Origin of the sequence: Kutzneria sp. NPDC051319, from assembly GCF_040682195.1 — a bacterium.
Lineage (GTDB): Bacteria > Actinomycetota > Actinomycetes > Mycobacteriales > Pseudonocardiaceae > Kutzneria.
In genome coordinates, this window is record NZ_JBFBAM010000057.1 from 1 (window position 1) to 56950 (window position 56950).

The 56950-nt window shown below is 70.9% G+C and carries 52 protein-coding genes (1 of these 52 cut by a window edge); 15 read left to right on the forward strand and 37 right to left on the reverse strand.

The window, feature by feature from the left end:
• Positions 1–6: 6 nt before the first annotated feature.
• Positions 7–861 carry a 30S ribosomal protein S2 gene (gene rpsB, locus AB0M73_RS36600; protein ID WP_363900974.1) on the reverse strand — a complete coding sequence of 285 codons (855 nt, stop codon included), beginning with the start codon at positions 859–861 and terminating at the stop codon, positions 7–9.
• 360 nt (positions 862–1221) lie between these two features.
• Between rpsB and AB0M73_RS36605 the strand changes: the two genes are divergently transcribed.
• From AB0M73_RS36605 to AB0M73_RS36625, 5 genes are all read left to right on the forward strand, one after another.
• Positions 1222–1773, forward strand: a complete 552-nt coding sequence (locus AB0M73_RS36605; RefSeq protein ID WP_363900977.1) for a M23 family metallopeptidase — start codon at positions 1222–1224, stop codon at positions 1771–1773.
• 139 nt (positions 1774–1912) lie between these two features.
• Positions 1913–3424, forward strand: a complete 1512-nt coding sequence (locus tag AB0M73_RS36610; protein WP_363900980.1) for an AMP-binding protein — start codon at positions 1913–1915, stop codon at positions 3422–3424.
• 44 nt (positions 3425–3468) lie between these two features.
• The gene (locus tag AB0M73_RS36615) at positions 3469–4233 is read left to right on the forward strand and encodes a phosphosulfolactate synthase (protein ID WP_363900983.1); all 765 of its coding nucleotides are present in this window, start codon (positions 3469–3471) and stop codon (positions 4231–4233) included.
• Positions 4234–4399: 166 nt separating this feature from the next.
• Positions 4400–4798: a VOC family protein gene (locus AB0M73_RS36620; protein ID WP_363900986.1), complete on the forward strand. Its 399-nt coding sequence runs from the start codon at positions 4400–4402 to the stop codon at positions 4796–4798.
• Entirely contained in the window at positions 4798–5400 is a 603-nt protein-coding gene (locus tag AB0M73_RS36625) for a histidine phosphatase family protein (RefSeq protein ID WP_363900988.1), read from the forward strand. Before AB0M73_RS36620 ends, AB0M73_RS36625 begins: the two co-directional genes overlap by 1 nt.
• 70 nt (positions 5401–5470) lie before the next feature.
• Here the strand turns inward: AB0M73_RS36625 and AB0M73_RS36630 are convergent, their stop codons facing one another.
• The 18 genes from AB0M73_RS36630 to ffh form a co-directional block, all read right to left on the reverse strand.
• The gene (locus AB0M73_RS36630) at positions 5471–6430 is read right to left on the reverse strand and encodes a FliA/WhiG family RNA polymerase sigma factor (protein ID WP_043722842.1); all 960 of its coding nucleotides are present in this window, start codon (positions 6428–6430) and stop codon (positions 5471–5473) included.
• Positions 6405–7544, reverse strand: coding sequence for a tyrosine recombinase XerC (locus tag AB0M73_RS36635; RefSeq protein WP_363901113.1), 1140 nt, complete (start codon positions 7542–7544; stop codon positions 6405–6407). Before AB0M73_RS36635 ends, AB0M73_RS36630 begins: the two co-directional genes overlap by 26 nt.
• A 217-nt stretch (positions 7545–7761) precedes the next feature.
• Positions 7762–8886, reverse strand: coding sequence for a DNA-processing protein DprA (dprA, locus tag AB0M73_RS36640; RefSeq protein ID WP_363900991.1), 1125 nt, complete (start codon positions 8884–8886; stop codon positions 7762–7764).
• Positions 8883–10394 carry a YifB family Mg chelatase-like AAA ATPase gene (locus AB0M73_RS36645; RefSeq protein WP_363900994.1) on the reverse strand — a complete coding sequence of 504 codons (1512 nt, stop codon included), beginning with the start codon at positions 10392–10394 and terminating at the stop codon, positions 8883–8885. The genes dprA and AB0M73_RS36645 overlap by 4 nt, the downstream gene beginning before the upstream one ends.
• Entirely contained in the window at positions 10394–10777 is a 384-nt protein-coding gene (locus tag AB0M73_RS36650; protein ID WP_043722835.1) for a YraN family protein, read from the reverse strand. The genes AB0M73_RS36645 and AB0M73_RS36650 overlap by 1 nt, the downstream gene beginning before the upstream one ends.
• Before the next feature lie 288 nt (positions 10778–11065).
• Complete coding sequence (locus tag AB0M73_RS36655; protein ID WP_043722832.1) at positions 11066–11407, reverse strand: DUF2469 domain-containing protein; 342 nt, start codon at positions 11405–11407, stop codon at positions 11066–11068.
• Positions 11404–12177 (reverse strand): ribonuclease HII, encoded by a 774-nt coding sequence (locus AB0M73_RS36660; protein WP_363900998.1) that lies wholly within the window; start codon positions 12175–12177, stop codon positions 11404–11406. Before AB0M73_RS36660 ends, AB0M73_RS36655 begins: the two co-directional genes overlap by 4 nt.
• A gap of 1 nt (position 12178) precedes the next feature.
• Positions 12179–13144 (reverse strand): signal peptidase I, encoded by a 966-nt coding sequence (lepB, locus tag AB0M73_RS36665; RefSeq protein ID WP_363901001.1) that lies wholly within the window; start codon positions 13142–13144, stop codon positions 12179–12181.
• 56 nt (positions 13145–13200) lie between these two features.
• A complete protein-coding gene (gene lepB, locus AB0M73_RS36670) occupies positions 13201–13977 on the reverse strand; it encodes a signal peptidase I (RefSeq protein ID WP_363901116.1) in 777 nt (258 codons plus the stop codon).
• A 70-nt stretch (positions 13978–14047) separates the two neighbouring features.
• Entirely contained in the window at positions 14048–14416 is a 369-nt protein-coding gene (gene rplS, locus AB0M73_RS36675) for a 50S ribosomal protein L19 (protein ID WP_043722826.1), read from the reverse strand.
• 192 nt (positions 14417–14608) lie between these two features.
• Positions 14609–15373, reverse strand: coding sequence for a tRNA (guanosine(37)-N1)-methyltransferase TrmD (trmD, locus tag AB0M73_RS36680; protein ID WP_043722823.1), 765 nt, complete (start codon positions 15371–15373; stop codon positions 14609–14611).
• Positions 15373–15900: a ribosome maturation factor RimM gene (rimM, locus tag AB0M73_RS36685; RefSeq protein ID WP_363901005.1), complete on the reverse strand. Its 528-nt coding sequence runs from the start codon at positions 15898–15900 to the stop codon at positions 15373–15375. Before rimM ends, trmD begins: the two co-directional genes overlap by 1 nt.
• On the reverse strand, positions 15897–16136 hold the full coding sequence (locus AB0M73_RS36690) for an RNA-binding protein (RefSeq protein ID WP_043722819.1): 240 nt from the start codon (positions 16134–16136) through the stop codon (positions 15897–15899). Before AB0M73_RS36690 ends, rimM begins: the two co-directional genes overlap by 4 nt.
• The gene (gene rpsP / locus AB0M73_RS36695) at positions 16133–16585 is read right to left on the reverse strand and encodes a 30S ribosomal protein S16 (RefSeq protein WP_363901008.1); all 453 of its coding nucleotides are present in this window, start codon (positions 16583–16585) and stop codon (positions 16133–16135) included. The genes AB0M73_RS36690 and rpsP overlap by 4 nt, the downstream gene beginning before the upstream one ends.
• A gap of 221 nt (positions 16586–16806) precedes the next feature.
• Positions 16807–17535 (reverse strand): type II CAAX endopeptidase family protein, encoded by a 729-nt coding sequence (locus AB0M73_RS36700; RefSeq protein ID WP_363901012.1) that lies wholly within the window; start codon positions 17533–17535, stop codon positions 16807–16809.
• Between the two features lie 45 nt (positions 17536–17580).
• A complete protein-coding gene (locus AB0M73_RS36705) occupies positions 17581–18258 on the reverse strand; it encodes a type II CAAX endopeptidase family protein (RefSeq protein ID WP_363901015.1) in 678 nt (225 codons plus the stop codon).
• Positions 18259–18274: 16 nt separating this feature from the next.
• Positions 18275–19348 (reverse strand): amidohydrolase family protein, encoded by a 1074-nt coding sequence (locus tag AB0M73_RS36710; RefSeq protein ID WP_363901018.1) that lies wholly within the window; start codon positions 19346–19348, stop codon positions 18275–18277.
• Positions 19345–20895, reverse strand: a complete 1551-nt coding sequence (gene ffh / locus AB0M73_RS36715; RefSeq protein WP_363901120.1) for a signal recognition particle protein — start codon at positions 20893–20895, stop codon at positions 19345–19347. Before ffh ends, AB0M73_RS36710 begins: the two co-directional genes overlap by 4 nt.
• 70 nt (positions 20896–20965) lie before the next feature.
• On the opposite strand from ffh, the gene AB0M73_RS36720 reads away from it, so the two are divergent.
• The 5 genes from AB0M73_RS36720 (at position 20966) to AB0M73_RS36740 (ending at position 26244) form a co-directional block, all read left to right on the forward strand.
• Positions 20966–22027: a zinc-binding dehydrogenase gene (locus tag AB0M73_RS36720; protein WP_363901021.1), complete on the forward strand. Its 1062-nt coding sequence runs from the start codon at positions 20966–20968 to the stop codon at positions 22025–22027.
• A gap of 11 nt (positions 22028–22038) precedes the next feature.
• Positions 22039–22686 carry a Crp/Fnr family transcriptional regulator gene (locus tag AB0M73_RS36725; RefSeq protein WP_363901024.1) on the forward strand — a complete coding sequence of 216 codons (648 nt, stop codon included), beginning with the start codon at positions 22039–22041 and terminating at the stop codon, positions 22684–22686.
• A gap of 87 nt (positions 22687–22773) precedes the next feature.
• Positions 22774–23550 (forward strand): hypothetical protein, encoded by a 777-nt coding sequence (locus AB0M73_RS36730; protein ID WP_363901027.1) that lies wholly within the window; start codon positions 22774–22776, stop codon positions 23548–23550.
• Positions 23547–25469 (forward strand): hypothetical protein, encoded by a 1923-nt coding sequence (locus AB0M73_RS36735; protein ID WP_363901030.1) that lies wholly within the window; start codon positions 23547–23549, stop codon positions 25467–25469. Before AB0M73_RS36730 ends, AB0M73_RS36735 begins: the two co-directional genes overlap by 4 nt.
• Before the next feature lie 4 nt (positions 25470–25473).
• A complete protein-coding gene (locus tag AB0M73_RS36740) occupies positions 25474–26244 on the forward strand; it encodes a hypothetical protein (RefSeq protein ID WP_363901033.1) in 771 nt (256 codons plus the stop codon).
• Positions 26245–26314: 70 nt separating this feature from the next.
• Here the strand turns inward: AB0M73_RS36740 and AB0M73_RS36745 are convergent, their stop codons facing one another.
• From AB0M73_RS36745 to ftsY, 6 genes are all read right to left on the reverse strand, one after another.
• Positions 26315–28669, reverse strand: a complete 2355-nt coding sequence (locus tag AB0M73_RS36745) for a [protein-PII] uridylyltransferase (protein ID WP_363901036.1) — start codon at positions 28667–28669, stop codon at positions 26315–26317.
• 10 nt (positions 28670–28679) lie between these two features.
• Positions 28680–29018 (reverse strand): P-II family nitrogen regulator, encoded by a 339-nt coding sequence (locus AB0M73_RS36750; RefSeq protein WP_363901039.1) that lies wholly within the window; start codon positions 29016–29018, stop codon positions 28680–28682.
• Positions 29015–30343 (reverse strand): ammonium transporter, encoded by a 1329-nt coding sequence (locus AB0M73_RS36755; protein WP_363901042.1) that lies wholly within the window; start codon positions 30341–30343, stop codon positions 29015–29017. The genes AB0M73_RS36750 and AB0M73_RS36755 overlap by 4 nt, the downstream gene beginning before the upstream one ends.
• Before the next feature lie 186 nt (positions 30344–30529).
• On the reverse strand, positions 30530–32008 hold the full coding sequence (locus AB0M73_RS36760) for a sodium:solute symporter (RefSeq protein WP_363901045.1): 1479 nt from the start codon (positions 32006–32008) through the stop codon (positions 30530–30532).
• On the reverse strand, positions 32005–32199 hold the full coding sequence (locus tag AB0M73_RS36765; RefSeq protein WP_043722798.1) for a DUF3311 domain-containing protein: 195 nt from the start codon (positions 32197–32199) through the stop codon (positions 32005–32007). Before AB0M73_RS36765 ends, AB0M73_RS36760 begins: the two co-directional genes overlap by 4 nt.
• A 161-nt stretch (positions 32200–32360) precedes the next feature.
• A complete protein-coding gene (gene ftsY / locus AB0M73_RS36770) occupies positions 32361–33680 on the reverse strand; it encodes a signal recognition particle-docking protein FtsY (RefSeq protein ID WP_363901049.1) in 1320 nt (439 codons plus the stop codon).
• A gap of 62 nt (positions 33681–33742) precedes the next feature.
• On the opposite strand from ftsY, the gene AB0M73_RS36775 reads away from it, so the two are divergent.
• Together AB0M73_RS36775 and AB0M73_RS36780 are read left to right on the forward strand one after the other, a co-directional pair.
• A complete protein-coding gene (locus tag AB0M73_RS36775) occupies positions 33743–34900 on the forward strand; it encodes an anhydro-N-acetylmuramic acid kinase (protein ID WP_363901053.1) in 1158 nt (385 codons plus the stop codon).
• Positions 34887–36371: a sodium:solute symporter gene (locus AB0M73_RS36780; protein ID WP_363901056.1), complete on the forward strand. Its 1485-nt coding sequence runs from the start codon at positions 34887–34889 to the stop codon at positions 36369–36371. Before AB0M73_RS36775 ends, AB0M73_RS36780 begins: the two co-directional genes overlap by 14 nt.
• Here the strand turns inward: AB0M73_RS36780 and AB0M73_RS36785 are convergent.
• From AB0M73_RS36785 to smc, 4 genes are all read right to left on the reverse strand, one after another.
• Entirely contained in the window at positions 36304–37473 is a 1170-nt protein-coding gene (locus AB0M73_RS36785; RefSeq protein WP_363901059.1) for an MFS transporter, read from the reverse strand. The two genes, AB0M73_RS36780 and AB0M73_RS36785, sit on opposite strands and share 68 nt — an antisense overlap.
• Entirely contained in the window at positions 37470–38972 is a 1503-nt protein-coding gene (locus tag AB0M73_RS36790) for a GGDEF domain-containing protein (protein ID WP_363901062.1), read from the reverse strand. The genes AB0M73_RS36785 and AB0M73_RS36790 overlap by 4 nt, the downstream gene beginning before the upstream one ends.
• Positions 38973–38985: 13 nt before the next feature.
• Complete coding sequence (locus AB0M73_RS36795) at positions 38986–42231, reverse strand: BTAD domain-containing putative transcriptional regulator (RefSeq protein ID WP_363901065.1); 3246 nt, start codon at positions 42229–42231, stop codon at positions 38986–38988.
• Positions 42232–42558: 327 nt separating this feature from the next.
• Positions 42559–46509, reverse strand: a complete 3951-nt coding sequence (gene smc, locus AB0M73_RS36800; RefSeq protein ID WP_363901068.1) for a chromosome segregation protein SMC — start codon at positions 46507–46509, stop codon at positions 42559–42561.
• Positions 46510–46705: 196 nt separating this feature from the next.
• Here smc and AB0M73_RS36805 point away from each other — a divergent pair, with 196 nt between their 5' ends.
• The gene (locus tag AB0M73_RS36805; RefSeq protein WP_363901071.1) at positions 46706–48610 is read left to right on the forward strand and encodes an N-acetylmuramoyl-L-alanine amidase; all 1905 of its coding nucleotides are present in this window, start codon (positions 46706–46708) and stop codon (positions 48608–48610) included.
• Positions 48611–48662: 52 nt separating this feature from the next.
• Here AB0M73_RS36805 and AB0M73_RS36810 read toward each other — a convergent pair whose 3' ends face one another.
• The 3 genes from AB0M73_RS36810 to AB0M73_RS36820 all read right to left on the reverse strand — a co-directional run bounded on the left by AB0M73_RS36810 (position 48663) and on the right by AB0M73_RS36820 (position 50383).
• Positions 48663–49481 carry a twin-arginine translocation signal domain-containing protein gene (locus AB0M73_RS36810; RefSeq protein WP_363901074.1) on the reverse strand — a complete coding sequence of 273 codons (819 nt, stop codon included), beginning with the start codon at positions 49479–49481 and terminating at the stop codon, positions 48663–48665.
• A 68-nt stretch (positions 49482–49549) separates the two neighbouring features.
• Positions 49550–50068: a sigma-70 family RNA polymerase sigma factor gene (locus AB0M73_RS36815; RefSeq protein WP_363901077.1), complete on the reverse strand. Its 519-nt coding sequence runs from the start codon at positions 50066–50068 to the stop codon at positions 49550–49552.
• A 33-nt stretch (positions 50069–50101) separates the two neighbouring features.
• The gene (locus AB0M73_RS36820; protein WP_363901080.1) at positions 50102–50383 is read right to left on the reverse strand and encodes an acylphosphatase; all 282 of its coding nucleotides are present in this window, start codon (positions 50381–50383) and stop codon (positions 50102–50104) included.
• Between the two features lie 111 nt (positions 50384–50494).
• Here AB0M73_RS36820 and AB0M73_RS36825 point away from each other — a divergent pair, with 111 nt between their 5' ends.
• A complete protein-coding gene (locus AB0M73_RS36825) occupies positions 50495–51226 on the forward strand; it encodes a CAP domain-containing protein (protein WP_363901083.1) in 732 nt (243 codons plus the stop codon).
• A 154-nt stretch (positions 51227–51380) separates the two neighbouring features.
• Here the strand turns inward: AB0M73_RS36825 and AB0M73_RS36830 are convergent, their stop codons facing one another.
• From AB0M73_RS36830 to AB0M73_RS36840, 3 genes are all read right to left on the reverse strand, one after another.
• Positions 51381–51881 (reverse strand): hypothetical protein, encoded by a 501-nt coding sequence (locus tag AB0M73_RS36830; protein ID WP_363901086.1) that lies wholly within the window; start codon positions 51879–51881, stop codon positions 51381–51383.
• A gap of 72 nt (positions 51882–51953) precedes the next feature.
• The gene (locus AB0M73_RS36835) at positions 51954–52562 is read right to left on the reverse strand and encodes a PhoU domain-containing protein (protein ID WP_363901088.1); all 609 of its coding nucleotides are present in this window, start codon (positions 52560–52562) and stop codon (positions 51954–51956) included.
• A gap of 139 nt (positions 52563–52701) precedes the next feature.
• Positions 52702–52932 carry a hypothetical protein gene (locus AB0M73_RS36840; protein ID WP_363901091.1) on the reverse strand — a complete coding sequence of 77 codons (231 nt, stop codon included), beginning with the start codon at positions 52930–52932 and terminating at the stop codon, positions 52702–52704.
• Positions 52933–53429: 497 nt separating this feature from the next.
• On the opposite strand from AB0M73_RS36840, the gene AB0M73_RS36845 reads away from it, so the two are divergent.
• Positions 53430–54047 (forward strand): NYN domain-containing protein, encoded by a 618-nt coding sequence (locus tag AB0M73_RS36845; protein WP_363901094.1) that lies wholly within the window; start codon positions 53430–53432, stop codon positions 54045–54047.
• Between the two features lie 7 nt (positions 54048–54054).
• Here AB0M73_RS36845 and AB0M73_RS36850 read toward each other — a convergent pair whose 3' ends face one another.
• Positions 54055–54738 (reverse strand): response regulator, encoded by a 684-nt coding sequence (locus tag AB0M73_RS36850; protein WP_043722772.1) that lies wholly within the window; start codon positions 54736–54738, stop codon positions 54055–54057.
• Positions 54735–56950: the 3' portion of a sensor histidine kinase KdpD gene (locus AB0M73_RS36855; protein ID WP_363901098.1), read on the reverse strand. The gene runs 310 nt beyond the window's last position; 2216 of the gene's 2526 nt are visible here — the last part of the coding sequence; its start codon lies beyond the right edge, outside the window; the stop codon is at positions 54735–54737. The genes AB0M73_RS36850 and AB0M73_RS36855 overlap by 4 nt, the downstream gene beginning before the upstream one ends.

Genomic DNA, 56950 nt, shown 5'->3' on the forward strand with positions numbered 1-56950 from the left:
CGCCGGTCAGGACTGGGCGGTGACTTCGGTCGCGGCGGCGGCCGGAGCGGCCTCGGCGGCCGGGGCGGCGGCGGGCGCGGCCTCGGCGTTCGCGCCGACCAGCAGCTCCTGCTCCCACTCGGCCAGCGGCTCCTCGACCGAGCCCGGCTTGTCGGCGGCCTGGGTGCGAGCACCCGAGCGGGCCATCAGGCCGGCGGCGGCCGCCTCGGCGACGACCTTGGTGAGCAGCGTCGCGGAGCGGATCGCGTCGTCGTTGCCCGGAATCGGGTAGTCGACCTCGTCCGGGTCGCAGTTCGTGTCCAGGATGGCCACGACCGGGATGTTCAGCTTGCGCGCCTCGCCGACGGCGATGTGCTCCTTCTTGGTGTCCACGATCCAGACGGCGCTGGGCACCTTGGACATGTCGCGGATACCGCCGAGGGTCTTCTCCAGCTTGTCCTTCTCACGGGTGAGCATCAGGATCTCCTTCTTGGTGAGACCCTGGAAGCCACCCGTCTGCTCCATCGACTCCAGCTCCTTGAGGCGCTGGAGGCGCTTGTGCACGGTGGTGAAGTTGGTGAGCATGCCGCCCAGCCAGCGCTGGTTCACGTACGGCATGCCGACCCGCAGCGCCTCGTGCGCGATCGCTTCCTGCGCCTGCTTCTTGGTGCCGACGAACAGGATGGACCCGCCGTGCGCGACCGTCTCGCGGACGAACTCGTAGGCGCGGTCGATGTACGACAGCGTCTGCTGCAGGTCGATGATGTAGATGCCGTTGCGCTCGGTGAAGATGAAGCGCTTCATCTTCGGGTTCCAGCGCCGGGTCTGGTGCCCGAAGTGGACGCCGCTGTCGAGCAGCTGCCTCATGGTGACGACGGCCATGGCCGGTTGCACCTCTTGGTGTCGTGCGCGCCGGGGGGCGCGCGGTTCGGTTGACGCAAGGGTCGGGTGACCCAGTGCCCTGGTGCCTGGCCGCCGCCCGAACCCGCCGGCCACGTCGCCCCTCGACGAGGGATGACAGCCTCCGGGACCGCCGGACGGCGTACCCCTTTGATCAGGGGTAAGCGCTGGCACGCGAAGTCGACCCGCGATACACAGGTCGCGGGGGAAGTGTACGCCCGAACCCCCTGAACGCCCGAATCGGGCTCCCTGTTGTCCACAGCCTCCGGCCGGCGGACCGGGTTGTCCACAAGTCGATCACCGCTGGTGGCGGCCCCGGCCCACGAGGTCGACGCTGGACGCATGCCCACCGCCCTCGCCGTGCTCGCCCTGACCGCGGCCTTCCTCGCCACGTCGGACCCGTTGCCGCACACCGACTCATCCCACGCCTGGTCGCTGCCCCCGCCCGCCGCGAGCACGCTCCCGCGCTATGAGTGGCCGCTGGCGCCGCCGCATCCCGTGCTGCGCCCGTTCCAGCCGCCGGCCACTCGCTACGGACCCGGCCATCGCGGCGTCGACCTGGGCGCGGCCGACGGCGAACCGGTGCTGGCCGCGGCGGACGGGGTGGTTTCCTTCGCCGGCTGGGTGGCAACCCGAGGCGTGGTGGCGGTGACCCACACGGGCGGCCTTCGCACCACGTACGAGCCGGTCCGGCCCGAGGTGCGGCCCGGCCAGCGGGTCCGCCGCGGCGAGGAGGTGGGGCGGCTGATGCCCGGTCACGAAGGCTGCTCGGCGGCCTGTCTCCACTGGGGCGCGCGGCGAGGCGACGAATACCTGGATCCGTTGCGCCTGTTGTCCACCCAGCGCGTACGGCTGTTGCCATGGCGTGAACCGCCGCCGGCGGAGGTCGCCTAATTCGCTGTCCGATTGCTGTCGATCGGCGCCCAATTCCCCCAAATCGGTCGCACACAGCAGGTTCTTAAGTTGCTCCTAAGCGACTCACATCGATCAAGTCAAGAATCGATCAGGTCATCCCACATCGTGAGGAGGCCGCATGGCGGTGGTGTCCCGACTGCTGACCGCACGAGCGCAGGAGCGGCCGGCGGCCGCCGCGTTCGTCGCGGGCGCGGACGGCAGGTCGCTCACCTGGTCAGAGCTAGCGTCACACGCCGAGATCTGGCGTGCGGCCAGTCACGCGACGGCGTTGCCGGCGCGGGCCCGGGTCGGGCTCGTGGCCACCGACCCGCTCGCCTTCACCGCCGCCTATCTCGGCCTGCTGGCCGCCGGACTGACGGCCGTGCCGCTCGATCCCCGGCTCACCGCGTCGGAACTGTCCAATTCGATCGCCCGACTTCGTGTCGACGTGGTCGCGACGGACACACCGGACGCATTCGCCACCGAAACCGAATTGTGGTCACTTACCGAATTGGGCCCGATTCCCGTCCGGCCGGCGAGTTCGTCCGCCCGGCCGAGCGAGGGCGCGGCCGTGCGTCCCGCGGTATTGCTGGCCAGTTCCGGCACGACCGGCGCGCCCAAGGGCATTCCGCTGTCCGAATGGCAGCTGATGCACGCGGCGCGTCGGGTCGCCCGTCATCACGGGTTCGGTCCCGACCAGCGCGGCTACACGCCGCTGCCGCTGTTCCACGTGAACGCCCAGGTGATGGGTCTGCTGGCCAACGTCGTCAGCGGCGCGTCGCTGGTGGTGGACCGCCGGTTCGACGTGCGGGCGTACTGGGACCGCGTCGAGCAGTGGCGGCCGACCTGGCTCAACGCCGTGCCCGCGATCCTCGCGTCGTTGGCCGCGGCGCCCGCCCCGAGCGAGAGCGTGATCCGGGGCGTTCGGTTCGCCCGCTCCGCGTCGGCGCCGCTGCCGGAACACACGCTGCGGGCCTTCACCGAGCACACCGGCGTCGGCGTGCTGGAGACGTACGGCATGACCGAGGCGGCCGGGCAGATCACCGCCAACCCGGTCGAGGCCACCCAGCGCCGTATCGGCTCCGTCGGCCTGCCGGTCGGCATCGGACTGTCCGTGCTGGACCACGACGGCCGTCCCGCCGTCGCCGGCCAGGAGGGCATGGTCGCGCTGCGCGGCCGGCAGGTGGTCAGCCACTACCTCGACCTGTCGGCCGACGTTCCCGAGCGGGCCCGCTCCGCCCGTGACGCCAACGGCTGGCTGCTCACCGGCGACCTCGGCGTCCGCGACGAGGCCGGCTTCGTGCGCCTGTCCGGCCGGGCCGACGACGTGATCAACCGCGGCGGCGAGAAGATCCATCCGCTGGAGATCGAGAACGTGCTGCTCGGCCACCCCGCGGTGCGCTCGGCCGCCGTAGTCGGCGCCCCGCACGAGCGGCTCGGCCAGGTGGCCGTCGCCTTCGTCACCGCCGATCCCAGCGCCCGCGCCGAAGAACTCGCCCGTGACCTGCATGAACTCTGCGAGCGGACCCTCACGCGGTACAAGCGCCCGACCACCATCGAGGTGACCGCCGTGCTGCCCACCGGTCCCACCGGCAAGGTCCTGCGCCGCGCGCTGCGGGCCGAGCTGGCCACCGCCGGAGGCGCCCGATGACCACGCCTTCACCGAACCATGAACACCAGTCCAGGAGGCAGCGCATGAGCAGCGGCGGGCACGGCACCACCATGATGATCGATCCCGGCCTGCCGACCGGCGCCTTCACCGACGTGATCGACAGCCATGGGCACCTCGTCGACCTGGTCAAGTTCGGCTGGGGCACCGCCCTGGTCACCAAGGACATCGACCGCAAGACCGCCGTGCTGCGCGAGGCCGGCATCGACTTCTACTTCGGCGGCACCCTCTTCGAGCACGCCGTGTGGACCGACCAGCTCGGCGATTACCTCTCCCTGGTCGAACGGACCCAGGCCACCCACATCGAGGTCTCCAACGGCACCATCCCCCTCGACCAGCGCAGCAAGGCCGACTACGTGCGGCGGATGTCCGCCCACCGCCCCGTGCTGTCCGAGGTCGGCTACAAAGACGCCGACCGCTCCGCCCTGCTCACCCCTTCCGACTGGGTCGATGCCCTCCGCGAGGACCTCGACGCCGGCGCCGCCATGGTCATCACCGAGGCCCGGGAGAGCGGCCGCAGCGGCATCGCCGACTCCGACGGCCACATGCGCTCCGACGTCCTGTCCGCCGTCCTCGACGCCCTCGACCCCGCCTTCGTCATGTTCGAGGCCCCCACCAAGGACCTCCAGGTCGAGCTCATCCGCACCGTCGGCCCCCACGTCAACCTCGGCAACATCGCCACCCACGACGTCGTCGGCGTGGAGACCCTCCGCCGCGGCCTGCGCGGCGACACCCTGCTCTCCCTCACCACCGGCGTCGCCACCGCCCGCTCCCTCACCCACTCCACCTAGCCACGCCGCTTCCGCCCCACGACCACCCCACTCCCCGCCATGACCACCGCACCGCCTCCGCCCCCTCCCACCACTTGATCGAAACCGCCCATTTCTTCCTCCCAACCCTCTCTGCCACCGCTCCATCTCCCACCTGAAACCCTGACACGACAAAGGAAAGACGAGGATGCGCAACCAGTTCGACGCCTGCCACATCGCTGTCCCGGCCCGGGATCTGGACGAGGCGCTGGAGTACTACGTGTTCGGGCTGGGCGCGAAGCTGGCCCGGCGGTACGAGGACCGGATCACGCTGGACTTCTTCGGGGACCAGCTGGTCTGCCATCTGTGCGAGGACGTGCCCGCCGAGGCCGTGGCCTATCCGCGGCACTTCGGGGTGAGCTTCGCCCAGGCCGAGGACTTCGATCGGCTGGTGCGGCTGGTGGAGCACCGCAAGCTGCGGGTGCTCTCGGGGCCGGAGATCCGCTTCGAGGGCACGGCCGAGCAACACCGCACGCTGTTCCTGGCCGATCCGTCGAACAACGTGATCGAGTTCAAGAACTACGACGACCCCCGCATGCAGTACTGATGACGGACGTGACGACCCGCCGCTGCGTCCTGCACCTGGTCCGGCACGGCGAGAGCACCTGGAACCTCGCCGGCCGCATCCAGGGCCAGTCGCCCGAGGCCGGCGGCCTCACCGCCGCCGGTCGGGCCCAGGCCCGGCTCACCGCCGAGCTCCTGGCCGAGAGGCCGCGGCCCGCCGCCATCATCGCCAGCGACCTGCCTCGGGCCCGCGAGACGGCCGAGATCATCGCCGCCCGCCTCGATCTCGCGCTGGAGTTCGATCCCGAGATCCGCGAACAGAATCTCGGTGTCCTGGAAGGTCATCGGCTCGACTCGCCCTTCGCCGACGACCCGACCGCGCAGGACACCGTCGACCGCCTGTGGCGCGAGCCCTTCCTGCGCCCCGAAGCCGGCGAGAGCATCGCCGACATGTACGACCGGGTGCACCGCGCCTTCCAGCGTCACGCCGACGCTAGGCCGGGCCTCGACCTCGTGCTGGTCACCCACGGCGGCCCGGTCCGCATGGCCTCCACCGCCGAGCCACCCACGCGCGGCGTGCCGGTCCCGCGCATCGGCGTGGACAACGCCTCGGTCACCTCGATCACGATCAACGCCACGAACTGAGCGGAGTCAGCTGGGCAGTATGCGCGGGGAGCGCATCCATTCCAGCTGTTCGGTCGTGGACCGGGACGGATCAGCTCTCGGACTGCTCGGCGAGCTTGGTGCGCAGGCGGAGGACGGCGCGGGTGTGGAGTTGGCAGACACGGGACTCGGTCACGCCGAGGACGCGGCCGATCTCGGCCAGGGTCAGGTTCTCGAAGTAATAGAGGGTGACGACGATGCGGTCCCGTTCGGCCAACTGGGCGATGGCGTCGGCGAGCTGGCGACGGCTGTCCTGGTCGACGAGGTTGGCGACGGGGTCCTCGGCGTAGTCGTCGGGCAGCGTCTCGGCCAGGGAGGCGGTCCCACGACCGGCGGCGATGAGCTCGTCGAGGGCGACGACGCTGGTCAGCTGGAGCTGGGCGTAGAGCTCCCGCAGCTCGCTGATGGTGATCGACAGCTCGTTGGCCAGCTCGGAGTCGGTGGGAGTGCGCTGAAGGCGTCCACCGAGGCGTTCGAGGGCGCGTTCGACGTCGCGGGCGCGGCTGCGCACGGAGCGGGGAACCCAGTCCTGGGAGCGCAGGTCGTCGAGGATGGCGCCGCGAATGCGCTGCATGGCGTAGGTCTCGAACTTGAGTCCGCGCTCGGGCTCGAACTTCTCGATGGCGTCGACCAGGCCGAAGATGCCGGACTGGATCAGGTCGCCCACGTCGACATGGGCGGGCAGGCCGGTGCCGACGCGGCCGGCGACGTACTTGACCAGCGGCGCGTAGTGCAGCACGAGTCGGTCCCGCAACTCCTGGACCCGGCTCGCGCCGTAGCTGCGCCACAACGCGACGATGCCGGCTTCGACGTCGTCGGCCGTGCGCTGGTCACCGGGAAGGACCCCGTCGGGCTGGCCCGCACCATACGAGCCCCGCGAGCCTCCGGCGGCCGGACCGTGGCTGCCGTTGCGCATCGTTGTCGTCTCCGGGGCGCGTGTCTCCAGGGAGGGCACGGTTGCCGTGCGGGAACCTCCCCCGGCGTCCTCAGGAACGGGGGTGGGTTCGCTCATGGATCGCCTTAAGCCGTTCGACGGTGACGTGGGTGTAGAGCTGCGTGGTGGCTAGCGTAGCGTGACCGAGCAGCTCTTGGACGGTCCGCAGGTCCGCTCCCCCTTCCAGCAGGTGCGTGGCGGCCGAGTGCCTTAGGCCGTGCGGCCCCGTGTCGACTGCTCCGGGTACCGCACCGACGGCTCCGTGCACGATCTTGCGAGCCGTCCGCTGATCGAGTCTTCCGCCCCGTGCGCCGAGCAGCAGCGCGGCCGGCGAACCGGGCCTGACCAGGGCAGATCGCCCTTCGGCGAGCCAGCGGCGCAGCGCCCGTTCGGCCGGTGCGCCGAACGGCACGACACGCTCGCGGCCGCCCTTGCCGAGCACGCGAATCACTCGGCTGGAGTAGTCCACGTCGCCCAGGTCGAGGCCGCACGCCTCGGACACCCGGACCCCGGTGGCGTAGAGTAGCTCCAACAGAGCTTGGTCACGCAGAGCAACCGCCGCGCCTTCCGCCGCCCCGCTTTCGGCGGCATCCAGCATCGCCGCGGCCTGCTCCTTGCGGAGCACTCCCGGCAGCGTCCGCTGCGGTCGCGGCGCCATCAGCAGCTGCCCAGGATCGGCCGCCAGATGCCCGCGCCGACGGGCCCACGCGGTGAAGGTCCGGGCCGCCGCCGACCGCCTGGCCAGCGTCGACCGGCTCGCCCCGGCGGCGCGGAGCCCCCCGAGCCAGCCGCGGAGCCCGGCCAGGTCGATATCGGCTACCGCGACCGCCAACGGCTCCTCGCCGGCGTCGCTGCCCCGGCCATCGGCGTTGCCAGTCCGGTCGCCGGCATCGCGGCCAGGGCCGTCAGCGTTGCCAGTCCGGTCGCCGGCATCGCGCGCCTCGCCATCGGCAATACCGTCGCCGGCGGCACGGTGCCGGTCGTCGACGGCATCGGCGGCGGCGTGGGTGGCTGGGGAGTCGGCGTCGGCGTTCGGCGGGGGTGGGGCCAGGTGTCCCAGCAGGGACACCACGTCGCCGAGGTAGGCGCGCACGGTGTGCTCGGAGAGGTTGCGTTCCAGCCGGAGGTGGCGCTCGTAGTCCGAGAGCACCGCCTCGACGTCAGCGGGCAGCCGCTGGCGGAGCCGGATCAGCTCCCGCACAGCCGGCCGTCGTGAAGAGGGCATCGAACGCGTGTCACATCCCCGCGAACGGCGAGGCGACGTGCGGCCTCAGCGAGCCGACCCGTCCGATCCTGTGATGTCCACCCGCGTGGATGACCCTCGTGTGACGGCACATAGCCCAACACGGTGCGCCGCAACCCGTTCGTGGTCAAGCATCGCCACACCCGTTGGAGTGGCCTCTGCCCGTTCATCCCCGTCCGCGGCACCACCCCGACTCACACTTTTGGACTAGCCCCAACAACTCCAGTTCCGGCAGCAACGCTCTGACCCGCGACAATGGCACGCCGGAACCGACGGCGATCTGCTCGGCGCTCACGCCGCCCCGAGTTGGCAACTCCTCGTGCACGCGCAGCATCACCCGATCGAGACCATCAGTTGCCCGCGCGGGTTCATCCGATCGAGTAGTTGCGTCAACACCGATCCGTCCGGCGTCGGCCAACACGTCCTCGGCGGAGCACACCGCGCTCGCCCCGGCCGTGCGCAACAGGTCGTGGCAGCCGACCGACATCGCCGACGTGACCGGACCGGGCACCGCCATCAGCGGCCGGCCGAGCTCACTTGTTGTCGCAGCGGTGTTTCTCGAACCGCTTCGACGGCCCGCCTCCACCACGACCGTGCCCGCGGCCAGCGCGGCGATGAGCCGATTCCGCACCAGGAAACGATGTCTGGCCGGCCGGGTGCCCGGCGGGTACTCGCTGACCACCGCCCCCGTGGCCGCGATCCGGGCCAGCAGGTCGGTGTGCCCCGCCGGATAGGCCACATCGACGCCGCAGGCCAGCACCGCGACCGTGCGGCCGTCGGCGCGGAGGGCTCCGCGGTGCGCACTGCCGTCGATTCCGTACGCCGCACCGGAAACGATCGTCACGGACTGCCGGGCGAGGTCGTAGGCGATCTCCGCGGCGACTCGCTCGCCATAGCTGGTGGCCGCCCTGGCGCCGACCACAGCGACCGCCTCCTGGACGAGTTCGTCGAGCCGGGCCCGGCCTCGCACCCAGAGACCCAACGGCTCGGTCATGCCCGGCACGTCTCGGGCGGCGGCGTTGGCCAGGGCCAACAATTGCCAGGCCGGCCACTCCTCGTCCTCAGGGATCACCAAGCGGGTCTGCCGGCCCGCGGCCGCCTCCAGGTCACGCGCGGCGAAGTCAAGGTGCCGGCGCGCCGCTGTCTCATCGGTGTCGACCTTGCCGGACCGGACCATCTCGGCCGCCCGGACCGGTCCGACGCCGGCCACCAGAGACACCATGTCGGGCGCCGGCGGCTCCACGACGCGGAGCAGATAGGCCCTGGCCAGCCGGGCATCGTCGGTCGTCACGCCGCCCTCCGGTCCCGGAACTCCAGCGCGGCCCCGACGTCGTCGCCGTCCGGGCGGTCCTTCTCGGCCAGGTCGGCGAGCGTCCAGGCGATGCGGAGGCACCGGTCCGCGCCACGGGCGCTGACGAAGCCCGTCTCGAGTCCTCGATCGAGCAGCCGCATGGCCTTGGCCGGCAGTCGAAAGTGCCGGCGCAGAGCCGGACCGGGCACCTCGGCGTTGGTCTGCCAACCGTGCTCGGCCCACCGCTCGGCCGCTCGCACCCGGGCCTTGGTGACCCGCTCCCGCACCGTCGCAGAGCTCTCCGGCGGCCCGAGGTCGGCGTTGTCCATGGCGTGGATCGGCCGCATCCGGGTGCGGATGTCGATGCGGTCCAGCAGCGGCCCGGACAGGCGCGAGAAGTACCGCCGCCGCTCGTGCGGCGAGCATTTGCAGTCGACATCCCGGATCGGCGCGCAGGGACACGGGTTCGTGGCCAGCACCAACTGGAATCGGGCGGGGTAGCGCGCGACGCCGTCCCGCCGGGCGATCCGGATCTCGCCCTCCTCGACGGCGGTCCGCAGCGCCTCCAACTGGGATCCGCCGAACTCGCAGGCTTCGTCCAAGAAGAGCACACCCCTATGGGCCAGGCTGATCGCGCCGGGTCGGGCCATGCCGACGCCGCCGCCGATGAGGGACGCCATGGACGCCGAGTGGTGGGGGGCGATGAGCGTCGGCGCCGTCATGAGCGGCACCTTGGGAGACAGCGTGCCGGCGATGGAGTGGATGGCCGTCACCTCCAGCGCCTCGTTCGGCGTGAGCGGCGGCAACAGCCCGGTGATGCGTTCGGCCAGCATGGTTTTGCCGGTGCCCGGCGGTCCCACGAGCAGCAGGTTGTGCGCCCCGGCGGCGGAGACCTCGAGCGCCCACCGGGCCTCGGGCTGGCCGACGACGTCGGCGAGATCCAGGCCCGGGGCCATGACGGCCGGAACGGGCGGACGGGGTGTGACCAGGCCCGACTCCTCGTCCTTCAGCCAGGACAACACGTCGGCGAGGCGGTAGGCGCCGAGCGTCTGGATACCGGCGACGAGCGCGGCCTCGGCCAGCGACTCCTCTGGCACGACGGCGCACTTCAGGCCGGCCCGCCGGGCGGCGAGCAGTCGTGGCAGCACACCGCGGACCGGCCGGACCCGACCGTCCAGGGCCAGTTCGCCGATCATCACCGTGCCGACCAGCTTCGTCTGCGGCACGCTGCCGGCGCCGGCGAGCACGGCACACGCCAGGCCGAGGTCGTAGCCGGAACCGCCCTTGGGCAGGTCGGCCGGGGACAGCGCCAGCATGACCTGGTCCGGCCACTCCAGGCCGGAGTTGCGGACCGCGGCCCGCACGCGGTCCTTGGACTCGTTCAGCGCCGTGTCGGGCAGGCCCAACAGCTGCACCTTGGGTTTGCCGTGGCTGACATCGGCCTCGATCTCCACCGGCACCCCGTCCACGCCGAGCAGCGCGACCGACCACGTGCGCGACAGCGGCATCAGAAGGCTCCCCGCAGATGCTCCACGCGGGCCGGCCCGTGGCCCGGCCAGAGGATGGAGATGATGTCGAAACGCGTGTCGCAGTAGGCGATCCGGTACGCCGCCCGCCATCGATGCGTGAGCCGGCGGATTCGGGTCGCCTTCATGTAGTCGACCGCCTCGGCCGGCTTGCCGTAGGCCGTGCCCGAGCGGGTCTTCACCTCGCACACCACGAGCAGGCCCGTGCGGCGGTCCACGGCGACGATGTCCAGCTCGCCCTCGGGACATCGCCAGTTCCTGGACAGCACCACCAGGCCTTGGCCCTCCAGGAAAAGGGCCGCCAGCTCCTCGCCCATCCTGCCCAGCTGGGCCGGGCTGACTGCACTGCACTGATCGCGGGTCATGCGTCGACAGTGCGCCGAACGGCGCAGTCGTCGCTACGCCGTCCGCGCCGGTGTGGACAACTCAGAAGTTGTCCACAGGCTGTGGTCGAAGTCGGCCGCACGCCGAGATCGTGTGGTTGGGTGGGACGGGGCCGAGTGCGCGCGGCAACCGAGAAGGCGGGCCGCCCCGGCTGACAGATGAAGAATTTTCCGGGGTTCGGTGTGACGCTGGGCGGGACTCGCGGGGGTGCGGCAGGTGTGGAGAGGGGCTCCACCCGCAGGGTGGAGCCCCTCTTCGCGACACGACCGTCAGGTGGCGGGGCCGCCGCCGGCGCCGAAGGGGCCGTCCTCGGGCAGACGGAGATCGGGCTTGTCCAGCTCCTCGACGTTGACGTCCTTGAAGGTGATCACCCGGACGTTCTTGACGAAGCGCGCCGGGCGGTACATGTCCCACACCCAGGCGTCGGACATCCGCACCTCGAAGTAGACCTCGCCCTCGGCGTTGCGCACCTGGACGTCGACGGCATTGGCCAGGTAGAACCGGCGCTCGGTCTCCACAACGTAGGAGAACTGACCGACGATGTCGCGGTACTCCTTGTAGAGCTGAAGCTCCATCTCGGTCTCGTACTTCTCGAGATCCTCCGCGCTCATCGGACCCGCGTCCCTCCTCGTCGTGAGCCAGGTACCCCGACCTCCGGGGACGCTCCATTCTGAACCACGCGGCGTGCCACCTCGTGCGGAGGGCACATGTTGTGCGATCGACCGGCCGCGGCGACGTTCACGTACGACCAGCGGTGCTCGGCGGTCGGGCCGTGCTCGTTCAACGCGGCGGTGTGCTCGGCGGTGCAGTAGCCCTTGTGCACGTCAAAGCCGTAACGCGGCAGCTCCTGGTGCAATTCCGTCATGATCCGGTCCCTGGTCACCTTGGCGAGCACCGAGGCGGCGGCCACGCAGGCCACCACCTGATCCCCCTTGATGACGGCGGTGCTGGGCGCGGTGAGGCCCGGCACTTTGAAGCCGTCGACCAGAACATAACCCGGATGGGTGGCGAGCTGGGCCACCGCGCGCCGCATGCCCTCGATGTTGGCCACGTGCACGCCGATGCGGTCGACCTCGGCCGGCGGGATGACGATGACGGCGAAGTCCAGCGCTCGGGCCAGCACCAGGTCGTACATCCGCTCACGGGCGTTCTCGGTGAGCAGCTTGGAGTCGGTGAGCCCCTCCAGCCTGCGGGCGTCGCCGGGCCGCAGCACGCACGACGCGACGACCAGCGGCCCCGCGCAGGCACCCCGGCCGGCCTCGTCCACGCCGGCGACGGGCCCTAAACCACGTCGGTCCAGCGCCGACTGCAAAGCCCAGTTGCCCGTGCTGCCCCGGATGACCGCCCGCTGCGGCCGGAGCTCGTTGCCCGCGAGTACCACCTCAGCTGTCGCTCCTGGCGAAAAGTCCGAACATCTTGCGGCGTATCCGGCGGCCGATCCACAGGGTCGGGAAGGCCGCGGCGAGACCGACGCCAGCCGGCAGACCCTCCTGCCAGGCAGGCGCGTGCAGCGCGGAGGCCTGGGCCTGCGGGTCGACGGTGGTGACGCCGCCCCATCGCTGCGGCGGCAGCACGATCAGTCGTGCCTTGCCGATCACGTTGGCCACCGGGACCGCGCCGGCCAGCAGGTCGCCATGGCCCTGCAGCCGGGAGTCGTCGGAGTTGTTGCGGTTGTCGCCCATCACCCACAGCTTGCCGTCCGGCACCTTCACCGGCCCGAACGTCATCTGCGTCGGCGGATAGTCGGGCCGCCAGTAGATGTAGGGCTCGTTGAGCGGCTTGCCGTCGACCACGACCCGGTTGTTGTCGCAGCACTGCACGGTCTGACCGCCGACCGCGACGACACGCTTGATCAGGTCGTACTCGTTGGGCGGGTACAGCGAGATGGCCGAGGCGGCGTTCTCGAAGCCCCGCACGATCGGATTGTCCGACTGCTGGGCCTGGAACTCGCTCTTGTCCCAGTTGTCCGGCGCCTTGAACACGATCACGTCGCCGGGCGACACGTTCGCGAAGTCGTAGGTCAGCTTGTCGACGAGGACCCGGTCGTCGGTGCAGCCGTCGCAGCCGACGAGGGTCATCTCCATCGACTCGGACGGGATGACGTAGACGCGGGCCAGGAAGGTCTGGATCAGGATCGTCAGCACCAGCGCGGTGACGATCAGGATCGGCAGTTCCTTCCAGAACGAGCGTTTCTTCTCGGGCCCGCGGCGACGGCGGGTGCGCGACGTGGCGGCGCCCGCGAGAAGACCCGGCTCCGACTCGGCCTGCTCGGACTCGGAAGAGATCGGCTTGGGCTCCTCCGGGTCCGGGTTGCTCTGCTGGTTCTGCGAGGGCACGACGTCGGTCACCGGGCCAGGTTACGCTAGCGCTGGTGGGGTCGAGGTACAGCTGGCCGTACGGTCCCCTACACGGGTAGTGACGAATCCGCCCAATCCCGACGACGCCACCACAGCAGGGCCAGACCGCCCGCGGCGAGCTGCGGATCGTGGTCGGAGATGAAGCCCCAGCGGCCCGGCGGCAGCACGATCACGCGGGCCTTGCCGATCACGTCGGTGACGGCGATGGTGCCGTTCACCCCGCCGCCGCCCTGGAATCGGGAGTCGTTGGAGTTGAGCCGGCTGTCGCCCATCACGAACAGCCGCCCCGCGGGCACCGTGACCGGACCGAAGTTCTCGGTCTTCGGCTCACGCCCCGGCACGTAGTAGATGTAGGGCTCGTCCAACGGCTTGCCGTCCACCAGCACGCGGTTCTGCGCGTCGCAGCACCGGATGGTCTGGCCGCCGACGGCGATGACCCGCTTGACGAAGTCGCGCTCGTCGACCTGCGCCAGCCCGATGAGCGAGCCGAGCCACTGGACCGCGGCCACGACCGGGTTGTCGGTGTGCTCGGCGGTGAAGTCGTTGTGCGTCCACGCTTCCGGGCCGCGGAACACCACGACGTCGCCGGGCGAGGGGTCGCGGAACCGGTAGATCACCTTGTCGACCAGCACGCGGTCGTCGGTGCAGCCGGCGCAGCCGTGCAGCGTCTGCTCCATGGAGCCGGACGGGATGACGTAGACCTTGGCCAGGAAGGTCTGGATCAGGACGGTCAGCACGAGGGCGATCCCGATCAGGATCGCCGTCTCCTTGAGAAAGGAGCCGGTGCGCTGACGGCCCTTGCCGCCATCTTTCGATGGCGGCAAGGGCCGTTCGGCGTCGTCGTGCTCGTCCCGGACCTCGTCGGTGGTCACCGGGGCGAAAAAAAGCGTTCGATCAGGAGGTGGCCTTGGCCGGGAGCGCGTCCCGCTTCTCCTTGATCTTGGCGGCCTTGCCGCGCAGGTCGCGCAGGTAGTACAGCTTGGCGCGACGCACGTCACCGCGGGTCACGCGCTCGATCTCGGCGATGTTCGGGGAGTGCACCGGGAAGGTGCGCTCGACGCCGACGCCGAACGAGATCTTGCGCACAGTGAAGGTCTCGCGGATGCCACCGTTCTGCCGGCGGATCACAACGCCCTGGAACACCTGGACGCGCTCACGCGAACCCTCGATGACGCGGACGTGGACCTTCAGGGTGTCGCCCGGACGGAAGTCCGGGATGTCGGAACGCAGCGACTGAGCGTCCAGAGCGTCCAGGGTGTTCATCGGTGGTCCGTCCTCGTCCTTCGGGTGTCTGTCGTACAACCCCCGCGAAACGCACGAACGAACTCCACTGCCGGAATCCGGGTGCTGGTCCTGCCTGGGGGTCTGGCCCAACTGGCGCACGCCGGCCTAGGCGGCCGGGTGCAGCAACCTGTCCAGTGTGCCAGACGCGGTCGGCAGGCCCAAATCGGGGGGTTAGGGGTGGTCCGGGTCGCGCAGACGGTCCAGCAGCGCCCGGTCGTGCTTGTCGAGCTGGTCGTCCGCCAGGCGGTCGAGCAGCTCGGGCCGACGGTGGAAGGTGCGCTCCAGCGCCTGGTCCCGCCGCCAGCGGTCGATCAGCTTGTGGTTGCCCGAGCGCAGCACGCCCGGCACGGGAAGGTCGCGCCACACCTCGGGCCGCGTGTAGCTGGGGCCCTCCAGCAGGCCGTCGGAGAACGAGTCCTGCTCGGCGGAGGCCGGATTGCCCAGCACGCCGGGCAGCAGCCGGGCCACGGCCTCGACCATGACCAGCACCGCGACCTCGCCGCCGACCAGCACGTAGTCGCCGATGGAGACCTCGTCGACCCGCATCCGGCCGGCGGAGTCGTCCACGACCCGCTGGTCGATGCCCTCGTAGCGGCCGCAGGCGAAGGCCAGCCACGGCAGCGTGGCGTACTCGCGGGCCATTTCCTGGGTGAACGGCCGGCCCGCGGGCGTCGGCACGACCAGCCGGGGCAGCGTGCCGTCGGCGTCCGGCCGGCACACGGCGTCCAGCGCCTCGCCCCAGACCTGGGGCTTCATGACCATGCCGGGGCCGCCGCCGTAGGGGCTGTCGTCCACCGCCTTGTGCACGTCATGCGTGTAGTCACGCAGGTCGTGCACGTCGACGCTGATCAGCTTCTTGTCGATGGCTTTGCCGAGCAGCGCCGCCCGCAGCGGCTCGAGATACTCCGGGAAGATGGTGAGCACGTCGATGCGCATCACGCGTCCAGCAGTCCCTCGGGCGGGTCGACGACCACACGGCCGGCCGCGACATCCACGGTCGGCACGATTTCTGTGACGAACGGCACCAGCGCCTCGCTGCCGTCGTCCCTGCGCACGGCCAGCAGCTCGCTGGCCGCGGTGTGCAGGACCTCGGCGACCACGCCGATCCGATCGCCCCGCACGTCCACGACCTCGAGCCCTTCCAGCTCGTGGTCGTAGAACTCCTCGGGATCGTCGGACGGCGTCAGCTCGGCCGCGTCGACCAGCAGCAGCAGGCCGCGCAGCGCCTCGGCCGCGTCCCGGCCGGCGACGTCCTGAAACGTCACCAGCAGCCGTCCGGTGTGAGGCCGGACGGCTGCGATGGTGACTGTTCCGGATGCGCCGTCACGGGCCCGGGTGGCCAGCACGGCCCCCGGCGTGAAGCGCTCCTCGGGCGAGTCGGTGTGCACGTCGACGACGAGCTCGCCGCGAATGCCGTGCGGCTTGACGACTCGTCCGACAACACGAACGTCGGGACTGCTCAACGGTCGGTGTCCACCACGTCCACGCGCACGCCGCGACCGCCGATACCGGCCATCACGGTGCGCAGCGCGGTGGCGGTCCGGCCGCCCCGGCCGATCACCTTGCCGAGGTCGTCCGGGTGGACGTGCACCTCAAGGGTGCGACCGCGACGGGTGGTCAGCAGGTTGACCCGAACATCGTCGGGGTGATCGACGATGCCCCGGACGAGGTGCTCGAGCGCGTCCGCGAGCAAACTCACGCCTCGCCGCCCTCAGACTTCTCCTCAGCGGCGGCCTCGTCCTTGGACTCGGCCTTCTTGGCGGACGCCTTCTTCTTCGGCGTGGTGGCCTCGGTCGTGGGCTCCTCGCCCGCGGCGGCCAGCGCGGCGTTGAACAGCTCGAGCTTGTCGGGCTTGGGCTCGCGGTGCTTCAGCGTGCCCTCGGCGCCCGGCAGGCCCTTGAACTTCTGCCAGTCGCCGGTGATCTCCAGGATGCGCTGCACCGGCTCGGTCGGCTGCGCGCCGACACCCAGCCAGTACTGCGCCCGCTCGGTGTCGACCTCGATGAAGCTGGGCTCCTGCAGCGGGTGGTACTTGCCGATCGTCTCGATCGCCTTGCCGCTACGGCGGGCGCGCGAGTCGGCGACAATGATCCGGTACTGGGGCTGGCGGATCTTGCCGAGCCGCTGCAGCTTGATCTTGACGGCCACGGGTGGTGGTACTCCTCAGGCTCTCGTTGCTCCGGGTCGAGCACGGCCGGCCGCGTGGGGACACGGAGGTCGAACTCAGGTTTCAGGACGCCACGGCACAGCGAGAGGGACCGGCAATGGCGGACAGCCGTCCATTCTGCCAGACGGGGACGGGCGGACACCAATCGGCCCCGGCCTGAACCCGTCGTTCGGGGTGCCCGAGAGCGTGACTCGCCGGGGTCTCACCTCCAGAGGCCCAGGGACATCAGCAAGATGCCCAGGGCCGGGACGAAGTTGTTGATCTGGTGGGCGACGATGCTGGCGGGGAGGCGGCCGGTGACCAGGCGGGCCCAGCCGATGGGGATGGCGATGACCAGCAGCAGCGAGGTGCGCAGCGGTTCGAGGTGGCTGACGGCGAAGATCGCGGTGCTGAGGGTGAACGCGGCCCAGCGGCTCCAGCGCAGCCGCTCGATGGCCCCCCACAGCAGGCCGCGGTAGATCATCTCCTCGCAGGCCGGGCCGACCAGCCAGGTGTAGACGAACATCACGATGCCCAGCGCGACGGGCATGGGCTGGGCGTCGACGACCGAGGCCAGCGCCGAGGACGGGTCGAGCCTGCCGACGGTTCTGGCCCAGATGACGCCGGCGACGGCGGTCAGCACCAGGCCGGCCAGGCCGAGCTTGAGCCCGGCCCGCACGTCCGGCCAGCTCCACCGCAGCCGCAGGTCGATCACGGGCCCGTTGCCGCGCAGCAGGGTGGCCAGCACGGCCACGCCCGCGGCGAGCATGGTCGGCAGGGCCGTGACGACGACGATGACGATCGGCGGGATGGGCTCGTCCACGCCGACCGGGCCGGCGGCCGCGGACAGGAACACCGCGGACAGGATGAGCACCAGCTCGGCGAGCACGAACGCGCCGAAGCCCCATCTGTGGGCCGGCGGCGAGTCGACCTGTGTTGTCGGTGGCGTCACCGGGCCTCCTCGGTACGACGGCTGACGAGCGTAGTCAACGTGGCGTCAGATCCCCGCGAGCGTGAAGATCCCTGGCAGCAAGTTGTTGGTGGCGTGGGCGACCATGCTCGCGCCGACCCGCCCCGTGACCATGCGGGCGGCCCCGATGGCCACGCCCTGCGCGAACAGCGACGCCAGGCGGCTCGGGTCGAGGTGCAGGAAGGCGAAGACCAGCGCGGTGAGCAGCAGCACGGTCAGCCGCGGCACCCCGTAGTGGGCCAGCGCGCCCCACAGCGCCCCGCGCACCAGCAGCTCCTCGGTGATCGGGGCGCCGATCACCAGGAACGCGACGAAGCCGATGAGCCACCCGTCGACGTGCGAGGTCACGGGCGAAGCCGCCGGCGGGATGATCCGCGACACCGCCATCGAGATCACCAGGCCGACGATGACGGAGATCACGCCGCAGCTCAGCCCGACCGAGAAGTCACGGCGGTTGGGCAGGAAGCCGAAGTCGACGACCACGCCCCGCCCGCGGCGGCGGGAGAACCACCACGGCACCAGGCCCAGGAGCAGGTTGGCGACGAACGGCACCAGCAGCCGGGCGCCGGAACGGGGCCCGTCCGGGGCCGGCAGAAAGCCGACGATCAGCAGCGAGACCACGTAGTACAGGCCGAAGCCGAGCAGGAACGCGGGCAGCCCCCAGGCCTGGCCGGCCGGCGGATCCTGTTGTCGCTGCTCGTCCACCGGCACTCCCCAGTCGCTAGCGAACCACCCGTCCACGCAGCATGATCATGGACGGATCACGCAGCACCTGGAGATCATCTCGTGGGTCGTCGGCGAATACCAGCAGGTCAGCGGGTGATCCCTCGGTCAGTCCCGGCCAACCCAGCCAGGACCGGGCCGCCCACGAGGCCGAGGCCAGCGCCTGCTCGCGGCTCATCCCGGCCTTGTGCAGGGCAATCACCTCGTCGACCAGCCGGCCGTGCTTGACGCCGCCGCCCGCGTCGGTGCCCGCGTAGACCGGCACGCCGGCCTCCACCGCGCTGCTCACGGTGTGTCGCACACGGGCGTGCAGTTCACGCATGTGGGCGGCGTAGACCGGGAACTTGTCGGCACCGTCCGCAATGGACGGGAACAGCTCGATGTTGATCAGGGTCGGCACCAGCGCCGTGCCGCGGCGGGCCATCTCGGCGATGGTGTCGTCGGTCAGGCCCGTGCCGTGCTCGATGCAGTCGATGCCGGCGTTGATCAGGCCCGGCAGCGCGTCCTCGCCGAACGTGTGCGCGGTGACCTTGGCCCCGGCCGCGTGCGCGACGTCGATGGCCTCCTTGAGCACCTCGTCCGGCCACAGCGGCGCCAGGTCGCCGAGGTCGCGGTCGATCCAGTCGCCGACCAGCTTGACCCAGCCGTCGCCGTACGCCACCTGCTCGGCCACCGCGGCCGGCAGCAGCGACGGGTCCTCCAGCTCGACGCCGAGGTGCCTGATGTAGCGCCTCGGCCGGGACAGGTGCCGGCCGGCCCGCACGATCCGGGGCAGGTCGAGCCGCTCCTGCAGCGGGCGGGTGTCGATCGGCACGCCGCAGTCGCGGATCAGCAGCGTGCCGTTGTCCCGGTCGAGCTCGGCCTGCGCGGCCGCCTCGTCCAGGGTGGTGGCACCCTCCGGGCCGAGGCCGACGTGGCAGTGCGCGTCGACCATGCCGGGCAGCAGGAAACGACCGTCCACGACGGTCTCCGCGCCCGGCACCGGCTTGGTGCGCACCCGCCCGTTGACGACCCAGAAATCACGTTCCTCGCCGTCCGGGAGGACGACGCCCCGCAGGTGGAACCCGCTCATTGGTCCTTGCCGAACTTGAACTTCTTCGGGTCGAAACCGGGCGGCAGCTGGTCCAGGCCGGCCAGCCCGGGCGGCAGCTCCTGCAGGCCCGGCGGCATGCCGGACAGGTCGGGCATGCCCGCGGGCAGACCGCCCGGCAGGCCGGGGAAGCCGCCGCGCATCTTGGGTGGGGTCGGCCCGCGGCCGCCCTTGCCCTTCTTGCCCTTCTTGCCCTTGCGGTTGCTGGTGCCACCGCCGCCGAAGCCCATCCGGCCGGCCATCTGCTTCATCATCTTGCGGGCCTCGAAGAAGCGGGTGACCAGGTCGTTCACCTCGCTCACGGACACGCCGGAGCCCTTGGAGATGCGCAGGCGGCGGGAGCCGTTGATCATCTTCGGGTCGGCCCGCTCGGCCGGCGTCATGCCGCGGATGATGGCCTGCAGCCGGTCCAGCTTGCGCTCGTCGAAGTTGGCCAGCTGGTCCTTCATCTGGCCGGCGCCGGGCAGCATGCCCAGCAGATTGGCGATCGGGCCCATCTTGCGGACCGCCAGCATCTGCTCCAGGAAGTCCTCCAGCGTCAGCTCGCCGGTGCCCAGCTTGGCCGCGGTGGCCTGCGCCTTCTCCTGGTCGAAGTGCTGCTCGGCCTGCTCGATGAGGGTGAGCAGGTCGCCCATGCCCAGGATCCGGCTGGCCATCCGGTCCGGGTGGAAGACGTCGAAGTCGTCGAGCTTCTCGCCGTTGGAGGCGAACAGGATGGGCTGGCCGGTGACCTCGCGCACGGACAGCGCGGCGCCGCCTCGGGCGTCGCCGTCGAGCTTGGTCAGCACGACGCCGGTGAAGCCGACGCCGTCGCGGAACGCCTCGGCGGTGGTCACCGCGTCCTGGCCGATCATCGCGTCGACCACGAACAGCACCTCGTCGGGCTGCACGGCGTCCTTGATGTCGGCGGCCTGCCGCATCAGCTCCTCGTCGATGCCGAGGCGGCCGGCGGTGTCGACGACGACCACGTCGTGCTGGGCCCGCCTGGCCTCGTCGAGGCCGGCCTTGGCCACCTGCACCGGGTTGCCGACGCCGTTGCCCGGCTCGGGCGCGAACACCGGCACGCCGGCGCGCTCGCCGACGACCTGGAGCTGGGTGACGGCGTTGGGGCGCTGGAGATCGCAGGCGACCAGCATCGGGGTGTGGCCCTGCTTGCGCAGCCACGCCGCCAGCTTGCCGGCCAGGGTCGTCTTGCCGGCGCCCTGGAGGCCGGCGAGCATGATCACCGTGGGCGGCGTCTTGGCCAGGTTGAGCCGTCGCGTCTCGCCGCCGAGGATGCCGATGAGCTCCTCGTTGACGATCTTGACGACCTGCTGGGCCGGGTTCAGCGCGCCGGAGACCTCCGCGCCCTTGGCCCGCTCCTTGATGCCGGCGATGAACGCGCGCACCACCGGCAGCGCGACGTCCGCCTCCAGCAGGGCGATCCGGATCTCCCGGCAGGTGGCGTCGATGTCCGCGTCGGACAGGCGACCCTTGCCACGCAGGTTCGCCAATACCGACGAGAGCCGGTCAGAAAGGGTGTCGAACACAGTCCGCACGACCTCGTTACTAGACGGTGGTGTTGCGTCGAGGGTAGCCGCAGCGGTACCCACGAGTCTCATGAGCGCCACGATGCCGGCCGGACGGCTCAACCTCCGCACCCTCGAGTTCGCCGTCGAGGAGGTTGCCGTGCCCACTCCCGGCCGCGGCGAGGTGCTGGTGAAGGTCGAGGCCGCGGGCGTCTGCCTGTCCGACATCCACCTGATCGACGGCACGCTGCGGCTGCCCGGCAACGAGCTGGAGAAGGTCACCCTCGGGCACGAGGTCGCCGGCTCCATCGCCGAACTGGGCGAAGGGGTGCCGGACGTGTACCGGGAGGGGCAGCGGGTGCTGCTGCTGGCCGGCATGGCCTGCGGGCGGTGCGCCAACTGCGTGCGGCGGCGGCCCGGCTGCCTCAACGGGCTGACCCGTGGCGTCCAGTTCGACGGCGGTTGGGCGCACTACACGCTGGCCCGGGTCGAGACCCTGTACGCGATCCCCGACAACCTGCCCATCGAGCAGGCCGCGATCATCCCCGACGCCGTCTCCACCCCGTACGCCGCCATCACGCACACCGCCGGCCTGCGCCCCGCCCAGTCCGCCGGCATCTGGGGCGTCGGCGGCCTCGGCGCGCACGGCGTGCAGCTGCTGCGCTTCGCGGGCGCCGCCCCCATCGTCGCCGTCGACCCCCTGCCGCACGCTCGTGACCGCGCCCTCAAGCTCGGCGCCGACGTCGCCCTCGACCCCATGGCCCCCGACTTCCGTGAGCGGGTCCTCGCCGCCACCGACGGCCTCGGGCTCGACTACGCCTTCGACTTCGCCGGCGTGCCCGCCGTGCGCACCCAGGCCGACAGCGTCCTGGCCCGCAACGGCGCCCTGGTCCTCGTCGGCTTGTCCGGGCAGGCCCTGAGCATCGCCAACGACACCGCCTTCAGCTCCGCCCGCCACCGCCTGCTCGGCCACTACGGCGGCCTTCCCGTGCACCTGGAGGAGCTCATCAAGCTCGCCGGCCACGGCCGCCTGGACTTCTCCGGCTCGATCAGCGGCACCTTCCGCTTCGAGGACGCCGCCGAGGCCGTGCGCCAGCTGGCCGAGAAGGTCAACGACCCCATCCGCCTGGTGTTGACGCCGAACGGGGTGTAGAGACACAGGACGTGCCGGTCGGGGGATTCAGGACGCTGTTGTCGGACGAGCAGTGGTCGGCGTTGCTGGATGCCGGCATCCCCCGCGGCTACCGCCCGGGCGACGAGTTGGTGCGCCAGGGCGATCCCGGCGGCTTCGTGCTGGTGCTGCGGACCGGACGCGTGCAGGTGCTTCGCACCGAGGCCGACGGCAGCCGACTGCTGCTGGAGGTGCGTGCGGCCGGCGACCTGATCGGCGAGATGGCCGCGCGCGGCTCCGGCGTGCGCAACGCGACCGTGGTCGCGGTCGACCAGTGCCACGCTCAGCGGGTGCCGGTCGCGGCGTTCGACCGGCTGGCGGCGGCGGCGCTGCTGCCGGACTACATCGTCAGCAAGATCAACCAACACCTGCCGGTACGGGTGCAGCTGGCCCACTTCACGCCGCCGCAGAAGGTGGCCCGCCTGTTGGCCGAGCTGATCGCCCTGGCCGGGCCGGAGCTGGCCGATCCGCGGCTGATCCCGTTGTCGCAGCAGGAGATCGCCGACGCGCTGGGCCTGTCCCGCAGCTCCGTCGCCGCGGTGGTCGCCGACCTGCGGCGGGACGCGGTGCTCGGTCCGGGGCCCCGGCTGACCGTGCTCGACCGCGACGGGCTGCTCAACCGCACCTCAACTGTGACCTGAGTCACTTTCCAGGTGTCCACGCGTGGACACCGGCCTCCGGCCGTCCGGCGAAGAGTCGACGGCAACGGATTCGAGGAGGCCGACACCATGCCCGCCCAGCACAGCACTCCCCTGCCGCCCTACCGCGCGATGCTCGCCGTCGATCTGAAGGACTTCAGCGGCGTCGAGGCCGTCGACCAGGGACGGATCGGCGCGGACATCCCGGTCCTGCTGCGCGACACGTTCCAGCGCATGGGACACGGCTACCTGCACAGCGAAGCGAAGTTCTTCGACCACACCGGCGACGGCTGCGCGATGGGCTTTCGCACCCGCGTGCTGCCCACCCTGCTGGACCTGTTCCCCGCCACACTCCAGGCGGAACTGGTCGACCGCGCGCGGCGCAACGGCGCCCGCCCGCAACGGATGCGGGTCAGCATCAGTGTCGGCCCGCTGACCGACAAGGAAGGGCCCTCGATCCGTGACGGCCAGGGGGCGGCACGGATCGAGACCCATCGCCTGCTCGACGCGGATCCGGTGAAGGACCTGCTCGTCCGGTCCAACCCCGAGGTGACCCTGGTTGCCACCATCATTTCCGCCCGGGTCTACGAGGACGTGGTCGTCGGCGGCTACAGCAGCCTCAGCGCCGACAGCTTCGTGGCCGCCCCGGTGCAGGTGAAGTCGTACCAGGGCACGGCTTACCTGCACGTGCCGGCGCCGTCCGGCGAGCTGCTGGCCACCGGCTTCGCGCCGCGGCAACCCGTCGTCCCGGCGGAGGGCCCGCGCGCCGACGTGCCGGCGTCGGTGCAGATCGGCAAGGTCAATCGCAACCGGGGCGCGGTCGTGGGCAACAACAGCGGAGCCATCCAGACCGGCGGCCGGCGATGACCGAGTCGATCAAGATCGGCGACGTCGAGCGCAACCACGGCGCGGTGGTCGGCAACAACAGCGGCACGGTGAACGCCATCGAGAAGATCACCGCGGACACCATCTACCTGCTCCAGTTGGCCGGTCAGCGGGTGGCCGAGCGGGTAACGACCAACCGGTGGTTCTCGCAGCGCCTCCTCACCGAGCTGTCCGCGCGCTTCGTCGAGCCGAAGGGATTCGCCCGGGCCCAGGCGGTATTGACGGATCGGCGGTCGGTGCTGCTGGCCGGTCAGGCCGGCGCCGGCCGGGCCACCGCCGCCGCGGTCCTGCTGCACCGGATCGGCACAGCAAGCCGGATCGGCCAGCTGGACGTCAACCTCAGCGACGATCACGAGCCCGTGCTGGACGTCGACCAGGTTCGGGGTGACGGGCCGCTGTTGCTGGATCTGTCCACCATGGACATGCCGGATTTCCTTCGAGTGGCCGGACAACTGGGCCCGCTGATGGCCCGGGTCGCCGCGGTCGACAGCCTGCTGGCGGTGGTGCTGCCCGATTACGAGCGGCATGTGCCGGGCGCGATCGAGCACGGGCCGCGGGTGGAGCTGACGCTCACTTCGGAGCTGGCGCAACAGCTCTTCGAACGTCACCTCGCCGCACAAGGCATCGCTGCGGGAGCACCCAATCCCGCCTTGTCGGACATGTTCAGGTTTCCTCGTGCCGGTGAACTCGCCGAACTCGCCGAGCTCATCGCCAACGAGATGGCCGCGCCGATGCCATGGTCGGAAGCGTTGCCCCGGGCACTGGCCTGCCTGAGGGCCCAGTTGTACGAGCTGACGGAGTTGTTCGAGAAGCATCCGGAGGCGGCATGGCGGAGCCTGGCGATATCGGCGGCCCTGCTCGAAGGGGGCCCGGCCGACGCCATCTTCGAGTCCGATCGGGAACTGCTGCGCCTGCTGGCATTGCCCGAGCCCGATGACCATCCGCTCGCCCGCCCCGGCTTGACGGCGCGGCTGACCGAGGTCGACGCGAAGATGGCCGACGGCCGGGTCCAGTTCGCCCACCCCCATCACGGCGAGGCCGTGTTGGCCCACACCTGGCGTGAATTTCCCGGCCTGCGGCCGAAGCTGGCGCGGTGGGTGGAGCGCGTGCCCGGGTTGGCGAGGTCGGTCATGACCGACGACGACCGGGAGAACGTGGCCGGGCGGTTCACTTCCGTCGCCCTGGAGCACGGCAGCGTGTCCGAGGTGCTGCACGCGGTCGAGAGGTGGTCGGCCGGAAGCTCTCGGACAAGTGCCCTTGCGGTGCAGGCCCTGGGTGAGGCCGTGCTGCATTCTCGGCACGGTTGGCGATTCCGTCGCCGGGTCTACGACTGGGCGCGTGATCCCGCGGCGTCGCCGCGGTTGGCCGGCGTGCTGATCTCCGTATGCGAGAACGTCCTCGGGCCGACGTATCCGATACCGGCGATGATCCGTCTACACCTCCTCACCGCGCATCGGGATGACACGGTCGGCGCCGCGGCCGTCGAAGCGCTGCTGCGGCTGGCCGTCGGCGTGCGGGAACGGTGGTGGCTGCTGGGCCGCGTCGTCAGCCGGCTGCGGGACGGCGTCCCCGGTCGGGACGCGGTCCTGTTCGGCCGGCTTGTCGATCCCGCCGAACTGCCGGACCACGACCTGGTGCTGGCCGCGTGGCGCGGGGCGTTCGGCCGGGCGGACAGCCTGCCGACGCTGCACGCCTGGCTGTCCACTTCGGACGATGACGTGCTGGCACTGCTGGTCCGGGCCTGCGACGGTCGGACGTCGTCGTTGGGCTGGCTGCGTGCCGCCGCCGCCGGCTGGATCGCCGAGGACCGGCCCGCTCGGCAGTCGGTGGGCCAACGGCTCGACGCGAAGATCGATTCGGTGCTGAACCTGGCGCAGACCGCGCCCGGTGGACAGGGGTGACGGCATGCTGCGAGAACTGTTCGAGGTGCTCTTCGGCCCGCGTGAGCTGCCGCCGCCGATGGTGATCCAGTTGCGCGACGTGGAACTGCGCAGTGCCAGTTCGGGCTTCAACTTCCGCTTCTCGTGCCGCGTGTTCTCCCAGCAGAGCCGGCCCGGCGCCGAGCCGCACCCGAGCGTCTACGACGTCGCCCGGCACTCCGTGCTCCAGCGGGCGGCGGAAGTGGCGGGCCAAGCCGAGCTGACCGATCGCGATGACGTGCAGCACCAACTCACGGCAGTGCTCGGCGGTTACCGGTTCGAGCTGACCGGGCAGCTGCGGGTATGGGCGGACGAAGTCGCGCTGGCGGTGGCCGACGCCGACCTGCAGGCCGTGCGGCGCAAGCTCGACCTGGACCGGCAACTGCTGGATTGGCGGCACCAGAAGGAGCTGGAGCGGCACGAGCGCGACTTCGTCGCCGAGATGCTGCGCGACCCGCAGCAGGCGCTGGCGTGGTGGGTGTCGCGCAATCAGGGCCAGGTGGCACAGGCCGCCGACATGATCGAACCGCTGAGGCGGCTCAGCGACACCGTGCACGGGCGGTCCGTGCCGGTCCCGGCGGCCATGTCGCCGGAGGAGCAGTTCGTCGCCGCGGCCGAAACGTTGTTCGCTCCCCTCGACGAGTGGAGCCGGGCCCTGCTCGGCGACCAGCTGGCGAAAACCCTGGCCACCTTCGGACAGGCCGACCTCGCCGCCCTGGTGCGGCAGCGCCTCGACACGCCGGGACTGGTGACGTGAAGGCGCACTTGCTCCACTCCGAGTGGAGGAATGGTCCCTTCCGAACGTCGTGGGGTTGATGGCGTGGGGGTCAGCCTCGGGCGGCGGCCAGGACGGCGCGTTCGATTTCGCGGCGGCGGGTGGGGTGGAGGCGGTCGCCGTCCTGGGGGACGAGGCAGAAGGAGTCGACGACGGTGCCGCCGAGGGTGGCGACCTTGGCCCAGCGGATGTCGAGCTTGGCGGCTTCGAGGGTGGCGGCGAGGCGGTGGAGCAGGCCGATCCGGTCGGCGGCGCGGAGCTCCATGACGATGGCGGAGGAGGCCTCGTCGTCGAACCAGAGGACACGAGGGGGTGGGGCGTCGGTGGGGGGACCGCCGTAGTCGCGTTCCTTGGCGGCGAGGCGGTCGGCCAGGGGGAGCTCGCCGGCGATGGCGCGGGTGAGCTGCTCACGGATGAGGCCGGGGTCGGGCAGGGAGCCGAAGCGCGGGGAGACGGAGAAGACGTCGACGGCGACGTCGGAGTGGGAGCGCAGGGCGGCGGAGTGGACTTCCAGGGAGTTGAGGGCCAGGACGCCGGCGGCGCGGGAGAGCAGGCCGGGGCGGTCGGGGGCGACGACGGTGACGGTGGCGGACTGGCCGTCGGCGGTGATGAGCACGTCGGGCTTGCCGGACAGGGAGACGTTCTGCGCCAAGGACTGCTGGGAGGCGTCGAGGGGCTCGGGCCGGGGCGAGGGCTCGCCGGCCATGGCGGAGCGGCAGCGCCGGACGAGGTCGGCGATGAGCCCGGACTTCCAGTCGGTCCACACGCCGGGGCCGGTGGCGAGGGAGTCGGCCTCGGCCAGGGCGTGCAGGATCTCCAACAGGGCCGGGTCGCCGCCGAGCGTCTCGACGACGCGGGCGACGGTGGCGTCGTCCTCCACGTCACGGCGGGTTGCGGTGTGCGGCAACAACAAGTGGTGCCGGACGGCGGAGGACAGCAACTGGACGTCGTTGGGCCACAGGCCGAGTCGCTCGCCGATCTGGGTGGCCAGCGCGGCCCCGACCTCGGAGTGGTCGGCGTCGCGGCCCTTGCCGATGTCGTGCAGCAGTGCGGCCAGCAGCAACAGGTCGGGCCGGGAGACGGTGGTGGCCAGGCGGGCGGCCTGGGCGGTGGCCTGCACGAGGTGCCGGTCGACGGTCCAGGTGTGCGCGAGGTCCCGCGGCGGCAGGTCCCGAACGGCGCCCCACTCCGGGAAAAGCCGGCCCCACAAGCCGGTCCGGTCGTACGCCTCGACGACGTCGATCAGGCCGGGACCGGTGCCCAGCAGGCCGAGCAGCTCCTCCCGGGCCTCCCGCGGCCACGGCTTGCGGAGCTCGGGGGAGGAATCGGCGAGCCGGGTCAAGGTGCCGGGCGCGATGGGGGTGTTGGCCCGGGCGGCCGCGCCGGCGACGCGGAGCAGCAGCCCGGGGTCACGGCTGGGGATGGCGTCGCGGGCCAGGGCGACTTCGTTGCCGTGCAGGACGACGCCGTCGTCCAACGGCCGCCGGGCCGGGCCACGCCGCAGCGCGGAACGGCCGAAAGCGCCGATTCCCTTGCGGGGGGCGGCGGCCCGGGCCGATCGGAGGGCGACATCCACGGAGTAGACGACGGTCCGCCCGGCCGACGACAAGGCCCGGGCGAGGCCGAAACGGTCCCCCATGGACAGCGCGGAGGCGACCTCGTCGCCCTCCTGCGCGTGGAGCACGTCACGGGATTTTCCGCTGGCCCGCCGCAGTTCCGTGCGCACATCGAGCAGCAGTTCCCGCGCCTGCTCGACATCCGTGCCGGGACGGTCGATGACCTGGGCCACGGCCAGGGCATCCACGAGCTGAACGTCCCGCAGCCCGCCGCGGCCGTGCTTGAGATCCGGCTCGACCCGGTGGGCCACCTCGCCCGACGTCGCCCAGCGCCGCTTGGCCTGGTCGGTGAGCTCGTCGAGGCGGTCGCGGATGCCGGCCCGCCACTGCTGCCGGGCGGAGCTGATCAGCCGCTCGGCCACTTCCTGGTCGCCGGCCAGGAATCGGGCCTCCAACAGGCCCAGCGCCACCCGCAGGTCGCTGCCGGCGACGCGCAGCGCCTCGCCGACGGTCCGCACCGAGTGGTCGAGGCCGATGCCGGAGTTCCACAGCGGGTACCACAGCTTCTCGGCGACGGAGTCGATGTCCTTGCGTCCATTGTGGACGAGAACGAGGTCGAGGTCCGAGCCGGGCACGAAGTCCCTGCGCCCCAACGCCCCGACCGCCACCAGCGCGGCCCCGCTGCCCACGCCGGCGGCGCCGGCGTGGGCAGTGAGCCAGAATTCGTGCAGGTCGACCAGCGCCTCACGCAAGGCGTCGGCCGGTAGCCGGCGATGACCGGGTGCGGGCTTGAGCAGGAGATCCCGTGCCCGCACCAGGTCATCGGCCGTGACAGCCCCCAGATCCGTCATGCCAGACCTTTCACAGCGCGTCGTTGCCGCGTTCCCCGGTCCGCACCCTGACCACGGTCTCCACCGGCACGACCCAGACCTTGCCGTCGCCGATCTTGCCGGTGCGGGCCGCCTCGACCACGGCGTCCACGACCTTGTCCGCGGTCAGGTCGTCGATGAGCACCTCGATGCGCAGCTTGGGCACGAAGTCGACGGCGTACTCGGCGCCGCGGTAGACCTCGGTGTGCCCCTTCTGCCGGCCGAAGCCCTGCACCTCGCTGACCGTCATGCCCAGCACGCCCAGCCGTTCCAGCGACGCCTTGACGTCGTCCAGCACGAACGGCTTGATGATCGCCGTCACCAGCTTCATGACTTGCTTCCCTCCAGGACCGTGCCGACACCCAGGGCCTTGCCCGCGCTCCGGCCGCCGCCGGAGATGCCGCCGAACTCGTAGGCGGTCTCGGCGTGCTCGCTCTCGTCGATGCCGGTGACCTCGGCCTCGGCCTCGACGCGGAACCCGATCGTCTTCTTGATGACCCAGCCGATGGCGAAGGTGATCACGAAAGAGTAGGCCAGCACCGAGAACGCGCCGATGGCCTGCCGGCCCAACTGGGTGAATCCGCCGCCGTAGAACAGGCCGTCGGCCCCGGCCGAGTTGACGCTGGTGGTGCCGAAGAAGCCGATCAGCAGGGTGCCGATGATGCCGCCGACCAGGTGCACGCCGACCACGTCGAGGGAGTCGTCGAAGCCGAGGCGGAACTTCAGGCCCACGGCCAGGGCGCAGACCACGCCGGCGATGAGGCCGATGGCCGCCGCGCCCAGTGGGTTGACGAAGGCACAGGCCGGTGTGATGGCCACAAGTCCGGCCACCGCGCCGGAAGCGGCGCCCAGTGTTGTGGGTTTGCCGTCACGGACCTGCTCGGTGATCAGCCAGCCGAGGACGGCGGCGGCCGTGGCGACGGTGGTCGTGGTGAAGGCGACGGCGGCGAGGTCGCTGGCCGCCAACGCGGAGCCGGCGTTGAAGCCGTACCAGCCGAACCACAGCAGGCTGGCGCCCAGCAGCACGAACGGCACGTTGTGAGGACGCATCGGCTCCTTCGGCCAGCCCTTGCGGCGGCCGAGAAGCAGCGCCAGCGCCAGGCCCGCGGCGCCGGCATTGATATGGACCGCGGTGCCGCCGGCGAAGTCGAGCGCCTTGACCTTGTTGGCCAGCCAGCCGCCGAGCACCGAGCCGTCGGACGAGTCGAAGGCGAACACCCAGTGCGCGACCGGGAAGTAGACGATGGTGACCCAGACGCCCAGGAAGATCACCCAGGACCAGAACTTGGTCCGGTCGGCGATCGCGCCGGAGATCAGGGCCGGGGTGATGACGGCGAACATCAGCTGGAACATGACGAAGGCCAGCACCGGGATCTGGTGGTCCTTCGGCCCGGTCAGCTGGCCGACGGTGCCGGCGAGGCCCGCGTTGTCGAAGTTGCCGAACAGCCCCGCGAACGAGTCGTTGCCGAACGCCTCGCTGTAGCCGTACAGCATCCACAGCACGGTCACCACGGCGAGCGCGATGAAGTTCAGCATGAGCATGTTCAGCACGCTCTTGGAGCGGACCATGCCGCCGTAGAAGAAGGCGAGTCCCGGTGTCATCAGCATGACCAGCGCAGCGCTGGCCAACACCCAGGCGGTGTCTCCTGTGTTCACATCGTCCTCCCGTGCGGGCGCCAGTTGCACGGAAGCTTCGTCAGCGGCTGTTTCGCGGGCCTTAGTCTCATGTTTCGCGGGCGTGAACTGTCGGCGGTGCGGTGTTAACAGGGCATTTCCGCGGCCCTACCCGTCCGGTTTCGGTGACGTTCCGTCAGCGGTCGGGCAGCTGTGCGTCGCCCGTTCTCACACCGCGGCCGCCTCGGACGGCGCACCCCGTACCGCACGGTGGCGACGGGTGATCATGGTGACCAGGCCCAGCACCAGCACGTTGGCCACCAGCGCCACCACGCCCGTGTTCAGGTCCTTGAGCGGCTGCGGCAGCCACGGGGCCAGGCCGGCCATGGTCGCCCCGCTGATCGTGAACGCCGCGACGATCGCCACCCCGACCACGATGCCGGCGGCCGCGCCGAGGGTGTTGACCACCCGGCGGCGGCACAGGCTCAGGACCATTGCCGGGAACAGCTGCGTGACCAGGGAGTAGCCCATCAGCAGCAGGGAGACGATGGTGTCGCCGCCGTTGAACGTGAAGTACAGGGCGACCACCGCGACCACCGGCACCAGGATCTTGGCCAGCACCGCGACCTGACGGTCGGTGGTGGCCGGCCGGGCCACCCGGTAGACGTTCTTGGCCAGCATCGTCGCCGCGGTCATGAGGATCAGCGACCCCGGCACCAGGGCGGTCAGCACACCCGCGCCGCCGACCACGCCGACGAACCACGGGTCGAAGGTCTTGGCGGTGATGCGCAGCAGCGACAGGTCGCCGTCGCTGCCCTTCAGACCCGGCACCACCAACACGGCCGCGAAGCCGGCGAAGAACACGAACAGCAGGATCAGCTGGTAGAGCGGCAGCACCACCGCGTTGCGCCGGAACACCCGCTCGTCGCGGGCGGTGTAGACGGCGCTGAACGAGTGCGGCCACATGTAGAAGCCGAAGGCCGACAGCAGCACCGTGGACACGAACCAGGTCGGGCTCATGCCCTTCGAGGGCAGCGTGAGGAAGCCCGGCTTGGCGGCGTCGATGGCGTGGAACATGGAGCCGAAGCCGCCGAAGTAGTGCACCGGCAGGTAGATGCCGAGGAACACGACGACCACCAGGATCAGCACGTCCTTGAGCGCGGCGGTCCATGCCGAGCCGCGCACGCCGGAGATCGTCACGTACGCCGCGAGCACCACGGTGCCGGCGATGATCGACACCGCGTACGGGATCCGCCCGCCGGAGGTCTCGGACACGATGATGCCCAGGCCCTTGAGCTGGAGCACCAGGTACGGCACCAGCGCCACCACGCCGACCAGCGACACCAGCACGCCCAGGCCCGGGCTGTCGAACTTGGCCGTGAAGAAGTCGGCCTGGGACAGCAGGTTCTTGCGCTTGCCGTAGCGCCACAGGGTGGGCAGCAGCCAGTACGACATGACAAAGGCGATGGAGCCGTAACAGAGGATGTAGAAGGCCGGCCCGCCCTTGCCGTAGGCCCAGCCCGAGCCGCCGAGGAAGGTGAAGGTCGTGTAGATCTCGCCGGCCATCAGCAGGAACACGAAGACCGAGCCGAAGCCCCGGCCGCCGACGCTCCACTGCTCCAGGTCCATGTCCCGGCCGCGGCGGGCCCGCACCGCCAGCGCCACCGCGACCAGCACGGTGGCCGCGACCACCAGCAGCGCGGTCACTCGCCGCTCCGGTTGGCCGGGTCGAGCTTGTAGATCACGGCCAGGATCACCGAGGTCAGCACGACCCAGGCCAGCATCCAGAACAGGATGAACGGCAGGCCGAGCACGTACGGCTCGGTCCGGTCGGCGAACCAGGCGCCGCCGAGCATTCCCAGCACCGGCAGCACGCCCAGCAGGTGGCGTGGTCGCATCGAGCCTCCCCGCAGCAGCCCGGCAATTCCGCTATACGGAATCCCCTTCCCAGGTTTGACGCGAATCCAACGTCGCACTCCGACGGTGTGTCAAGACCTGCCCACGGGCTGTAACACAACAGCCTCATGATGATGGGACGTTTCGTCGCGGGGCGGCGAACTCAGCCCAGCAGCGCGTCGACGAAGGCGGCGGGTTCGAAGGGGGCCAGGTCGTCGGGGCCCTCGCCGAGGCCGACCAGCTTGACCGGGACGCCGAGTTCGCGCTGCACCTGGAAGACGATGCCGCCCTTGGCGGTGCCGTCGAGCTTGGTCAGCACGACGCCGGTGACGTCGACGACCTCGCCGAACACGCGGGCCTGGGTCAGGCCGTTCTGGCCGGTGGTGGCGTCCAGCACGAGCAGCACCTCGTCGACCGGGGCCTGCTTCTCCACGACCCGCTTGACCTTGCCGAGCTCGTCCATCAGGCCGGTCTTGGTGTGCAGGCGGCCGGCGGTGTCGACGAGCACGGCGTCGACCTTGGCGTCCACGCCCTGCTTGACGGCGTCGAAGGCGACGGCGGCGGGGTCGGCGCCTTCCCTGCCCCGCACGATCTCGGCCCCGACGCGGGAACCCCAGGTGGCCAGCTGCTCGGCGGCGGCGGCACGGAAAGTGTCGGCGGCCCCGAGCAGCACGGTCCGGCCGTCGGCCACGAGCACGCGGGCGAGCTTGCCGGTGGTGGTGGTCTTGCCGGTGCCGTTGACGCCGACGACCAGCAGCACGGCCGGCTTGCCGTCGTTGGGCAGCGCCCGCACGGCCCGTTCCATGTCGGGGTGCAGCGCCTCGATCAGCACCTCGCGCAGCAGGGCCCGGGCCTGGGCGGCGTCGCGCACGCCCTGGGACACGATCTTGGTGCGCAGCGAGGCGACGATCTCGGCCGAGGTGGCCGCGCCGAGGTCGGCCATCAGCAGCTGGTCCTCGATCTCCTCCCAGGAGTCCTCGTCGAGGTCGCCGGCGCCGAGCAGGCCCAGCAGGCTCTTGCCGAACATCGTCTGGGAACGGGCCAGCCGGCCGCGCAGCCGCTCCATGCGGCCCTCGGTCGGCGCGATTTCGTCGAGCTCGGGCTCGGGCGTCGCCGAAGGCTCGGGGGCCGCCTCGACAACAGGCTCGACGGGCTCGGGCAGGTCGACGTCGACCAGGGTGGGCCGCACCGAATCGCGAGGCACGGAGGCGTCGTCGCCGACGCCGGGCTGGCCGTCGACCTCGGTGCGTTCCTCGACGGGATGCTTCACGGGCTCGGCCGTGGCGGTCCCGCCGCCGGTCGACAGGTTGAACCCACCGCCGGCCTGGTAACCGCCGGCCCTGGGCTTGTCCAGCTCCTCCTTCCTCGTCATGTCGATGCGCCGACGGCGGGCCAGCACGAGCCCGACCACCAGGGCGACGAGCAGGACCGCCAGCACGACGGCGCCGATCACGATGAGATTGGTAGGAATCACGGCACCCATCCTCGCATTCGGGCCCTTGCCAACATCTAACGCATCGACGTCAGGTTTGGTAAGAAATGTGCATGAAGGTGCTCGGCCTGATCTCCGGCACGTCCATGGACGGCATCGACGCCGCCGTGGCCGACCTGCGCCTGACCGGCGACACCATCGAGCTGACGCCGCTGCGCGCCGACGCCTTCCCCTATCCCCCGCACGTGCACGCCGACCTGCTGGCCGCGCTGCCGCCGCGTGACTGCACCGCGGCGAAGCTGTGCCAGCTCGACACCCGGGTCGGGCAAGCGTTTGCCGACGCCGCCGCGCAAACGCTTGCGCAGCACCCTGACCTGGAGCTCGTCGCCTCGCTCGGGCAGACCATCTACCACTGGGTCGAGGGCGACCGCTGCGAAGGAACGCTCCAGCTCGGCCAGCCGGCGTGGATCGCCGAGGTCACCGGCCTGCCGACGGTCGCCGACATCCGGGCCCGTGACGTCGCCCGCGGCGGTCACGGCGCGCCGCTGGCGGCGATCCTCGACGCGTTGTGGCTCGGCGGCCGTGACGACCGGACCTGGGTCGCACTCAACATCGGCGGCATCGCCAACATCACCGTCGTCACGCCCGACACCTCTTTCCTCGCGCCAAGCCACGGACCCGTCGCCTACGACACCGGCCCCGGCAACGCGCTGCTGGATCTCGTGGCCCGCCGGGTCGGCCTCCACCAGGACGAGGACGGCGAGCTGGCCGCCGACGGGACCGTGCAGCGGGATCTGCTCGATCTCCTGCTGCGGGAGCCGTACTACGCGCGGCCGGCGCCGAAGTCGACCGGCAAGGAGCTGTTCCACGTCGGCTATCTCGACGGCACCGAGCACCGGCTCGTCGAAGACGTGATGGCCACGCTGGTCGAGCTGACCGCCATCACGGTGGCCGACGCCTGCCGCAAGCACGGCGCGGATGTGGTCGTGGCCTCCGGCGGCGGCGTGCGCAATCCGACTCTCATGCGGGCCCTCCGACGGCACCTGGAGCCGGCGGAGCTGTGCGTCAGCGACGACTTCGGCCTGCCCAGCGACGCCAAGGAGGGCTATCTGACGGCCCTGCTCGGCTTCCTGACCTGGCAGGGCGTGCCGGCCAACGGCCGCCTGCTCGGTTCCGTGACGCCCGGCCGCGGACCGCTGCGCCCGCCGCCACCGCCCGAGGTTCCCGTGTCCAAGCTGCGCGTTGTGGAGGTGCCCGATGCATCCGGCTGACCTGGTCATCATCGCGCTGTACCTGCTCGCCATGCCGGTCATCGGCCTGCTGCTGCGGGGAAAGCAGCGCACCGGAGCGGACTACTTCCTCGGCGGCCGGAACCTGCCGTGGTGGGCGGTCTGCCTGTCCGTGGTGGCAACGGAAACCTCGACGCTGACGGTGATCAGCACGCCGGGTCTGGTGTGGGGCACCGGTTTCACGTACCTCCAGCTGGCGCTGGGCTACATCGTCGGCCGAATCCTGGTGTCGATCATCCTGCTTCCCCGCTACTTCAAGGGAAATCTCGTCACCGCGTACGCCTTCCTGGGTCAGCGCTTCGGCACCGCCGCGCAGGGCGTGGCCTCGCTGGCCTTCGTCGTGACACGGCTGCTGGCCGAGGGCGTGCGGCTGTTCGCCGGCGCGATCCCGATCCAGGCGATCCTGGCCAGCTACGGGATTCACACCGCGTACTGGCACATCGTGCTGGGGCTGACCGTGCTCACCGTGATCTACACCTACGTCGGCGGGGTTCGGTCGGTGGTGTGGGTGGACGTGGTGCAGCTGGCGCTCTACCTCGGCGGCGCGCTGGTGGCGGTCGGTGTGCTGGCGTCGAGGCTGCCGAGCAACTGGTTGTCGGTGGCCGCGGCCGGAAACCGCTTGCAGTTCTTCGACTTCTCGTCCAATCCGCTGTTCAGCCAGTACGCGTTCGTGACGGCGATCGTCGGCGGCGCGGTGTTCGCGATGGCCTCGCACGGCACGGATCAGCTGATCGTGCAACGGCTTCTGGCCACCCGCAGCCTGCGTGACGGCCAGAAGGCGCTGATCGGCAGCGGCATCATCGTGTTCGTCCAGTTCGGACTGTTCCTGCTGGTCGGGGCCGGCCTGTGGGTGCTGTACCACGGGGCGGCGCCGGCCTCGCTGGGGTTGACCAACACCGACGGCTTCTTCTCCAAGTTCATCGTCGAGGACCTGCCGGTCGGCGTGGCCGGCCTGCTGATCGCCGGCATCCTGGCGTCCACCATGGGCGCGCTGGCCTCCGCGCTGAACGCCCTGTCCACCTCGACGGTCACCGACCTGTACGAGCGGTTCCGCAAACAACCGCTGCCCGAGGATTCGGCTTTGCGGCACGGGCGGATCTGGACTCTGGTGTGGGCGGCGGTTTTCGTGGTGTTCGCGTCGATGTTCTCCAGCACCAAGGGCCCGGTGATCGAGCTCGGGCTCGGCATCACCGGCTACACCTACGGCGCCCTGCTGGGCTCGTTCGCGTTGGGGTTGCTGGTCAAGCGGGCCACTCAGGCCGACGCGGTGACGGCCTTCCTGGTCACGGTGGCGGCGATGGCGGTCATCGTGTCGTTGAAGTTCACCGTCGGCGGCAAGTCGGTGGGGCTGGCCTTCCCCTGGTACACGCTGACCGGCGTGATCATCACGCTGATCGTCGGCGGTCTGCTGTCGCTACGGCATCGGGCTCGGACTCCCGTGGCCACCGGCTGACCGCCCAGCCCGACAACGCCGCCACGATCTGCATGAGGCCGACGACGGCGATGACGCCGACGGGGCTGAGGACTGTCCGCAGCGGACCGACGAGGGCGGAGCCGAGAGCGTAGGCCCCGATCTTGAGGCTGGCTCCGGTCGCGCCGACCTGGCCGAGCAGCTCGGGCGGGCTGTACCGCTGGCGGGCGGCCAGCAGGGCCGGGAACTGTGGGCCGAGTGCCAGCCCGGCGGCCACGGCCAGGGCCAGCAGCACGGGGAAACTGCCGGCCAGCGACCAGCTGGCCAGCGCGATGCCGTAGCCGGCGAGCGAGACCAGCACCGTCCACCAACGGTCCTGGAGCCGAATCAGCGCGATGTTCGTGATGACACAGCCGATTTCCATGGCCGTGAGGACAAAACCGGACGACTTCTCGCCCACGCCGAGCTGGTCGGTGCGCTCGGTCAACACGACGATCAGCAGACCGGTCGAGCCCCAGCTGAGCGTGGTGGCCAGCGTGACGGCGCGCAGCCTGGGTGTGCGAACCATGTGCCGCAGGCCGGTGAGCACCGGCTGACGGCCGTGCGGGCTGGGCGGCACCGGCGCGATGAAGGCCAGCGCCGCGACACTGCCGACCGCGGCGGTGGCAATGGCCAGCACTGCCCCGGTCGGCGTGATCAGCCCGGCCAGCAGGCCGACGGTGGCCGGGCCGGCCATCGCCGCCGCGCTGAACGACAGCGAGTCCATGGAATTGGCCCTGGTCAACCGGGCCGGGCCGGCCAGACCCGGCACCATCGCGGAGAAGCCGGCGCTGGTCATCGGCAGCGCCAGGCCGGCCAGCGCGGCGAGCAGCGGCCCGGCCCAGCTCGGCGTGACGACGATGCCGATCATCGCCATCGCGAGGGCGACCTGGTTGCCGGCCAACGCGGCGCGGCGGTGGCGCGTGCCGTCCAACCAGGACCCGAGCAGCGGGCCGGTCAGCATGGACGGGAGGGCGTAGGCGGCGAGCGTGATGCCGGTCAGTGCGGGGTTTGTGCCACGGGTCAGCAGGTATACGGCGAGGGCCGGGCCGACCATCTCGTCACCGAGGCGGGCCAGCGTGGCCGCCGTGTAGTAGGCCCTCACGAAGTCTGTGTACTGCTCACGACCCGGTTTCGGCCAGCGCTTTTCGCCCGGTACAGGGCGGTGTCGGCGGCCAGCAGAAGCTTCTCCAGGGTGTCGCCGGCGGTCGGGTGCACGGCGCAGCCGATCGACACCGTCAGGCCGTCGACCTCGGCCTGAGTGCCGTCCAGCGGCACGGCGACGATCATCGCCGCGATCGCGCCGCGGATCCGCTCGCCGGCGGTCAGGGCGCCCGCCTCGGCGGAGCCAGGCAGCAGCACGGCGAACTCCTCGCCGCCGAAGCGGCCGACCACGTCGTAGTCGCGGACCTGCCCGCGCAGGGTGTCGGCGACGGCCTTCAGCACCACGTCGCCGGCCACGTGGCCGTAGGTGTCGTTGACCCGTTTGAAGTAGTCCAGGTCGACCATCAGTACGCCGAAGGTTCTATTCTCGCGTATCGCCCTGGAGTATTCGCGTTGTGCGGAATCATGCCATGCAAGTGCATTAAGCAATCCCGTTTTGTCGTCGGTGCTCGCGGCGACTTCCAACTGCTTCACCAGGACGCTTCTGTGCAACATCAACAACGGCGGCAGCACGAGGAGCACGAGCACCGGCTGGTAGACCAAAGACAGGGCCGCGAGACCACCGAGACACAGCGTTACCGTTTCGAGCGCGTTGTCGCTCCAGGTGCCGAACAACGCCTGCCTCGACCGTTTCCGGCCGTACAGGAAAATTCCGGTCGCGGCCAAGCAAGCATTGACCAATTCGAACACCAGAGCGGCTGTCAGCACGATCGCCGCGGCCCGCCACGCGCCCGGCACGCCCTCGTCCAGCGAGCCGAGACCGGTCACTCGCAGCACCGAAGAGGCGGCGAAACAGGACAGCAGGGCCCACGCCGTGCTGACCGCGACCCGGTGCGGCGGGCGGGCCCGCACGTGCCGCCACACCCGGATCCACAGGTGGAGATACAGAAGCGCGGCCAGCAGGGAGACCATGGCCGGGGTCAGCAGGACCGCGCCGGCCAGGTACCAGACCGAGGTCATGTTGATGTGCGTCTCGCCCGACATCCAGCGGCGCATCCGCTCGATCCGGGCCGACAGCTCGGCCTGCCCGATGCCGAGCACCAGCAGCACGCCCAGCCAGCACAAATCCATTCCGTGCTGCGGAAACCGCACCGCGTCGGTTATCGGCAGGGCCACCGCCGCGAACTCGCAGACGAGTGCGAATGCGAGCCAGCCGGTCGCCTGCTTCCACACATCCCAGTTCGGCACCGCGGCGCTCATGTCACGGAAACGTGCGATACTTGTGCGCAAGGCGATACCGAGAAGTGCCATAATGGAACTCGACACCCCCTCTAGTTCGACCGCTCCGCATCGACAACCACCCGACGTGTCTGCCGTCAGCGTAGTCGGCCGTACGTCCCGCGTACCCGGAGGAGGCGACCGACATGGCGACTCGCGAAGGCTGAGCTCCTTATTCTCGCGCAGACGGCGGTCCGGCGCCCGTCCCCGTCCGACGGACATGGCCCCGTTCGTCTCACGCTCCGTCACCGTGAAGCAGGTCGACGGCCTCCCCCGCCTCGGGCACCCCGAGTGCGCCCAGCACCTGTGCCGCCCGTTCCCACGCCCGCCTGGCCGCCGCGGTCGCACCCCGCGCCCGGTGCCCCCGACCAGCCGTGAGCAGCGCCCTTCCCTCGACGAGGCGCTGGCCCGTCCGTGCGGCCAGCGCCACCGCGGCCTCGGCGCGATCGACGGCCGGGCCCGACTCACCCGACGCCAACTGAATCTCGGCGATCACGTGCAGTGTCGCCGCCTCGGCGCAGCGCATGGTCGCCGCGTCGCCGATGTCCAGCGCCTGCCGGGCGTGCGCGAGGGCCGAGGACGGCTCACCCAGCGCCAGCTTGGTCCAGGCCAGGCCGAGTTGTGACCGAAGCTCGCCGTTGCCGAACCCGATGCCCCGGCTGAGCTGCAACGCCTCGCCGTGGCGTCGCAGTGCCGATTCCGGTCGGCCCTCGGCTCGGTCGAGCGCGCCCAACGTGTTCAGCGCGTTCACAGTCGCCCCACGAGCGCCGACCCGGACCGCGAGCTCGTGCGACTCCTCGGCCTCGCGCCGGGCGAGCTCGTGTCGGCCCATGTCCAGGTGCACCCCGGCGCACGTGTCCAGAACGTCGAATTCGTCCTCGCCGCCCAGTTCCCGGCGGATCCGCAACGACTCGGTCATCTGCGTGGTGGCATCGGCGTAGCGGCCGAGCTCCCGGTAGGAGTTGGCCATGTTGTTGCGCACCAGGGCCTCGCCCGGCCGCGAGCCGATCTGCCGGTAGCAGTCCAGCGCCTGCTCCAGGAACGCCACCGACTCGTCGAAGTGGCCGAGGTCGAAGTAGATGTAGCCGAGCCGGGACAGGGTCTTGGCCTCGGTCTCGGTCGCCCCGGCCGCGCGGGCCAGCGACAGCGCGTCGGTCGCGTTCGGCGCGGCCCGCTCCGTGACCCCTAACTCCGCGTGGGTCGCGGCCAACGCGCTCAGCGCCGCCGCCTCGCCCGCGGTGGATCCCGTCTCCCGGAACAGCTCGACGGCCTGCTCCAGGTGGTCCAGGGCCGGCCGGGTCTGACCGAGGTCGGCGTGGGCCGTGGCCAGGCAGTAGTTCGCGGCGGCCTCACCGAAGACGTCGCCGAGCTGTGCGGCCAGTCGGCGAGCGGCCTGGGCCGTGGCCACGGCGTCCACCGAATGCCGGCCGGTGATCAGGAACCGGCTGAGCACCACGGCCAGCCGCCAGCCCATCGGCAACCCCGCGTCGGCGGCGTCGCGGACCAGGGCCACGAGGGTGGCCCGTTCGTCGTCGAGCCTCCTGACGGCCAGGTCGCGATCGACCGTCCGGCAGACCAGCGCGCCGTCGACCGGCTCGGGCAGCGCGATGTCGAACGGCGGCGCGAGGCCCAGCACCCCGACCGCCGTCGCCGCGGTGTGCAGAAGGCTGTCCCGCAAGCGGGTCAGCGCCGGCTCGCGTTCCTCGGGCTCGGCCAAGGCGGCGGCGTGGCGACGGACCGGGTCGGGAAGGTGGAACCGGTCGGGCTGGTGTCGGTCGATCAAGTGCGCCCGGTCCAACAGGTCCAGCACTGCCTCGACCTCGTCGTACTCGAGGACGGCCAGCGAGGCGGTGGCCAGCATGCCGAACTCGAGGATCGGCGTGGACCCGAGTAGCCGCAGCATCCGGGCGGCCACCGGAGGCAACGCCTCGTAGGCGAGGTCGAAGGTTGCGTGCAGGGCCGCTTCCTCGTCCTCCTCGACGTCAAGGGCGGTCAGCAGGCCGCCCTTGCGCAGCCGGCGGACGTAGTCGGCGATGGAGCCGTCGCCAATCACGCCGGCGGCGAAGCGCAGCGCCAGCGGCAGGTGCGCGCACAGCGTGGCCAGCTCGGCCGCTGCCTCGGGCTCGGCCCGCACCACCCGCTCGCCGAGCAGCGCGACCAGCAGTGCGCGAGAGTCGTTGGCCGCCAACACATCCAGGCTCACCGGGCTCGCGCCCTGCAACACGATCAGGCCGCGCAGCGCGTTCCGGCTGGTGATCAGGACAGCGCAGCCCGGTTCCCCGGGCAGCAGCGGGCGGACCTGATCCGGAGTGACAGCGTTGTCAAGGACCAAAAGCATCCGCTTGCCGGCCAGTTGCGAGCGGTAGAGCGAGATCTGCTCGTCTTCATCGGTCGGAATCTGGTGCGGGACAACGCCCAACGCGCGCAGCAGCCGCGGCAGCACTTCCCCCGGCAGCAGTGGATGTGCCGGCGCCTGCCCGCGCAGATGCACGAACAGCTGGCCGTCGGGAAAACGTTGTCTCAGATCGGTCGCCGCACGCACGGCCAACGCGGTCTTGCCGACGCCAGCCGGGCCCGACAGCGTCACCACCGGCACCGCGAGATCGAGCTCCGCCGGCGCCAGCAATGCCTTGACCCGGGCCAGTTCCGTCTCTCGGCCGACGAACTCGCCGCCACGCGCCGGCATCTGGAACACCGGCGCCTGCGCGCTGATGCTCGGGGCGGACGTCGGCGGGGCCAGCTTCGGATCGCTCGTGAGGATCGCCTGGTGCAGGTCGCGCAGCTCCGTGGACGGCTCCACGCCCAGCTCGTCGGCCAGCAGCCGTCGCACGTGGTGGTAGATCGTCAGCGCCTCGGCCTGCCGATCCGACCGGTACAGCGCCAGCATCAGCTGGGCCCAGAACCGTTCCCGTAGCGGGTTGGCCGTGGTCAGCGCCCGCAGCTCGGTGATCAGCTCGTGGTGGCGGCCCAGCGTCAGCTGCGCGTCCAGGCGCAGTTCCGCCGCCAGCAGCCGACGCTCGTCCAGCGCCACCGCCTCGTGCTCACGCAGCCGCGGGCTCGGCACGTCGGCCAGGGCTGGTCCCCGCCACAGCTCCAGCGCCGCCGTGAGTAGCTCGATCACCCGGACCGGCTCCGCGTTCCTGGCCTCGGCCAGCAGCCGGTCGAAGCGGCCCGCGTCCACGTCGTCCGCCGGCACGTCCACCCGGTAGCCGTCGGTCACCGTGGTGATCAGGTCCGGCACGCCGATCGCCTGCCGCAGCCGCATCACGTAGGCGCGCAACGTGGTCCGGGCCCCGTCCGGCGGGTCCTCGTCCCACAGATTGTCGATCAGCTCCTGCGCGCCGACCGTGCGACCGGTGTGCAGCAACAGGGTCGCCAGCACGATCCGGTGCTTGCCCGCCCGGACCGCCACCGGCTCGCCGCCGTCGCGAACCAGCTCGACCGGGCCCAGCAGGCGGAACCGCATGCCCTCGCCGCTCATCGACCCTCCTCGGGTCCCGATGGTATTGGTCCGGTCACGCCCCTGAGGCACCCGAGGTTGCCCCACTTTTGCCACCCGCCCGAAACATCCCTTTGTCGGGTGGTTTTCGGCCACGCAGCTCAGGAAATTCCCTTGCCAGCACGGAGATCGGTCGGCGATGCCGCCGGTTGTCCCCAGATCTGACCGCCGCCACCGGTTGTCCACAGCCCCACCCGCGCCAAGATCAACTACCGGTCTCCGCTGGTAGAATGGTCCGGGGATGGTCCCCCAGGGACAGGGTGGGCCATGTTTCGGGGCGGGCCGGGCCGAGTTCGGGGCGGCTCGTGTTCAGGAAGTGGGTTCGGGCTCGGTCACATCGGCCGAGACGTCCACAGTGGGCTCGCCGGCATCGACCGCGACATCCTCGACGAGTTCCGGCGCGTCATCGACTGCCCACGCGTCATCGACCACCTGGGAGCCCTCGGCCCCTGACAGGTCTTCGCCCGCCGGTGAGCCTTCGACCACCCGGGAGTCTTCGGCGGCTGGCGCGTCCTCGATCAGCAGGGAGTCCTCGACTGCCGGGGAGGGCTCGACCACCGGCGCTTCCTCGACCACCGACAGGTCTTCGCCCGCCGGAGAGGCCTCGACTACGGATGCGGCAGCCTCGACTGCCGGGGTCTCCGGTTCCTCCACCGTCGGCGCGGGCTTGTCGACGGCCTTCTCGACCTTGCCGCTGCGCAGGCGCTGGGAGATCACGGCGCTGATGCCGTCGCCGCGCATGGAGACGCCGTAGAGGGCGTCGGCGATCTCCATGGTGGGCTTCTGGTGGGTGATGATCAGCAGCTGGGACTTCTCCCGCAGCTGCTCGAACAGGGAGATCAGGCGGCGCAGGTTGGTGTCGTCGAGCGCGGCCTCGACCTCGTCCATGACGTAGAAGGGCGAGGGGCGGGCGCGGAAGATGGCGACCAGCATGGCGACGGCGGCCAGGGACTTCTCACCGCCCGAGAGCAGGGACAGGCGCTTGACCTTCTTGCCGGGCGGGCGGGCCTCCAGCTCGATGCCGGTGGTCAGCATGTCGTCGGGCTCGGTGAGCACGAGCTTGCCGTCGCCGCCCGGGAACAGGACCTTGAAGACGACCTCGAACTCGCGGGCGACGTCCCAGTAGGCCTCGGTGAAGACCTCGAGGATCTTGTCGTCGACCTCCTTGACCACGGTCAGCAGATCGCGCCGGGTGGCCTTGAGGTCCTCCAGCTGGGTGGACAGGAACTTGTAGCGCTCCTCCAGCGCGGCGAACTCCTCCAGGGCCAGCGGGTTGACCTTGCCCAGTTGGGCCAGGTCCCGCTCGGCCCGCTTGGCCCGCCGGGCCTGCACGTCACGGTTGTACGGCATGGGCTGCGGCGCGGTGACGGCCTCGCCCTGCTCCTTGGCCGCCTCGTACTCGGCCAGCTCGGTCGGCGTGGGCGGCACCATGGCGTCGGGCCCGTACTCGGCGACCAGGTCGTCGAGGCCGATGCCGAACTCCTCGGCGATCCGGGTCTCCAACTGCTCCAGCCGCAGCCGCTGCTCGGCCCGCACGACCTCGTCGCGGTGCACGGCGTCGGTCAGCTTCTCCAACTCGGTGGTGAGTTCCCGGAGGCGACTGCGGAAGGTGCCCAGCGCGGCCTCGCGGTCGGCGCGGCGGGCCTGCGCGGCGTCACGGTCGGTGGCGGCGCGGTGCAGCGACGAGGCGATGCGCTGAAGCGCGGTCTCACCACCGGCGACCACGGCGTTGGCCACGACGGCGCCACGCACGCGAGCGGCTCGGGCCCGCTCGGCCCGTTCGCGGGCCTCGCGCTCGGCGCGGGCGGCTCGACGCAGCTGCTCGGCCTTGCCCTGCAACGCACGCGCCCGCTCCTCGGCGGTGCGCAGCGACAGCCGGGCGTCCATCTCGGTCTGCCGGGCCTGGTTGAGCTGGTTGGCGGCCTCGTCGCGCTCGGCGGTGTCGGGCTCCTCCTCGACCGCCTCCTCCTGCACGGCGGCGAGCCGCTCCTCCAGCTCGGCCAGCTTGCCGACGGCGTCCTCGCGGGCCTGCTCCAGCTTGATCCGCTGGCCGCCGATGCGCTCCACCTCGGCCTCGGCCGACCGCACGGCCTGGCGCAGCCGGTTGATCCGCTCGCCGGACCGGGCCCGCCGGACCTTGGCCTCGTTGAGCTGCTCCTTGAGCTCGGCGACCTCGTTGCGCCGGGTCTGCTGCTCGGCCCGGGCCCCGGCCAGCGCGGCGCCGGCGTGCTCCAGGGCCCGCTCGGCCGCGCCCAGCCTGTCCTGCGCCTCGTCGACGGCGGCCTGCACCTCGATGGTGCTCTGCGCCCGGCCCGAACCGCCGATGGCCCAGTCGGCGCCGAGCAGATCACCCTCACGGGTGGCGGCGCGCAGGCCCAGCCCGACCAGCGACCGTGCGGTCGGCAGGTCCTCGACGATGGCCACCTTCTCCAACGCGCGTTCCACGGCCGGCCGCAGCGCCTCGGGGGCCCGCACACAGTCCACGGCCCAGCGCGCACCCGGCGGCAGCATCGGCCACGTCGACCGGTCCGGCACGGGACCGCCGGCGCCGATCAACAGCCCGGCGCGACCGGAATCCGAGGACCGCAGCAGCTCCAGCGCGGCGAAGGCGTCCGAACCGCCGTTCACGGCGATGGCGTCGGCTACCGGGCCGAGTGCGGCGGCCAGGGCCACCTCGGCCCCGGGCTCCACCGTCAACAACGCGGCGACGGAACCGAGCAGGCCCGGCAGCCGGTCGCCGGCGGCCAGCAGTGCGCCGGCGCCGTCCTTGCGGGTCAGCCCCAACGACAACGCGTCGACGCGGGCCTTCCAGGACGAGATCTCCTTGTCGGCCGTGCGCTCGGCCTTGACCAGCTCCTCGACCCGGGCCCGTGCGATCTTCTCGGCCTCGGCCGCCTGGAGGTGCCGTTCCTCGACGCCGGCGTCGCCCTCGTCCTCGGTGCCGGTGACCTCCTGCTGCTCGGCCAGCTCGATGCGGGCGATCTCGGCCCGCTCGCCGGCCTCGGCCAGCGAGGTGGACAGCCGCTCGATCTCCTCGGCGGAGGCGTTGTTCTTGCTGCGCAGCGCCTCGACCTGGCCGGTCAGCCGGGCCAGGCCCTCGCGGCGGTCGGCGATCAGCCGCACGGCGGCCAGGTGGGCCTTCTCGGCGGCGGTGACCGTGCGCTCCAGCTCGGCCCGGGTCTCGCTGCTCTCGGCCAGCACGATCCGGGCCTCGGTGACGGCCTCGTTCAGCTCGGCCTCACGCTCGGCGGTCTGCTCGGCCTCGGCATCCAGCTCGTCGGGGTCGCGGCCGCCGCGGGACGCCTCGGGCGGGGCCGACAGGTGCCGGGCACGCTCCACGGCCAGCCGCACGGTGCCGCGCAGCCGCTCCTCCAGCGCCGACAGCCGGTACCAGGTCTCCTGGGCCTGCTGCAGGATCGGCGCGTCCTCGGCGACGAGCTGCTCCAGCTCGGACTGCTTGGCCGACGCCTGCTGCACCAGCTGTTCGACCTCGGTGCGCCGGGCGCGCGCCGCCGCCTCGTCGGCCTCGTCGCGGTGCAGGTCGCCGCGCTGGATGACCAGGTCGTCGGCGTGCAGGCGCAGCTTGGAGTCGCGCAGCTCGGCCTGCACGGCCTGGGCCCGGCGGGCGATCTCGGCCTGCTTGCCCAGCGGCTTGAGCTGACGGCGCAGCTCCGCGGTCAGGTCGGTCAACCGGGTCAGGTTGGCCTGCATGGCGTCCAGCTTGCGGAGCGCCTTCTCCTTGCGCTTGCGGTGCTTGAGGACGCCGGCCGCCTCCTCGATGAAGGCGCGGCGCTCCTCGGGCTTGGACTCCAGGATCGCCGAGAGCTGGCCCTGCCCGACGATGACGTGCATCTCGCGGCCGATGCCGGAGTCGCTGAGCAGCTCCTGGATGTCCAGCAGGCGGCAGGAGCTGCCGTTGATCTCGTACTCGGTGGCGCCCTCGCGGAACATCCGGCGGGTGATCGACACCTCGGTGTAGTCGATGGGCAGCGCGCCGTCGGAGTTGTCGATGGTCAGCGTCACCTCGGCCCGGCCGAGCGGGGCGCGGCCGGCGGTGCCGGCGAAGATGACGTCCTCCATCTTGCCGCCGCGCAGGCCCTTGGCGCTGCCCTCGCCCATCACCCAGCGCAGCGCGTCCAGCACGTTGGACTTGCCGGAGCCGTTGGGGCCGACGACGCAGGTGATGCCCGGCTCGAAGCGCAGCGTCGTCGCCGAGGCGAAGGACTTGAAGCCCTTCAGCGTCAGGCTCTTGAGGTGCACGTCGGTTTACCTTGTCGAGTCGCTTGCTCCGGCCGGGTTATCGGCAGAGGGTACCCGGCGGGCGGGCGGACCAGTCGCACGCTGGGCCGAACGGTGAACAATGAACTGATCCGGGCCAATTGTGTGTCAGTTCTTGACGGCGATGGTGACCGGCGTCACGGTAAGCGGTGATCCGGCTACCCAGGAGAATTCCGCCATGTCCAGAATCCTCGCCGTGGTGGCGACTGCGGCCAGCGTAGCGCTGCTGCTGCCGTCCGCCGGCACGGCCACCGCGGCACCATCGCCCTCATCCGACAGGCAGCAGGCATACGACGCGGCGGCCGCCGAATTCGGCGTCCCGGCCGAGGTCCTCCTCGGCGTGTCGTACCTGGAATCCCAGTGGAACACCTACGCCGGCACGCCCAGCGTGGCCGCCGGCTACGGCCCCATGCACCTCACGGACTTCGCCACGGCGAACACCGTGAAGAGCGCCGAGTTCGACGACAGCGACGGCCGCGGCGACGACAGCCGTCCGGCGCTGCACCCCGCACCCGCCCCGACTGGCGTGCCGGCGGCGGCACTCCAGACAGTCCAGCAGGCGGCCCAGCTCGCGGGCGTCGACGCCGCGGCGGTGCGCAGCGACCCCAAGCAGAACATCCGCGCCGGGGCCGCGCTGCTCGCGTCGTTCCAGAAACAGCGTGGCGGCAACGCCGGCGACTGGTACGCGGCCGTCGCGAAGTACAGCGGCGCCACCGACAGCGGCTCCGCGGCCGACTTCGCGGACGAGGTCTTCCAGACCATCCAACAGGGTGAGACCCGGACCACGGACGACGGACAGCTGGTCACGCTGCGTGCCGACGCCTCGGTGGCGCCGAACACCGGCCAGCTGGCCGACCTGCACCTGACGACCACCAGGTCCGACGGCGCCGAGTGCCCGCGCGGCCTGTCGTGCGAGCTGGATCCCGCCGCCTACGCGCAGTACGGCCCCGGCGTCGACGACTACGGCAACTACGACACGTCGAACCGCCCGGCCACGCAGAAGATCGACTACATCGTCATCCACGACACCGAGGCGGACTGGGCCACCACGCTCGGCCTGATCCAGGACCCCAAGTACGTCAGCTGGAACTACACGATCCGGTCCCAGGACGGGCATGTCGACCAGCACGTGCTGGCCCGCAACGTGGCCTGGCACGCGGCCAACTGGTACATCAACGCGCGGTCCATCGGCATCGAGCACGAGGGCTTCCTGGCCCAGACCGGCTGGTACACCGAGGCGATGTACCGCTCGTCGGCCAAGCTGGTGCGCTACCTGGCCGCCAAGTACCAGATCCCGTTGAACCGCCAGCACATCCTCGGCCACGACAACGTGCCCGGCATCACCGGGCCGAACATCCCCCTGCAGCACACCGATCCCGGCCCCTACTGGGACTGGGACCACTACTTCGGCCTGCTGGGCGCGCCGCGGTTCCCGTCGCTGCCGGCGCCGCCGTTCGGCATGGTGACCATCCACCCCGACATGGCCACCAACAACGTGCCGTTCACCGGCTGCGTCAAGGCCGGAACCCCTTGCCCCGCGCGGGGTTCCAGCGAGGTCGTGCTGCACTCGCAGCCCAGTGACAGCTCGCCGCTGCTGACCGACATCGGGCTGCACCCCACCGGCACGCCGCAGACCATGGACGTCAACGACGTCGGCAGCCGGGTGTCCGAGGGCCAGCAGTACGCGATCGCCGACCGCAAGGGCGACTGGCTCGCCGTCTGGTACCTGGGACAGAAGGGCTGGCTCCACGCCCGCGACGCCGTCTTCGCGGCCGGTGTCGTCGTGGCTCCCAAGCCCGGCAAGGCATCCGTGCCGATCTACGGCCGCGCCTACCCGGAGGCCTCGGCCTACCCGGCCGGCGTGACGCCGCAGGCCATCGTGCCGCAGCCGTACGTACTGGGCGCCGGACAGCGCTACGTGTTCGGCGGTGTCGCGCCGGCGCAGTACCTGCCGACGGTCTGGGATCCCACCGGCACCAAGAACAAGCCGGTGACCGGCAAGATGCGCTACTACGAGATCCAGTACGGGCACCGGGTCGAGTACGTCAACGCCGACGACGTGCAGCTCCTACCGGCCCTGTAGCACACAAAAAAGGGCCGACCTCTGGCTGAGGTCGGCCCTTTTGCTTGCTCTATCAGGCTTTCGGGGTCAGGTCCACCAGGAACTTCTGGTCCACCGTCACCACGTCCATCCGGTCGATGTCGCCGATCGAGTACGACGTCGCCGCCGGCACCTGGCTCTCGGTCTCGTTCCCGTTGCGCCACCAGCCCGAGCTCTGGGTCGACCCGTTCTTGTTGTGCACCATCAGCTGGCACACCTGGCCCGCGGGCAGGTTGGACACCGAGAGCATGATCGATGTGCCCCACGCCTTGCTGGTCAGGCCGGCACTGGCCGTGACCTTGCTGGTCTGGTCGGTCGCGTGCCACACCGCGGTCGGCTGCTCGGCGACCGGGGCACTGGCCAGCGAGCGCTGCACGAACACGGCGCTCACCGCCACCGCCGCGACCAGAACCGCCGCCATGGTCAGGAAGTTGCGGCGACTCGTGCGCTTGTCGGTCTCCCGGCTGCGACGGCGAGTGGCCGGGCCCTTCGCCTTCGCCTGCTGCGCCGGCGGTTCCGGACGCTGCGGGGCCGGCCGCTGGGGCGGTCGGGGCTGCTCCGGCACCGGCGGCACCAGGTGGCGGCCCGGGTTCGGGTCGGCCATCCGGCCCATGTCCGGCATGTGGCCGAAGTCGGGCTGGGGGCGGTTGTTCGGCCGCGGCCGGGGCAGCGGCATGGACGGATGCTCCGGCATACCGGGATCGCCCGGTGGTCCGAGGGAACTCGGGTCCAGGTCGAACCCGTCGATGTCCTCCAAGTCGGCCAAGGAGATCCGCCCCAGCAGACCCGGCAGCGGCGAGAACCGCACCAGTTCCTGCTGGCAGAACGGACATCCGGCGAGATGGCGCTCCATCTGCGAGCGCTCCCCCGGTTCGAGGGAGCCAAGCACATAGACGCCAAGGGACACTGAGTGCTGGCAGCTCATAGCTCGGTCACCCCCCGCTCCTCCAATGCTCCCCGAAGCGCGCGCAACGCGTAGAAGCAGCGCGACTTGACCGTGCCCGCGGGGACGCCCAGCACGGTTGCAGCCTCGGAGACGGTCCGACGGCAGTAGTACAGCTCCACGATGACCTGGCGATGGTCATGACTGAGCGACCGCATCGCCTCGGCAATCTGCCAGGCCTGCAATACGTGATCCAGTTCGTCGGAGCCCGAGGGCAGCTCATCGGTCTCCAGCGGAACCTCAGGTGCTCTGGCCTCCTTGCGGCGGTGACCGGAGATGATGAGGTTGCGCGCGACCGTGTACAGCCACGGGCCGGCCTGCTCGGGTTCCAGCGAGTCAGCGTGCTTCCATGCGCGCAGCAACGTCTCCTGCACGATGTCCTCGGCGTACTGGTAGTCGCCGCGCACCGCCCGCAGCACGTAGCCCAGTAGCGGCCGCCGGTAGCGGCCGTACAGCTGACGTGCCAGCTCGTCACTACGATTCGCACTCTGACCCACGAACGTCCAATACGGGGCGGGGTCCTGGGCGGTTCAGCGTTCTTCAAAACCTTTTGCGACACCCTTGGCCTCCGACCATCTCTCGACGACCAAGTCCACACGTCCAGGGGTGTCACCCGAGTTCAACGCGACCAGCAACTTGTGACAGATGGGCTCGGGCCCCTCGGCGACGACCTGCACGCGGCCGTCGGCCAGATTGGTGGCCGCGCCGTCGAGACCGAGCTCCAGCGCGCGGCTGCGGGTCCACCAGCGGAAGCCGACGCCCTGCACACGGCCGTGCACCCACACCGTGAGCCGCACGCTCTCTTCTGTCATCTGGCAATGATCTCGCGCACCGCCTCCCACCTGCCCCGGGAGGTGGCGAGTGGCCGGGTGTACCCCGTTCGCCCGCCCGTGTGTCACCCATTAGTGGTACGGTCGCGCGCCGTGAGCCCCCGAAGCAGACGACCGGCCACGGCCGGCATGCTCGTCGGACTGACCCTCGGCGCCGCGTGCGCCGGTGGCGCGTCGGTCGCCGTCGGGCCCGCGACCCTGACCGGAGTGCTCCTCGGCCAGTCGAGCCCGCTGACCACGGCCCCCGTGACGCAGCAGCTGGGCAACGCCGCCGGACACGAGCAGAACAGCCGCCTGGTCACGTCCACCGGCGGTCAGCCGACCGAGACGACCACGGCGTCGACCACCACGACCACCAGCACGACCACGGCGACCAGCACCACCACGACCACCTCGGAGCCGCCGCCGAGCACCACCACCGAGGCCCCGACCACCACCGCCAAGCCGCCGGCCAACCCCGGGTCGGCCGCGGAGGTGGTCCGGCTGGTCAACGTGGAGCGGGCCAAGGTCGGCTGCAAGGACCTGACCGAGGACAAGCGGCTGGACAACGCCGCCCAGGGCCACAGCGACGACATGTCGGCCCACAGTTACTTCTCCCACACCTCGCAGGACGGGCGGACGTTCGTCGACCGCGAGCGCAACGCCGGCTACACCAACGCCGGCGGCGAGAACATCGCCGAGGGCTACACCAGCCCCGAGGCCGTCATGGACGGCTGGATGCACTCCGACGGGCACCGCCGCAACATCCTGGACTGCTCGTTCACCACCATCGGGGTCGGCGTGACCACCAAGGGGTGGTACTGGGTGCAGGACTTCGGCAGGTAACCGCGTGGAGTTGAGTGTGTTCACCGGATCGCGTGACGCCCGTACTGAGTGCTTTTCACTCACGCCGACACGACCCGTATTCTCTGGCCGGGGCGGTAACGAGGAGGTCACGTGAGCGAGCCTGCGAGCGAACGATCGAACACAGTAGCGGCGCTCACGCTGCCGACGAAGGAGGCCGCGTGAGCGAGCCCGAGCGGGCACTGCTGAGCCCGCCGAAGCGCAGCGGCGCGTCACGGTCGTCGGCCAGGGTCATCATGGCCGCGGCCGGTGTCGTCGTGGCGACGGCGTTCGCCTCGGTGGCGGCGATGGCGGCCGGGCAGAGCGCCGCGCCGCAGTCCCAGAACCAGAACGTGGACCCCGCCTCGCAGCAGTTCGGCGGCTCGACGCAGACCACCGACGCCGACGGCGACACCACCAGCGGCGGCGACACCACGAGCAGCAGCAGCTCGTCGACCAGCAAGTCGTCCACGTCGAAGACCAGCGCGTCCAAGACGACCACGGTCACGAGCACGACGAAGCAGGCCGGCAGCAACCCGCCGCCCAACACCGACCCGATCCCGACCACGGGCGGCAACTCGTCGACCACGACCACCACGACGACCACCACCACGACGCCCCCGTCGTCCACCACGACCACGACCAACCCCGGTGGCACCAACCCGAGTTGATCAAGCGGGTAAATTGGGGATGGCGGGGTGGGTGGACCGCATGGCCCGACTCTCCATGGTCAGGCCGCCAGGTCGCGCCGGCTTATGACACTCGTGCGGCGGGCCAGGGCGACGGCGTAGTCGGCGAAGCGCTCGTAGTTCTGGCTCAACACCGTGGCATCCACCGCGGTGGCGACGCCGTGGGGCCAGTCCTCGCGCGTGACAGTGGCGAACACCGCTCGGTGCAGGTCGTCCATGATGTCGTCGCTGGCGTCCAGGAAGGCCGCCAGCTCCGAGTCGCCCGTGCGGACCACCTGTTCCGCCGTGCTGGCCAGGGTGATCGCGAGCTGGCCCATGTCCGCGAACGGCACACGCAGCTCGTCCGGCAGCACGTGCGCCGGGTACCGTCGGCGCGCCGCCCGGGCGATGTGCACCGCCAGGTCGCCCATGCGCTCCAGGGTGTCCACGGCGTGCACCGCAGTCAGGACGACGCGCAGATCCGTCGTCGCCAGCAGTTGTTCCTCGCACTCGGCCCGGGATCGGGCCAGTGCGGAGTCGCCCGTGATGACCTTCTCCGCCATCGCCGGGTCGGCGTCGAGCAGCGCCACGCTGGCGTGCCGCATGGCCTCCCCGACCTGGCGGCACAGGTCGGCCAGCCGGTCGAGCCGATGGTGCTTGACCTTGCCCACCCCGCCGAGGCTAGGCGCGCGTTCACGGCCGCGGGTGGCGCCGCCGCAATCCTGACGCGACCCGAACGCGGGTGTGCCGGGCCGACCGTTGGCGGACGGCCGACCCGGGTCTCACCCTCACCCTTTCGGGTGCGGAATCTCAGGCGGCTCCGCCGCTGTTGGCGATCCACTGACCGCCGGTCTGCCTGGCCTGCTTGCGGGCCTCCAGCAACGCGGAGATGACCAGGTCGACCTCCTCGTCGGAGAGGAACGCGACCTCGCCCGGTGGCGCCTGCAGCACCACCTTGTCGCCAGCAGACCACACGCGCATGGCCCGGCGCTTCTTGCCGAACCCGAGACAGGACACCTCGTGGCCCTCTGGTGAGCTCATGGCCAACTCCTCCCTGCGAGAGGCTGGGGTCGCGGCCGGGATCCTGGGGGTAGCCGCACCTCTCGCACGATCACGTAGAACATAGGCATACGCACCGCAGTTGTTACGCACTCTAACTGTCGAGTTTGCGTCCGAACGGGTGATGTTGTGTCAGCAAACAGGACAAGTTGTCACCATTTGTAAAGGTCGTCGTCCGCTCAACAACATGACCCACCGCTGTCGATCGCCCATCCGGCGTCACTAGGCCACCTCGAGCTCCGTTCGGCCGCACCGCCACCTGCACGTGCAGCCACACAAGGCGGGGCCCACTCGTAGCTGTACGGGCTCATCCGACCACGGGGCGTACAATCGATGGATCACGCAGGCCGATGGCCGCATGGCACCCCGGAAAAGGAAAACGGCCCCTTGGCGGGGCCGTCGGGTCAACCCTGTTACCGGTTGACGGGGTACGCACAGCATACACAGCCCCTCCACGGCCGCACAAATGAGGATGCTCAGTGGCTCGCGTCATCGCTTACGTCGACGGCTTCAACCTGTACTACGGCCTGCGCGCCAGGTACCGGCGCCGCTATCTCTGGCTAGATCTGGAACGCCTCGTCCAGCGAATGCGTCGCAGCGACGAGGTCGTCAAGATCAAGTACTTCACCGCGCTGGTACTCGACGACGACCCCGCGGTCCTCCGGCAGCAGCACTACCTCAGCGCCCTCAAAGCACACAGCGGCGAGAAGATCGACATCGTGCTGGGGCGCTATCAACGCTCGGACGTCGTCTGCACGCAGTGCGGGCACCAGCGGGTCAAGTACGAGGAGAAGGAGACGGACGTCAACATCGCGGCCTCGCTCATCGCCGACACGGCGAAACAGGCTTCGGACAAGGCATTTGTCATCTCCGCCGACAGCGACCTATGCCCTGCGATCCGCACCGCCTACCAGCTCGACCCGGGTCGCGAGGTGATCGCCGCCTTTCCACCGGCCCGCAGCTCGTTCGCGATCCGCACGCTCGTGCCCGCGACGTTTGTCATCAGCCACACGATGGTCCGTAACTCGCTACTGCCGGACACAGTCGTGGACCCGGCCACCGGACAGAAGTTCACACGACCGACCAACTGGTATTGAGCTCCGCTCACGTCTCGAAGCGGTAGCCCATGCCGGGTTCGGTGAGCAGGTGGCGGGGGTGGGAGGGCTCGGGTTCGAGCTTGCGGCGGAGCTGGGCGAGGTAGACGCGGAGGTAGTGGGACTCGGTGGCGTACTGGGGGCCCCAGACGTCCTGGAGGAGCTGCTTCTGGGCGACGAGGCGGCCGCGGTTGCGGACGAGGACCTCCAGCACGCCCCACTCGGTGGGGGTGAGGTGGACCTCGGAGCCGTCGCGGTGGACCTTCTTGGCGGCCAGGTCGACGGTGAAGGACGAGGTCTCGACGACGGCCTCCTCGCCGTCTGCGGCGGAGGAAGCGGAGCGGCGGACGGCCGCGCGGAGGCGGGCGAGGAGCTCGTCCATGCCGAAGGGCTTGGTGACGTAGTCGTCGGCGCCGGCGTCGAGGGCCTCGACCTTGTCGGAGGAGTCGGTGCGGGCGGACAGGACGAGGATGGGCACGGTGGTCCAGCCGCGAAGGCCGGCGATGACGTCGGTGCCGTCGAGGTCGGGCAGGCCCAGGTCCAGCACCACGACGTCGGGTTTGGCCTCGGCGGCGGCACGAAGCGCGCTGGCGCCGTCGTGGGCGGTGAGGACCTGGTAGCCCCGGGCGGACAGGTTGATCCGCAGGGCCCGCACGATCTGCGGCTCGTCGTCGACGACCAGCACCTTTGTCATGCTTCCTCCTTGGCCGGCAACGAGATCACCACGGTCAGGCCGCCGCCAGGGGTGTCCTCGGCGGTGATGGCGCCGCCCATGGCCTCGGTGAATCCCTTGGCCACGCTCAACCCCAGTCCGACCCCGCTGGTCGCGTCCCGGTCCCCCAACCGCTGGAAAGGCTGGAACAGCGCGTCCCCGGCGCCCTTGGGCAGGCCGCGACCCCGGTCCACGACCCGCAGCTCCACCTGTGAGGCGTGCGCGCTGGCCCGGACCTCGACGACGGGCTCGCCGTTCACGCTGCTCCCCGGCCGCCCATGGCGCAAGGCGTTGTCGATCACGTTGGCCACCACCCGTTCGAGCAGGCCGGCGTCGGCCAGCACCAACGGCAGCCGCTCGTCGACGTCGACCAGCACGTGACGGCGGTCGTCGATGCCGGACAGGGCCAGGGCGACAACCTCGTCGTACGCCACGGCCCGCAGCTGCGGCTGCACGGCGCCGGTGGCGAGCCGAGAGGAGTCGAGCAGGTTGTCGACGAGCCCGGCGAGCCGGTCGGCGGACTCCTCGACGGTGGCGAGGAGCTCGCCGGTGTCCTCTTCGGACAGACGGAGCTCGGGGTCGCGCAGGCTGCCGGCGGCGGCCTTGATCGAGGTCAGCGGCGTGCGAAGGTCGTGCCCCACAGCGGAAAGCAGTGCGGTCCGCAGCTCGGTGGTCTCGGCCCGACGCTGGGCGTCGGCGGTCTGGGCGGCCATTCGCTGCTGCCGCAAGGCCAACAGCGCCTGCCCGGCGGCGGCTTCGAGCGCCCGCCGGTCGGCGGCCTCCAAAGCCTTGCCCCGCAACGCCAAATGCACCTCGGGCGTCACGGGAACGTCCACATCGGCCTCATCGGGTTCATCGCACGGCGTGGGCCCGACGCAGGCGACGCGCTCCCATTTGCCGTGCCGGTGCTCCAACAGCGCCACGGAGGTGAGCCCGAAGTTCTCCCGTACCTTCTCCAACAGCCGCACCAACGGATACGGGCTGGTGAGCACGGTTCGCGCGTACGACGCCAGCAGGGCGGCCTCGGTACGGGCCCGCGCTGCCTGCTCGGCCCGCCGCGCGGCGCGGTCGACGACCAGGGCCACCATCACCGCGACGATGACCATGGCGAAGAGGGTGATCACGTTCTCCCCGTCGGCCACGGTCAGCGAGTACAGCGGCGGCGTGAAGAAGAAGTTCAGCAGCCCGGCCGACAACGCCGCCGCGACGACCGCGGGCCCGACGCCGCCGACGAGGGCGACGATCACCGTGGCGAGGAAGTAGTCGACGGTGTCGGTGGAGATCGAGATGGTGCCGTGCAGCAGCACCCCGATCCCGGTGGCGACCAACGGGATCACGATCGACAGCGCCCAGCCCAGCAGCTGCCGCCTGGGCGTCAGCGGGCTGCGGCCGAACTTCCACTTGAAGGCCCGCTTGGCCTCGCTGTGGGTGACCATGTGCACGTCGATCGGCCCGGACTCCTGCACGACGGTGGCGCCGATGCCCTCCTCGAACAGCCGCGCCACCCGCGACCGCCGGGAGGTGCCGAGCACGAGCTGGGTGGCGTTCACGCCGCGGGCGAAGTCCAGCAGCGCGGTCGGCACGTCGTCGCCGACCACGGTGTGGAAGGACGCGCCCATGTCGTCGGCCAGCCGCCGGTACTTGGCCACCTTGTCCGCCGGCGCGCCCTGTAGACCGTCGCCGCGCAGGATGTGCAGCACGAGCAGCTCGGCCCCGGCCCGGGTGGCGATGCGCCGGGCGCGCCGGATCAGGGTCTCGCTCTCCGGCCCGGCGGTGACGGCCACCACCACCCGTTCCCGGGTCTCCCAGGTCTCGGTGATCTTCTGCTCGGAGCGGTACCGCTGCAGCGCCACGTCGACCTGGTCGGCCACCCACAGCAGGGCCAGCTCGCGCAGCGCGGTCAGGTTGCCGACCCGAAAGTAGTTGCCCAGGGCGGCATCGATCTTGCGGGCCGGGTAGACGTTGCCGTGGGCCAGGCGCCGCCGCAGCGCCTCGGGCGTGATGTCGACGAGCTCGATCTGCTCGGCCGTGCGCACGAACTGGTCGGGCACGGTTTCGTGCTGCGCCACGCCGGTGATGCGTTCGACCACGTCGTTGAGGCTTTCCAGGTGCTGCACGTTGACGGTGGACAGCACGTCGATGCCGGCGTCGAGCAGCTCCTCGATGTCCCGCCAGCGCTTGTCGTTGCGCGAGC

Excerpts from the sequence above, each read along its gene's own strand:
- rpsB (WP_363900974.1), bottom strand. The coding sequence starts at position 861 with ATGGCCGTCGTCACCATGAGGCAGCTGCTCGACAGCGGCGTCCACTTC.
- AB0M73_RS36605 (WP_363900977.1), top strand. The coding sequence starts at position 1,222 with ATGCCCACCGCCCTCGCCGTGCTCGCCCTGACCGCGGCCTTCCTCGCC.
- AB0M73_RS36610 (WP_363900980.1), top strand. The coding sequence starts at position 1,913 with ATGGCGGTGGTGTCCCGACTGCTGACCGCACGAGCGCAGGAGCGGCCG.
- AB0M73_RS36615 (WP_363900983.1), top strand. The coding sequence starts at position 3,469 with ATGAGCAGCGGCGGGCACGGCACCACCATGATGATCGATCCCGGCCTG.
- AB0M73_RS36620 (WP_363900986.1), top strand. The coding sequence starts at position 4,400 with ATGCGCAACCAGTTCGACGCCTGCCACATCGCTGTCCCGGCCCGGGAT.
- AB0M73_RS36625 (WP_363900988.1), top strand. The coding sequence starts at position 4,798 with ATGACGGACGTGACGACCCGCCGCTGCGTCCTGCACCTGGTCCGGCAC.
- AB0M73_RS36630 (WP_043722842.1), bottom strand. The coding sequence starts at position 6,430 with ATGAGCGAACCCACCCCCGTTCCTGAGGACGCCGGGGGAGGTTCCCGC.
- AB0M73_RS36645 (WP_363900994.1), bottom strand. The coding sequence starts at position 10,394 with ATGCCGCTGTCGCGCACGTGGTCGGTCGCGCTGCTCGGCGTGGACGGG.
- AB0M73_RS36650 (WP_043722835.1), bottom strand. The coding sequence starts at position 10,777 with ATGACCCGCGATCAGTGCAGTGCAGTCAGCCCGGCCCAGCTGGGCAGG.
- AB0M73_RS36655 (WP_043722832.1), bottom strand. The coding sequence starts at position 11,407 with ATGAGCGCGGAGGATCTCGAGAAGTACGAGACCGAGATGGAGCTTCAG.
- rplS (WP_043722826.1), bottom strand. The coding sequence starts at position 14,416 with ATGAACACCCTGGACGCTCTGGACGCTCAGTCGCTGCGTTCCGACATC.
- trmD (WP_043722823.1), bottom strand. The coding sequence starts at position 15,373 with ATGCGCATCGACGTGCTCACCATCTTCCCGGAGTATCTCGAGCCGCTG.
- AB0M73_RS36710 (WP_363901018.1), bottom strand. The coding sequence starts at position 19,348 with ATGAGCGGGTTCCACCTGCGGGGCGTCGTCCTCCCGGACGGCGAGGAA.
- AB0M73_RS36720 (WP_363901021.1), top strand. The coding sequence starts at position 20,966 with ATGAGCGCCACGATGCCGGCCGGACGGCTCAACCTCCGCACCCTCGAG.
- AB0M73_RS36730 (WP_363901027.1), top strand. The coding sequence starts at position 22,774 with ATGCCCGCCCAGCACAGCACTCCCCTGCCGCCCTACCGCGCGATGCTC.
- AB0M73_RS36735 (WP_363901030.1), top strand. The coding sequence starts at position 23,547 with ATGACCGAGTCGATCAAGATCGGCGACGTCGAGCGCAACCACGGCGCG.
- AB0M73_RS36740 (WP_363901033.1), top strand. The coding sequence starts at position 25,474 with ATGCTGCGAGAACTGTTCGAGGTGCTCTTCGGCCCGCGTGAGCTGCCG.
- AB0M73_RS36745 (WP_363901036.1), bottom strand. The coding sequence starts at position 28,669 with ATGACGGATCTGGGGGCTGTCACGGCCGATGACCTGGTGCGGGCACGG.
- AB0M73_RS36750 (WP_363901039.1), bottom strand. The coding sequence starts at position 29,018 with ATGAAGCTGGTGACGGCGATCATCAAGCCGTTCGTGCTGGACGACGTC.
- AB0M73_RS36765 (WP_043722798.1), bottom strand. The coding sequence starts at position 32,199 with ATGCGACCACGCCACCTGCTGGGCGTGCTGCCGGTGCTGGGAATGCTC.
- ftsY (WP_363901049.1), bottom strand. The coding sequence starts at position 33,680 with ATGGGTGCCGTGATTCCTACCAATCTCATCGTGATCGGCGCCGTCGTG.
- AB0M73_RS36775 (WP_363901053.1), top strand. The coding sequence starts at position 33,743 with ATGAAGGTGCTCGGCCTGATCTCCGGCACGTCCATGGACGGCATCGAC.
- AB0M73_RS36780 (WP_363901056.1), top strand. The coding sequence starts at position 34,887 with ATGCATCCGGCTGACCTGGTCATCATCGCGCTGTACCTGCTCGCCATG.
- AB0M73_RS36790 (WP_363901062.1), bottom strand. The coding sequence starts at position 38,972 with ATGTCCGTCGGACGGGGACGGGCGCCGGACCGCCGTCTGCGCGAGAAT.
- AB0M73_RS36795 (WP_363901065.1), bottom strand. The coding sequence starts at position 42,231 with ATGAGCGGCGAGGGCATGCGGTTCCGCCTGCTGGGCCCGGTCGAGCTG.
- AB0M73_RS36805 (WP_363901071.1), top strand. The coding sequence starts at position 46,706 with ATGTCCAGAATCCTCGCCGTGGTGGCGACTGCGGCCAGCGTAGCGCTG.
- AB0M73_RS36810 (WP_363901074.1), bottom strand. The coding sequence starts at position 49,481 with ATGGAGCGCCATCTCGCCGGATGTCCGTTCTGCCAGCAGGAACTGGTG.
- AB0M73_RS36820 (WP_363901080.1), bottom strand. The coding sequence starts at position 50,383 with ATGACAGAAGAGAGCGTGCGGCTCACGGTGTGGGTGCACGGCCGTGTG.
- AB0M73_RS36840 (WP_363901091.1), bottom strand. The coding sequence starts at position 52,932 with ATGAGCTCACCAGAGGGCCACGAGGTGTCCTGTCTCGGGTTCGGCAAG.
- AB0M73_RS36850 (WP_043722772.1), bottom strand. The coding sequence starts at position 54,738 with ATGACAAAGGTGCTGGTCGTCGACGACGAGCCGCAGATCGTGCGGGCC.